General features: G+C 66.0%; 58 protein-coding genes (2 of these 58 cut by a window edge). 20 read left to right on the forward strand and 38 right to left on the reverse strand.

All coding sequences use genetic code 11. The features are described 5' to 3' along the window. Positions 1-373: the 3' portion of a hypothetical protein gene (locus tag FFS62_RS09555; protein ID WP_137972591.1), read on the forward strand. Its footprint begins 182 nt before the window's first position; only the last 373 of its 555 coding nucleotides appear in the window; its start codon lies beyond the left edge, outside the window; the stop codon is at positions 371-373. A 39-nt stretch (positions 374-412) separates the two neighbouring features. Here the strand turns inward: FFS62_RS09555 and FFS62_RS09560 are convergent, their stop codons facing one another. From FFS62_RS09560 to FFS62_RS09590, 7 genes are all read right to left on the reverse strand, one after another. Further along, positions 413-1,231 carry an NAD(P)-dependent oxidoreductase gene (locus FFS62_RS09560; protein WP_137972592.1) on the reverse strand — a complete coding sequence of 273 codons (819 nt, stop codon included), beginning with the start codon at positions 1,229-1,231 and terminating at the stop codon, positions 413-415. 175 nt (positions 1,232-1,406) lie between these two features. After that, positions 1,407-3,395, reverse strand: a complete 1,989-nt coding sequence (gene atuF, locus FFS62_RS09565) for a geranyl-CoA carboxylase subunit apha (protein WP_137972593.1) — start codon at positions 3,393-3,395, stop codon at positions 1,407-1,409. A gap of 19 nt (positions 3,396-3,414) precedes the next feature. Further along, entirely contained in the window at positions 3,415-4,212 is a 798-nt protein-coding gene (atuE, locus tag FFS62_RS09570; RefSeq protein WP_137972594.1) for an isohexenylglutaconyl-CoA hydratase, read from the reverse strand. 10 nt (positions 4,213-4,222) lie between these two features. Further along, positions 4,223-5,383, reverse strand: a complete 1,161-nt coding sequence (atuD, locus tag FFS62_RS09575) for a citronellyl-CoA dehydrogenase (RefSeq protein WP_137972595.1) — start codon at positions 5,381-5,383, stop codon at positions 4,223-4,225. A 19-nt stretch (positions 5,384-5,402) separates the two neighbouring features. Then, the gene (gene atuC / locus FFS62_RS09580) at positions 5,403-7,019 is read right to left on the reverse strand and encodes a geranyl-CoA carboxylase subunit beta (RefSeq protein WP_137972596.1); all 1,617 of its coding nucleotides are present in this window, start codon (positions 7,017-7,019) and stop codon (positions 5,403-5,405) included. A gap of 4 nt (positions 7,020-7,023) precedes the next feature. Next, positions 7,024-7,896, reverse strand: coding sequence for an SDR family oxidoreductase (locus tag FFS62_RS09585; protein WP_137972597.1), 873 nt, complete (start codon positions 7,894-7,896; stop codon positions 7,024-7,026). Positions 7,897-7,910: 14 nt separating this feature from the next. Next, on the reverse strand, positions 7,911-9,698 hold the full coding sequence (locus FFS62_RS09590) for an acyclic terpene utilization AtuA family protein (RefSeq protein ID WP_137972598.1): 1,788 nt from the start codon (positions 9,696-9,698) through the stop codon (positions 7,911-7,913). Positions 9,699-9,876: 178 nt separating this feature from the next. Here FFS62_RS09590 and FFS62_RS09595 point away from each other — a divergent pair, with 178 nt between their 5' ends. The 3 genes from FFS62_RS09595 to FFS62_RS09605 all read left to right on the forward strand — a co-directional run bounded on the left by FFS62_RS09595 (position 9,877) and on the right by FFS62_RS09605 (position 12,303). Beyond that, positions 9,877-10,500, forward strand: a complete 624-nt coding sequence (locus FFS62_RS09595) for a TetR/AcrR family transcriptional regulator (RefSeq protein WP_218569291.1) — start codon at positions 9,877-9,879, stop codon at positions 10,498-10,500. Positions 10,501-10,595: 95 nt separating this feature from the next. Beyond that, positions 10,596-11,399, forward strand: coding sequence for a substrate-binding periplasmic protein (locus tag FFS62_RS09600; protein WP_371920114.1), 804 nt, complete (start codon positions 10,596-10,598; stop codon positions 11,397-11,399). 85 nt (positions 11,400-11,484) lie between these two features. Then, the gene (locus FFS62_RS09605; protein WP_256662185.1) at positions 11,485-12,303 is read left to right on the forward strand and encodes a phosphate/phosphite/phosphonate ABC transporter substrate-binding protein; all 819 of its coding nucleotides are present in this window, start codon (positions 11,485-11,487) and stop codon (positions 12,301-12,303) included. Here the strand turns inward: FFS62_RS09605 and FFS62_RS09610 are convergent. Together FFS62_RS09610 and FFS62_RS09615 are read right to left on the reverse strand one after the other, a co-directional pair. Next, positions 12,254-13,012, reverse strand: coding sequence for a CPBP family intramembrane glutamic endopeptidase (locus FFS62_RS09610; RefSeq protein ID WP_137972599.1), 759 nt, complete (start codon positions 13,010-13,012; stop codon positions 12,254-12,256). The genes FFS62_RS09605 and FFS62_RS09610 overlap by 50 nt on opposite strands. A gap of 22 nt (positions 13,013-13,034) precedes the next feature. Beyond that, positions 13,035-13,202, reverse strand: coding sequence for a DUF2897 family protein (locus FFS62_RS09615; RefSeq protein ID WP_137972600.1), 168 nt, complete (start codon positions 13,200-13,202; stop codon positions 13,035-13,037). A gap of 246 nt (positions 13,203-13,448) precedes the next feature. On the opposite strand from FFS62_RS09615, the gene FFS62_RS09620 reads away from it, so the two are divergent. Together FFS62_RS09620 and FFS62_RS09625 are read left to right on the forward strand one after the other, a co-directional pair. Continuing rightward, positions 13,449-13,643: a hypothetical protein gene (locus tag FFS62_RS09620; RefSeq protein ID WP_137972601.1), complete on the forward strand. Its 195-nt coding sequence runs from the start codon at positions 13,449-13,451 to the stop codon at positions 13,641-13,643. A 127-nt stretch (positions 13,644-13,770) separates the two neighbouring features. Next, positions 13,771-14,634, forward strand: coding sequence for an alpha/beta fold hydrolase (locus tag FFS62_RS09625; RefSeq protein WP_137972602.1), 864 nt, complete (start codon positions 13,771-13,773; stop codon positions 14,632-14,634). On the opposite strand, the gene FFS62_RS09630 is transcribed toward FFS62_RS09625, so the two are convergent. The 5 genes from FFS62_RS09630 to FFS62_RS09650 form a co-directional block, all read right to left on the reverse strand. Continuing rightward, positions 14,606-14,980, reverse strand: coding sequence for an MAPEG family protein (locus tag FFS62_RS09630; protein ID WP_137972603.1), 375 nt, complete (start codon positions 14,978-14,980; stop codon positions 14,606-14,608). The genes FFS62_RS09625 and FFS62_RS09630 overlap by 29 nt on opposite strands. Positions 14,981-15,091: 111 nt before the next feature. Beyond that, entirely contained in the window at positions 15,092-15,883 is a 792-nt protein-coding gene (locus tag FFS62_RS09635) for an ABC transporter ATP-binding protein (protein ID WP_137972604.1), read from the reverse strand. Positions 15,884-15,893: 10 nt separating this feature from the next. After that, positions 15,894-16,739 (reverse strand): nitrate ABC transporter permease, encoded by an 846-nt coding sequence (gene ntrB / locus FFS62_RS09640; RefSeq protein WP_137972605.1) that lies wholly within the window; start codon positions 16,737-16,739, stop codon positions 15,894-15,896. A 14-nt stretch (positions 16,740-16,753) separates the two neighbouring features. Continuing rightward, complete coding sequence (locus tag FFS62_RS09645; RefSeq protein ID WP_137972606.1) at positions 16,754-18,037, reverse strand: CmpA/NrtA family ABC transporter substrate-binding protein; 1,284 nt, start codon at positions 18,035-18,037, stop codon at positions 16,754-16,756. A gap of 361 nt (positions 18,038-18,398) precedes the next feature. Continuing rightward, the gene (locus tag FFS62_RS09650; protein ID WP_061904031.1) at positions 18,399-18,710 is read right to left on the reverse strand and encodes a hypothetical protein; all 312 of its coding nucleotides are present in this window, start codon (positions 18,708-18,710) and stop codon (positions 18,399-18,401) included. Between the two features lie 134 nt (positions 18,711-18,844). On the opposite strand from FFS62_RS09650, the gene FFS62_RS09655 reads away from it, so the two are divergent. After that, positions 18,845-19,231, forward strand: a complete 387-nt coding sequence (locus FFS62_RS09655) for a hypothetical protein (protein WP_137972607.1) — start codon at positions 18,845-18,847, stop codon at positions 19,229-19,231. 68 nt (positions 19,232-19,299) lie between these two features. Here the strand turns inward: FFS62_RS09655 and alaC are convergent, their stop codons facing one another. The 7 genes from alaC to acnB form a co-directional block, all read right to left on the reverse strand. Further along, entirely contained in the window at positions 19,300-20,538 is a 1,239-nt protein-coding gene (gene alaC, locus FFS62_RS09660) for an alanine transaminase (RefSeq protein WP_137972608.1), read from the reverse strand. Positions 20,539-20,732: 194 nt separating this feature from the next. Further along, a complete protein-coding gene (locus FFS62_RS09665) occupies positions 20,733-22,079 on the reverse strand; it encodes a pyridoxal-dependent decarboxylase (RefSeq protein ID WP_137972609.1) in 1,347 nt (448 codons plus the stop codon). Positions 22,080-22,242: 163 nt separating this feature from the next. Then, positions 22,243-22,821 carry an ANTAR domain-containing response regulator gene (locus FFS62_RS09670; RefSeq protein WP_137972610.1) on the reverse strand — a complete coding sequence of 193 codons (579 nt, stop codon included), beginning with the start codon at positions 22,819-22,821 and terminating at the stop codon, positions 22,243-22,245. Positions 22,822-22,841: 20 nt separating this feature from the next. Next, positions 22,842-24,056, reverse strand: a complete 1,215-nt coding sequence (locus FFS62_RS09675; protein WP_137972611.1) for a CmpA/NrtA family ABC transporter substrate-binding protein — start codon at positions 24,054-24,056, stop codon at positions 22,842-22,844. 164 nt (positions 24,057-24,220) lie between these two features. Next, positions 24,221-24,430: a YgdI/YgdR family lipoprotein gene (locus FFS62_RS09680; protein WP_137972612.1), complete on the reverse strand. Its 210-nt coding sequence runs from the start codon at positions 24,428-24,430 to the stop codon at positions 24,221-24,223. 102 nt (positions 24,431-24,532) lie between these two features. Continuing rightward, on the reverse strand, positions 24,533-24,742 hold the full coding sequence (locus tag FFS62_RS09685; protein ID WP_137972613.1) for a YgdI/YgdR family lipoprotein: 210 nt from the start codon (positions 24,740-24,742) through the stop codon (positions 24,533-24,535). Positions 24,743-24,862: 120 nt separating this feature from the next. Continuing rightward, positions 24,863-27,472: a bifunctional aconitate hydratase 2/2-methylisocitrate dehydratase gene (gene acnB / locus FFS62_RS09690; protein WP_137972614.1), complete on the reverse strand. Its 2,610-nt coding sequence runs from the start codon at positions 27,470-27,472 to the stop codon at positions 24,863-24,865. A 450-nt stretch (positions 27,473-27,922) separates the two neighbouring features. Between acnB and FFS62_RS09695 the strand changes: the two genes are divergently transcribed. Beyond that, entirely contained in the window at positions 27,923-28,399 is a 477-nt protein-coding gene (locus FFS62_RS09695) for a DUF1289 domain-containing protein (protein ID WP_137972615.1), read from the forward strand. Between the two features lie 56 nt (positions 28,400-28,455). Here the strand turns inward: FFS62_RS09695 and FFS62_RS09700 are convergent, their stop codons facing one another. Beyond that, positions 28,456-29,319: a universal stress protein gene (locus FFS62_RS09700; protein ID WP_137972616.1), complete on the reverse strand. Its 864-nt coding sequence runs from the start codon at positions 29,317-29,319 to the stop codon at positions 28,456-28,458. Between the two features lie 174 nt (positions 29,320-29,493). Here FFS62_RS09700 and FFS62_RS09705 point away from each other — a divergent pair, with 174 nt between their 5' ends. Next, the gene (locus tag FFS62_RS09705) at positions 29,494-30,099 is read left to right on the forward strand and encodes a tRNA-(ms[2]io[6]A)-hydroxylase (protein WP_137972617.1); all 606 of its coding nucleotides are present in this window, start codon (positions 29,494-29,496) and stop codon (positions 30,097-30,099) included. Positions 30,100-30,161: 62 nt separating this feature from the next. On the opposite strand, the gene FFS62_RS09710 is transcribed toward FFS62_RS09705, so the two are convergent. From FFS62_RS09710 to pyrC, 3 genes are all read right to left on the reverse strand, one after another. Next, positions 30,162-30,380 (reverse strand): bacterioferritin-associated ferredoxin, encoded by a 219-nt coding sequence (locus FFS62_RS09710; protein WP_137972618.1) that lies wholly within the window; start codon positions 30,378-30,380, stop codon positions 30,162-30,164. A 160-nt stretch (positions 30,381-30,540) separates the two neighbouring features. Then, positions 30,541-31,215, reverse strand: coding sequence for a ribonuclease T (gene rnt / locus FFS62_RS09715; protein WP_137972619.1), 675 nt, complete (start codon positions 31,213-31,215; stop codon positions 30,541-30,543). Further along, positions 31,212-32,258, reverse strand: coding sequence for a dihydroorotase (gene pyrC, locus FFS62_RS09720; protein ID WP_137972620.1), 1,047 nt, complete (start codon positions 32,256-32,258; stop codon positions 31,212-31,214). Before pyrC ends, rnt begins: the two co-directional genes overlap by 4 nt. A gap of 124 nt (positions 32,259-32,382) precedes the next feature. Here pyrC and FFS62_RS09725 point away from each other — a divergent pair, with 124 nt between their 5' ends. From FFS62_RS09725 to FFS62_RS09740, 4 genes are all read left to right on the forward strand, one after another. Beyond that, positions 32,383-33,348, forward strand: coding sequence for an OmpA family protein (locus FFS62_RS09725; RefSeq protein ID WP_137972621.1), 966 nt, complete (start codon positions 32,383-32,385; stop codon positions 33,346-33,348). A gap of 118 nt (positions 33,349-33,466) precedes the next feature. Continuing rightward, positions 33,467-34,684 carry an argininosuccinate synthase gene (locus FFS62_RS09730; protein ID WP_137972622.1) on the forward strand — a complete coding sequence of 406 codons (1,218 nt, stop codon included), beginning with the start codon at positions 33,467-33,469 and terminating at the stop codon, positions 34,682-34,684. 91 nt (positions 34,685-34,775) lie between these two features. Next, a complete protein-coding gene (gene gloA, locus FFS62_RS09735) occupies positions 34,776-35,168 on the forward strand; it encodes a lactoylglutathione lyase (RefSeq protein WP_137972623.1) in 393 nt (130 codons plus the stop codon). 69 nt (positions 35,169-35,237) lie between these two features. Continuing rightward, a complete protein-coding gene (locus FFS62_RS09740) occupies positions 35,238-36,311 on the forward strand; it encodes a sensor domain-containing diguanylate cyclase (protein ID WP_137972624.1) in 1,074 nt (357 codons plus the stop codon). Positions 36,312-36,351: 40 nt separating this feature from the next. On the opposite strand, the gene FFS62_RS09745 is transcribed toward FFS62_RS09740, so the two are convergent. The 8 genes from FFS62_RS09745 to metG all read right to left on the reverse strand — a co-directional run bounded on the left by FFS62_RS09745 (position 36,352) and on the right by metG (position 43,190). Then, the gene (locus FFS62_RS09745; protein ID WP_137972625.1) at positions 36,352-36,528 is read right to left on the reverse strand and encodes a PA3496 family putative envelope integrity protein; all 177 of its coding nucleotides are present in this window, start codon (positions 36,526-36,528) and stop codon (positions 36,352-36,354) included. A gap of 106 nt (positions 36,529-36,634) precedes the next feature. Further along, a complete protein-coding gene (gene nth, locus FFS62_RS09750; protein ID WP_043310158.1) occupies positions 36,635-37,273 on the reverse strand; it encodes an endonuclease III in 639 nt (212 codons plus the stop codon). Next, a complete protein-coding gene (locus FFS62_RS09755; protein ID WP_137972626.1) occupies positions 37,270-37,824 on the reverse strand; it encodes an Rnf-Nqr domain containing protein in 555 nt (184 codons plus the stop codon). The genes nth and FFS62_RS09755 overlap by 4 nt, the downstream gene beginning before the upstream one ends. Further along, positions 37,821-38,420, reverse strand: a complete 600-nt coding sequence (locus FFS62_RS09760) for an RnfABCDGE type electron transport complex subunit G (RefSeq protein ID WP_137972627.1) — start codon at positions 38,418-38,420, stop codon at positions 37,821-37,823. Before FFS62_RS09760 ends, FFS62_RS09755 begins: the two co-directional genes overlap by 4 nt. Continuing rightward, positions 38,417-39,421 carry an RnfABCDGE type electron transport complex subunit D gene (locus FFS62_RS09765; RefSeq protein ID WP_137972628.1) on the reverse strand — a complete coding sequence of 335 codons (1,005 nt, stop codon included), beginning with the start codon at positions 39,419-39,421 and terminating at the stop codon, positions 38,417-38,419. Before FFS62_RS09765 ends, FFS62_RS09760 begins: the two co-directional genes overlap by 4 nt. After that, positions 39,402-40,550: an electron transport complex subunit RsxB gene (gene rsxB / locus FFS62_RS09770; protein WP_137972629.1), complete on the reverse strand. Its 1,149-nt coding sequence runs from the start codon at positions 40,548-40,550 to the stop codon at positions 39,402-39,404. Before rsxB ends, FFS62_RS09765 begins: the two co-directional genes overlap by 20 nt. Continuing rightward, on the reverse strand, positions 40,547-41,095 hold the full coding sequence (locus tag FFS62_RS09775; protein ID WP_137972630.1) for an Rnf-Nqr domain containing protein: 549 nt from the start codon (positions 41,093-41,095) through the stop codon (positions 40,547-40,549). Before FFS62_RS09775 ends, rsxB begins: the two co-directional genes overlap by 4 nt. A gap of 58 nt (positions 41,096-41,153) precedes the next feature. Continuing rightward, positions 41,154-43,190: a methionine--tRNA ligase gene (gene metG / locus FFS62_RS09780; protein ID WP_137972631.1), complete on the reverse strand. Its 2,037-nt coding sequence runs from the start codon at positions 43,188-43,190 to the stop codon at positions 41,154-41,156. 133 nt (positions 43,191-43,323) lie between these two features. Between metG and apbC the strand changes: the two genes are divergently transcribed. After that, positions 43,324-44,418, forward strand: coding sequence for an iron-sulfur cluster carrier protein ApbC (gene apbC / locus FFS62_RS09785; protein ID WP_137972632.1), 1,095 nt, complete (start codon positions 43,324-43,326; stop codon positions 44,416-44,418). 4 nt (positions 44,419-44,422) lie between these two features. Here the strand turns inward: apbC and FFS62_RS09790 are convergent, their stop codons facing one another. Next, a complete protein-coding gene (locus FFS62_RS09790; protein ID WP_137972633.1) occupies positions 44,423-44,911 on the reverse strand; it encodes a rod shape-determining protein in 489 nt (162 codons plus the stop codon). Between the two features lie 145 nt (positions 44,912-45,056). On the opposite strand from FFS62_RS09790, the gene dcd reads away from it, so the two are divergent. Further along, positions 45,057-45,623: a dCTP deaminase gene (dcd, locus tag FFS62_RS09795; RefSeq protein WP_137972634.1), complete on the forward strand. Its 567-nt coding sequence runs from the start codon at positions 45,057-45,059 to the stop codon at positions 45,621-45,623. A gap of 57 nt (positions 45,624-45,680) precedes the next feature. On the opposite strand, the gene FFS62_RS09800 is transcribed toward dcd, so the two are convergent. Further along, positions 45,681-46,781 carry an AI-2E family transporter gene (locus FFS62_RS09800; RefSeq protein WP_137972635.1) on the reverse strand — a complete coding sequence of 367 codons (1,101 nt, stop codon included), beginning with the start codon at positions 46,779-46,781 and terminating at the stop codon, positions 45,681-45,683. An 87-nt stretch (positions 46,782-46,868) separates the two neighbouring features. On the opposite strand from FFS62_RS09800, the gene FFS62_RS09805 reads away from it, so the two are divergent. Together FFS62_RS09805 and FFS62_RS23420 are read left to right on the forward strand one after the other, a co-directional pair. Then, a complete protein-coding gene (locus tag FFS62_RS09805; protein WP_256662187.1) occupies positions 46,869-47,414 on the forward strand; it encodes a hypothetical protein in 546 nt (181 codons plus the stop codon). A 73-nt stretch (positions 47,415-47,487) separates the two neighbouring features. Beyond that, positions 47,488-47,670, forward strand: a complete 183-nt coding sequence (locus tag FFS62_RS23420; protein ID WP_256662188.1) for a hypothetical protein — start codon at positions 47,488-47,490, stop codon at positions 47,668-47,670. Between the two features lie 17 nt (positions 47,671-47,687). On the opposite strand, the gene nadE is transcribed toward FFS62_RS23420, so the two are convergent. From nadE to FFS62_RS09825, 3 genes are read right to left on the reverse strand one after another with little or no spacing between them, the layout of a single operon-like run. Continuing rightward, on the reverse strand, positions 47,688-48,515 hold the full coding sequence (gene nadE / locus FFS62_RS09815; RefSeq protein WP_137972636.1) for an ammonia-dependent NAD(+) synthetase: 828 nt from the start codon (positions 48,513-48,515) through the stop codon (positions 47,688-47,690). A 10-nt stretch (positions 48,516-48,525) separates the two neighbouring features. Then, entirely contained in the window at positions 48,526-49,719 is a 1,194-nt protein-coding gene (pncB, locus tag FFS62_RS09820) for a nicotinate phosphoribosyltransferase (RefSeq protein ID WP_137972637.1), read from the reverse strand. Between the two features lies 1 nt (position 49,720). Then, on the reverse strand, positions 49,721-50,407 hold the full coding sequence (locus FFS62_RS09825; RefSeq protein WP_371920115.1) for a nicotinamidase: 687 nt from the start codon (positions 50,405-50,407) through the stop codon (positions 49,721-49,723). Positions 50,408-50,507: 100 nt separating this feature from the next. On the opposite strand from FFS62_RS09825, the gene FFS62_RS09830 reads away from it, so the two are divergent. The 3 genes from FFS62_RS09830 to FFS62_RS09840 all read left to right on the forward strand — a co-directional run. Next, a complete protein-coding gene (locus FFS62_RS09830; RefSeq protein WP_137972639.1) occupies positions 50,508-51,200 on the forward strand; it encodes an NUDIX hydrolase in 693 nt (230 codons plus the stop codon). Between the two features lie 84 nt (positions 51,201-51,284). Then, complete coding sequence (locus tag FFS62_RS09835; protein WP_137972640.1) at positions 51,285-51,956, forward strand: methylamine utilization protein; 672 nt, start codon at positions 51,285-51,287, stop codon at positions 51,954-51,956. Continuing rightward, positions 51,940-54,237: the 5' portion of a bifunctional diguanylate cyclase/phosphodiesterase gene (locus FFS62_RS09840; protein WP_137972641.1), read on the forward strand. 51 nt of this gene lie beyond the right edge of the window; the window shows 2,298 of its 2,349 coding nt (coding positions 1-2,298); its start codon is at positions 51,940-51,942; its stop codon lies off the right edge, out of view. Before FFS62_RS09835 ends, FFS62_RS09840 begins: the two co-directional genes overlap by 17 nt.

A 54,237-nucleotide genomic window follows, 5' to 3' on the forward strand; every position in this document is an offset into this window, starting at 1 on the left:
ACTGCCCGTAGCCGTGCCCAAGCCGCAGCCGGAACCTGCCGAGGCGGTGGTGCGCGCGGCTCCGCCAGACAAAGCCCCTGCCGCCGCTCGGGTTATTCCCAAGGCCGCCGAAAAGGCGGCTAACAAGCAGCCCAAGTTGGAGCCTCTGCCGGAAAAACTCGACCTGCGCCTGCCGAAGGAGCTGGTCGAGACGCTTGAACCGGCCCCCCAGGAGCAACAAGCGGAGCAGGGGTTGCTGCCGCCCCTGTTTGTCGAGAAACAGGACCAGCCGGGCCCCTACCAGATCAATGGCCGGCTGATCACCAACGACCGCGAGCACGACTACCTGGACTCGGTGGAGGGCGCGGAGCTGCAGATCGAGTTCCGCAAATAGCCCGCAGCGCCGCCTCAGGGGGCGGCGTGGGGTGCTTTGTCAGTCGACGAACAGATCGGTCATCAGTCTGCCGGACGGATCGTAGCGGTACTGCTCGAAGTCGCTCTGGCCCTGTTCGCGGAGGATTTCCTCGTCGATCAGCAGGCGGCCGCTGATCGTCCGTTCGCTGCTGGAGAGGATGGCGCAGGCGGCGTCGGCCATGATCGCCGGCAGGCGCGCGGCCTTCATCACCGCCGGTCCACCCGCCTCGAACTCGATGGCGGCAGTGGCGATCACCGTCTTCGGCCACAGCGAGTTGACGCTGATGCCGTACTTCCGGAATTCCTCGTGCATGCCCAGGGTCAGCATGCTCATGCCGTACTTGGTGGTGGTGTAGGGGCCGTAGCTGGCGAACCACTTGGGGTCGAGGTTGAGCGGCGGCGACAGGCTGAGGATGTGGCCCTTGCTCTGCTTCAGGTAGGGCAGCACGGCCTGGCTGCAGACCATCACCGCGCGGCTGTTGATCTGGTACATCAGGTCGAAGCGCTTGGGCTCCAGATGCTCGACACCCTTGAGGCGGATGGCGCCGGCGTTGTTGATCAGCGCGTCGATGCCGCCGAAGTGCGCGGCGGCCTGGGCCATGGCGGCCTTCACCGCTTCCTCGTCGCGCACGTCCAGTTGCAGGGCCAGGGCCTTGCCGCCGGCGGCCTCGACTTCCGCGGCCACGCTGTGGATGGTGCCCGGCAGCTTGGCGTGGGCCTCGGCGCTCTTGGCCGCGATCACGATATTGGCGCCCTGGGCGGCGGCCTTGAGGGCGATCTCGCGGCCAATGCCACGGCTGGCACCGGTGATAAACAGGGTCTTTCCTTGCAGCGACATGTTTGTACCTCTCCTTGATCGAGATGGGGCCTGGTATTCCCTCACCCCAGCCCTCTCCCAAGGGGAGAGGGGGCTGTCTGGTGAGGTTGGCTGTGTGCGGTGTTCAGGTCTTGCACGGATAACTCCCTCTCCCTCGGGGAGAGGGTTGAGGGCGGCCCGCGTAGGGTGAGGGCGCTCAGACTTCTTCGGCGGTGACTTCCACCAGTAGCTGGCGGCTCTTCACCTGGTCGCCCTGGCTGACCTGGACGCGGCGGATCACGCCGTCCATGCCGGCCTTGAGCGGGTGCTCCATCTTCATCGCCTCCAGCACCAGCAGCAGCTGGCCCTTGCCGACCCGCTGCCCCTCGCTGACCAGCACGTCGACAATCGCCCCATCCATCGGAGCCTTCACCGTGCCGGAGGCCGCGCCCTCGGCACCGCTGGCCGGCTCGTGGGTGACGTCGACGAGTTCCAGATTGCCGTTATGGCCATACAGCCAGACGCGCTCGCCATCCTGGTGATAGGCCAGGCGGCGGCGCACGCCGTCCAGCTCCAGGGTGGCCCAGCGACCGTCGCTAGCCAGCAGGCGCAGCTCGATGGTTTGCTCGCCGACCTGCGCGCGCAGCTGAGGTTGCTCGCCGGTCTGCAGCACCTGCAGTTCCACCGCGTGCTTGTGCTCGCCCTGCTTGAGCAAAAAGCGCCAGGGCGCGCCGCCGCTATTGCGCCAGCCGGAGAGGCCCGGCTGGTGCGCGCGGGCGGTCGCCGATGCCTGGTAGAGCAGGGCGGCGGCGCTGGCCAATTCGCTGGCGGCGGGTGTCTGCGGGCTCAGGCTCGGGTCACTGGCGAAGTGTTCGCCGATGAATGCGGTGGTGGCGTTGCCGGCGGCGAATTCCGGGTGCGCCAGCAGGTTGGCGAGGAATCGCTGGTTGCCGTTGACGCCGAGCAGCACACAGTCCTCGACGGCGCGCACCAGCTTGCGCCGGGCCTCTTCGCGGGTGGCCCCGTAGGCGATGACCTTGGCCAGCATCGGGTCGTAGAACGGGGTGATGGCCTGGCCTTCGACCAGGCCGTGGTCGATGCGGATGCCATCGCGCAGCGCCGGCTTCCAGCGCAGCACCTGGCCGGTCTGCGGCAGGAAGTTGTGCGCCGCATCCTCGGCGTACAGGCGCACTTCCATGGCGTGGCCGCTGAGGCGGATCTCATCCTGCTTGAGCGGCAGCGGCTGGCCTTCGGCGACGCGGATCTGCCAGGCCACCAGGTCCTGGCCGGTGATCAGCTCGGTGACCGGGTGCTCGACCTGCAGGCGGGTGTTCATTTCCAGGAAGTAGAAGGCGCCGCTGGCATCCAGCAGGAACTCCACGGTACCGGCGCCGACGTAGTTGACCCGCGCCGCGGCCTTCACCGCCGCCTCGCCCATGGCCTGGCGCAGCTCGGGCGTCATCACCGGGCAGGGCGCTTCCTCGACCACTTTTTGGTGGCGGCGCTGCACCGAGCAGTCGCGTTCACCCAGATACACGATTTTGCCGTGCTGGTCGCCGAATACCTGGATTTCCACGTGGCGCGGCTGGATCACCGCACGCTCGAGAATCAGCTCGCCGGAGCCGAAGGCGTTTTGCGCCTCGGAGCGCGCGGTACGGATCTGCGCGGTCAGCTCGGACGATTCATGCACCAGACGCATGCCGCGACCACCGCCACCGGCGCTGGCCTTGATCATCAGCGGGTAGCCGATGCGCTCGGCCTCACGGGCCAGGGTCTGGTCGTCCTGCTCGGCGCCTTCGTAGCCGGGGATACAAGGCACGCCGGCCTCGAGCATGGCGATCTTCGACAGACGCTTGCTGCCCATCAGGTGGATGGCTTCCACGGTCGGGCCGATAAAGACGATTCCCGCCTGTTCACAAGCGCGGGCAAAGTCGGCGTTCTCGGAGAGGAAGCCATAGCCGGGGTGGATCGCGTCGGCGCCGGTCTTCTGCGCCGCAGCGATGATGTTGTCGATCACCAGGTACGACTGGTTGACCTGGGCCGGGCCGATGCACACGGCTTCGTCGGCCAGCTGCACATGGCGGGCGCCGGCGTCGGCCTCGGAAAATACCGCCACGGTGCGGTAGCCGAGGTCCTGGGCGGTGCGCATCACCCGGCAGGCGATCTCGCCGCGGTTGGCGATCAGAATCTTGTTGAAGGCGGGCATCGTCGTGCTCCTGCTGTTGTTATTGAGCCCAGGAGGGCTTGCGCTTCTGCACAAAGGCCAGGGTGCCTTCTACGCCTTCGCTGCCCAGCACCGCTTCGGCGAACTGGCCGGCGGCGTGGTCGAGCAGGCTGTCGAGGTTTTCTGTTTCGGTGGCCAGCAGCAGGGCCTTGGTTGCCGCATTGGCGCCGGGCGCGCACTGGCGCACCTGCTGCAGGCATTCGGCGAGGCGGTCGACCACGGCCTGGTCGTCGGCTTCGCTGAAGTGCACCAGGCCCAGGCGCAGCGCCTCGGCACCGTCGAAACGGGCGGCGGTGAGGGCCAGGCGGCGGGCCTGGGTCAGGCCGATGCGCTTGACCACGAATGGCGCGATCTGCGCCGGCAGAATGCCCAGGCTGGTTTCTGGCAGGCCGAACTTGGCGCCCTGGTGGGCGATGGCGATATCGGAGACGCAGGCCAGGCCGAAGCCGCCGCCGAGCACCGCGCCTTCCAGCACGGCGACCAGTACCTGCGGCGCGGCCTGGGCCTCTTCCAGCAGGCTGCCGAACGCGCGGTTCAGCTCGCGGTAGGCGTCGCCCCCCTTGGCCCGCGCACCGGCCATGTCCTTGATGTCGCCGCCAGCGCAGAAGTGGCCGTCGGCACCGCGCAGCACCAGGGCGCGCACGACCTGGTCGCCACGCACCGCGCGCAGCACGGCGCGCAGTTCCTCGACCATCGCCAGGCTCATGGCGTTGCGGCTGTCCGGGCGGTTGAGGGTGACGTAGAGCACGCCCTCGACCTGCTCCAGCAGCAGGGTTTGGCAGTTCGGCAGTTCGGCCATGGTCGCGTCCTCAGCCCTTCTTTTTACCGGGCAGAATGCCCATCAGCTTGCAGATGATGCCGAGCATGATTTCGTCGGCGCCGCCGCCGATGGAGACCAGGCGCACATCGCGATAGGCACGGGAAACCGGGTTGTCCCACATAAAGCCCATGCCGCCCCAGTACTGCAGGCAGCTGTCGGTGACTTCGCGGCCCAGGCGGCCGGCCTTGAGCTTGGCCATGGAGGCGAGCTTGGTGACGTCCTTGCCTTTCACGTACAGCTCGGTGGCGTGGTAGACGAGGGCGCGCAGGGCCTCGATCTCGCTCTGCAGTTCGGCCATGCGGAAGTGGATGACCTGATTGTCGATCAGTGGCATGCCGAAGGTGTGGCGCTGCTTGCAGTACTCGATGGTGGAATCGACGCAGTACTCCAGTCCCTTGATCATGTTGGCCGCGCCGAACATGCGCTCTTCCTGGAACTGCAGCATCTGCATCATGAAGCCCGCGCCTTCCGCGCCGATGCGGTTGCGTTGCGGCACGCGCACGTTGTCGAAGAACACCTGGGCGGTCTCCGAGCTGCGCATGCCGAGCTTGTCCAGGTGCGGGCTCAAGGTGATGCCCGGAGTGGTCATCGGCACCACGATCAGCGACTTGTTGACATGGGGCTTGTCGTCGCTGGTGTTGGCCAGCAGACAGATAAAGTCGGCGGACGGCGAGTTCGTAATCCACATCTTGCTGCCGTTGATCACGTAGTCGTCGCCGTCCTTGCGCGCGCTGGTCTTCAGGCCGGCCACGTCGGAGCCGGCGCCGACTTCGGAGACGCCGATGCAGCCGACCATGTCGCCGGCGATGGCGGGGCGGAGGAATTCTTCGCGCAGCTCATCGGAGCCGAAGCGGGCCAGGGCCGGGGTGCACATGTCGGTCTGCACGCCGATGGCCATGGGGATGCCGCCGCAGTGGATGGTGCCGAACTCTTCGGCGGCGACCACCGAGTAGCTGTAGTCCAGGCCCATGCCGCCGAATTTCTCCGGCTTGGAAATGCCGAGGAGACCGAGGTCGCCGGCCTTCTTGAAGATCTCGTGCATGGGGAACTTGCCGGCCTTCTCCCACTCGTCGACGTGCGGGTTGATCTCGTGCTCGACGAAGTTGCGCACGGTGCGGCGAAGTTCTTCGTGTTCCTGGGTAAAGATCATTGTTGTTATCTCCCTAGAGTTACAGGCGGGCGACGCCGAAAGTGTTGGTCTTGAGCGGGCGGAGGCTGGCCTCCGCGCAGATGTCGAGCAGCAGGCCGAGCAGGGCGCGGGTGTCGCGCGGGTCGATCAGGCCGTCGTCCCACAGGCTGGCGGTGCCGTACAGCGCGGTGGACTGGCTGTCGAGCTTCTGCGCGGTGGCCATTTCCAGCATATCGAGCATCTTCGGATCGGCTGGGTTGCCTGCCTTGAGGTGTTTTTCCTCGGTGACGATGCGCAGCACCTTGCCGGCCTGTGCACCGCCCATCACGGCGGTCTTGCTGTTGGGCCAGGCGAAGATAAAGCGCGGGTCGAGGCCACGACCGCACATGGCGTAGTTGCCGGCGCCGTAGGAGCCGCCGACCACTATGGTCAGCTTCGGCACGGTGGCGTTGGCCACCGCCTGGATCATCTTCGAGCCGTGCTTGATCACGCCGAGCTGCTCGGACTCGGTGCCGACCATGAAGCCGGTGGTGTTGTGGAAGAACAGGATCGGCGTGTTGCTCTGCTCGCACAGCTGGATGAACTGGGCGGCTTTCGCCGCGCCACGCGGGGTGATCGGGCCGTTGTTGCCGATCAGGCCGCAGGGCTGGCCCTCGATCTGCAGATGGCCGCAGACGGTCTGGCTGTCGAACTCGTTCTTGAAGTCGAGGAACTCGGAGCCGTCGGCGATACGGGCGATGATCTCGCGCACGTCGTAGGGCTTCTTGGCGTCCGCCGGGACCACGCCGAGCAGCTCTTGGGCCGGGTACAGCGGCTCCTTGTAGGCGCGCTGCGGGCGCACCGGCAGTTGCGCGTTCCACGGCAGTATGCCGACGATCTCGCGGGCCAGGCGCACGCCATCGGCGTCGCTCTCGGCCAGGTACTCGGCAGTGCCGGCGACCTGGGCGTGCATCTCGGCGCCGCCCAGCTCCTCGTCGGTAGCGATCTCGCCGGTGGCGGCCTTGAGCAGGGGCGGGCCGGCGAGAAACATCTTGGCCTTGCCGCGCACCACCACCACGTAATCCGAAAGGCCCGGCTGGTAGGCGCCACCGGCGGTGCTGGAGCCGTGCACCACGGTGATCTGGGGGATGCCGGCCGCGGACAGGCGTGCCTGGTTGGCGAAGGCGCGTGCGCCCTCGACGAAGATGTCGGCGGCGTAGGTCAGGTTGGCGCCGCCGCTCTCGGCCAGGGTGACGATGGGCAGCTTGTTCTCGCTGGCCACCTGCTGCAGACGCAGGGACTTGCGCAGGCCGGTGGGGGAGATGGTGCCGCCCTTGATCGCGCTGTTGTTGGCGATCACCAGGCAGCGCACGCCGGCCACGTAGCCGATGCCGGCGATAATGCCGCCCCCTGCTTGAGTTCCATCCTTGTCGTCGTGCAGCTTGTAGCCGGCCAGGGAGCAGAGTTCGAGGAACGGGCTGCCGGGATCGAGCAGCAGGTTGAGGCGCTCGCGCGGCAGCAGCTGGCCACGCTTCTCGAACTTGGCCTTGGCTTCGGCAGCCTTGTCCAGCACCTTCTGCTCCACCTCGCGGAAGCTGGCGATGGCGGCCAACATGGCCTCGCGGTTCTGCGCGAAGCTGTCGCCGTGGACATCGAGTTCGGATTGGATCACCGGCATCGCATCACTCTCCCTGGTCTTTCAGTACATCGGGCACATAGGCGCGATGGAAGCCGTTGTAGGACTCGCTGTTTTTCGCCTTGCCCAGCGTCCAGGCACGGGTGCCCTGGCTCGCCGCGCCGTCGATGCGGATGGTGTTGCCGCTGATGAAGTTGGCGCCGGGGGAGAGCAGGAAGACGATGGCCGCGGCCACCTCCGACTCGGTGCCGATGCGCTGCAGCGGCACGTGGTCCTTGAGTGAGCGGATCATGTTCTTCATCGACTCGGGATAGGTATCCATGCCGCTGGAGGCGATCCAGCCCGGCGCCACGGCGTTGACCCGCACGCCGGCGTGGCCCCACTCGTAGGCGGCGGTCTTGGTGAAGTTCTCCATACCGGCCCGCGCCGCCCCCGAATGGCCCATGCCGGGCATGCCGCCCCACATGTCGGCGAGCATGTTGACGATGCTGCCACCGGTCTTGCTCATGCTCTGGCTGAACACTTCACGGGCGATCAGGAAGCCGCCGACCAGATTGGTGCGCACCACCGTCTCGAAACCTTTCTGGTTGATCGACACGAGCGGCGCGGGGAACTGGCCGCCGGCGTTGTTGACCAGGTGGTGGATCGGCCCGCGCTCGGCGATCACCGCCTTGACCATGGCCTTGACCGCTTCTTCCTCGCGGATATCGCACACGGCAAAGCTGGCGCTGCCGCCGTCCTCGGCGATCTCGCCGGCGGTCTTTTCCAGCTTCTCCAGCTTGCGCCCGACCAGCACCACATGGGCGCCCAGGTGCGCCAGTTCATGGGCCACGCAGCGACCGATGCCACTGCCGCCGCCGGTGACCAGGATGGTCTGGCCGGCGAACAGGCCGGGTTTGAAGACTGAGTCGTATGCCATTGTTATTGTCCTTGTTACAGGCTGTCAGCCAGTGCGCGCGGCACCGGAATCGGGAATTCCAGCAACTGCTGGGCAAAGGCCTTGCCCTGCGGGTCGATGCGCAGGCTGGCCACGCCGCCGCCGCCCAGGGCGTTCTCCAGCAGGAAGTTGAGGCTGTGGCTGCCAGGCAGGTACCAGCGCTCGACGCGGCCGATCTGCGGGTCGAGCACATGGCTCATCCAGTCCACCACCGCCTCCTTGCCCAGCGCCTCGGCGATCCACGGCAGGTACTCGGGCTGGCGCGCCATCACGCCGATATTGCTGTGGTTGCCCTTGTCGCCGGAGCGGGCCACGGCCAGCTTGATCAGCGGCACGCTGGCGTCGGCCTCGCCGCTGGGCGCGGGTACGTCCGCCTCGACGGCAATGCTGGCCGGGTCGAAGGCGTCGAGCTGGGGCAGGGTGACCGCGCTGCGCTCGCCGTTGATTTCCACGGCCAGGGCGCAGGCGCTCTTGTCCACCAGGAAGCTGAACAGGCGAATCACCGGGTACACGGTGGGGCGCCCGCCGACGATGCCGGTCAGGCCCGGCGCCATGCCGGTGGCCGCCTGGGCGATCTCGCGCGAGAACAGGATCAGCGCCTCCTTCTTCGCATGACGCACGCCGAGCTTGATCACCACTTCGCGGGTGTCCTGCCTTTGGCCGCGAGGTCCATAGGTGGCCTCGGCGCCGAGCAGCTCGATGTTGACTTCGCGATAGGGCCCCCAGCCGCGCTCGGCGAAGATTTCCTCGGTCTTTTTGATGATCGCCTGGCTGACCCGCTCGGCCTTGGCTACGGCGTCGATGCCGGCGATCAGGCAGCTGGCGGTGCAGCGGAAGCCGTCCGGGTGGGTGGCGCTGACCTTGTACTGGTCGGTCGGTGCCAGGCCGCGGGCGCCTTGCAGTTCGACGCGGTTGGCGCCGACCTGCTTGAGTTCGACCCGGGTGAAGTCGCAGATCACGTCCGGCAGCAGGTAGGCGCGTGGATCGCCGATCTCGTAGAGCATCTGCTCGCCGACCGAGAGCACGCTGATCAGGCCGCCGGTGCCTTCGGGCTTGGTCACCACGAAGCTGGCATCGTCACGGACTTCGATGACCGGGAAGCCGATATGTTCGTAGTCCGGCACGTCGCGCCAGTCGGTGAAGTTGCCGCCGGTGCACTGGGCGCCGCATTCGATGATATGGCCGGCCAGCGCCGCTTGCGCGAGCTTGTCGTAGTCGTTCCAGGCCCAGCCGAATTCATGCACCAGAGCGGCGCTGACCACGGCGCTGTCGACCACACGGCCGGTGATGACGATATCGGCGCCGGCCTGCAGCGCGGCGACTATCCCTGGCGCGCCCAGGTAGGCGTTGACCGACACGCACATGGGCGGCAGCGCGGCCCCGCTGAACATCTCCACGGTACCGGCCTTGGCCAGCTCGCCGAGCTTGGGCTGCAGGTTGTCGCCATGCAGCACGGTGATCTTCAGCTGCACGCCGGCCTTGTCGCAGGCGGCGGCCAGGGCGGCGGCGCAGGCGGCCGGGTTGACCCCGCCGGCATTGCTGATCACGCGGATTTTCTTCTGTGCGATCTCGCCGAGCAGCGGGGTGAGCACTTCGACGAAGTCGGTGGCGTAGCCTTCGTCCGGCTTCTTCATGCGTGCGCCGGCCATGATCGACATGGTGATCTCGGCCAGGTAGTCGAATACCAGGTAATCCAGCTCGGTACCGTGCACCAGTTGGGCGGCGGCGGTGGAGGTGTCACCCCAGAACGCGGAGGCGCAGCCGATGCGGATGGTCTTGCTCATGACGAAGCTCTCGCGGCAGCGAAGAAGATGAAACGAACACTACCAAGCAAGCGCTTGGTTGAAAAGTCTTTTGGCAACTTTTATCCGAGCGCTTGCTTGGTCACCTGCCAGGCCCTAAATTCGCCAGCTTGCGTACAATGCGCGACGCAGTGAGTTTCCACGTGGGGATGCAATGAGCCTGGACGAACAGAAAGCCCGAAAAGTGATGCAGGAGCTGGTGGCCCGCGCCGAGCTGACCGACCCGGAAAGCGCCCGCGGCAAGCTGCTGCAGACCGCCGCCCACCTGTTTCGCAGCAAGGGCTACGAGCGCACCACGGTGCGCGATCTGGCGGGGGCCGTGGGCATCCAGTCCGGCAGCATCTTCCACCACTTCAAGAGCAAGGACGAAATCCTCCGCGCGGTGATGGAGGAAACCATCGTCTACAACACCGCGCTGATGCGTGCCGCCCTGGCCGAAGCGTCGGATACGCGGGAGCGGGTGCTGGGCCTGATCCGCTGCGAGTTGCAGTCGATCATGGGCGGTACCGGCGAGGCCATGGGCGTGCTGGTCTACGAATGGCGCTCGCTGTCCGAGGAGAGCCAGGCGTATATCCTCAGCCTGCGCGATACCTACGAGCAGATCTGGCTCGACGTGCTCAGCGATGCCCGCGATGCCGGCTACTTCAATGCCGATCCGTTCGTGCTGCGCCGTTTCCTCACCGGTGCGCTGAGCTGGACCACCACCTGGTTCCGCCCGGACGGCAAGATCACCTTGGACCAGTTGGCCGAAGAAGCGCTGGCCCTGGTCTTCAAGAAAACCTGACTAATAGGCTAAGCTGCTAGCAGCACTGGCTCACGGCCAGTCGCGGCTACAGGGACGAGCCGGACACCTGGCTTTCACCCTCCGAGGTAACCGCGTTGCCCGTGCTTCTCCGCTTGCTGCTGATCACTGTGGTTTTCTGCGCATTCCCGGCAGGCGCCGAGCAGCGCGTGCGTGTCGGTGCCTACCACTTCCCGCCCTATATCGTGAAACCGGAGAGCGCCGCGCCCGAGGGCCTGGTGCCCGAGCTGTTGGCCGCGCTGAACGGCGCGCAGAGCGACTACCGCTTCGACCTGGTGCCGACCTCGGTGACCCGTCGCTACCGTGACTTCACCCACGCGCGCTACGACCTGATCCTGTTCGAGTCGCCGGACTGGGGCTGGCAGGACATTCCCCTGGACAAGCTCGATCTGCAGATCGCCGATGCCGAGGTCTACGTGGCGCGCAATCAGCACGGCCGCGACCAGCGCTTCTTCGAAAGCCTGGGCGACAAGCGCATGGCCCTGTACAACGGCTATCACTACGGTTTCGCCGGCTACAACGCCGACCAGGACTACCTGACCCGCCAGTTCAATGCGGTGCTCACCTATTCCCACGACAGCAACCTGCTGATGCTGCTGCATGACCGGGTGGATATCAGCGTGGTGACTCGTTCCTACCTGCGCATCTACCAGCGCGAGCATCCGCAGGAAAGGCAGCAGCTGCTGGTGTCCGAACGTACCGATCAGGTCTACCACCACCATGCCTTGTTGCGCCCCCAGGGGCCTATCGATGCGGCGCGCCTGGAGAGCCTGCTCGGCCAGCTGCAGCGCAGCGGCAAGCTCGGCGAGCTGCTGCAGCGCTATCACGTGACGGCGGCGACAGAGGCCGGCAGCGAGCGCGCCGACCCGATGCCACGCTGAGCCCGCGGGCAGCGGATCTTTCTCCATTTACGCGGTGGAGGCCCTGGGCTAGTCTTCGCTCAGCTCGGTTGTCTATGAGGTCAATATGTATCGGCGTCGACAGGGATTGCCTGGCGCTTTGCTGGTGTTGGCAGCGCTGTTCAGCACAGGCGTCGGTGCGGCGGACGAGGTATTGATCGCCGCAGTACATTTTCCACCCTATGTGATCAAGCCCGAGTCGAATCCGCACAACGGTCTGCTTGGCGAGCTGGTCGACGCCCTCAATAAAGCGCAGAGCGAACATCGCTTTGCCCTGCGCGCCACCTCGCTCAATCGCCGCTTCGACGACTTCCGTCAGGCGCGCATCCATGTCGCCATCTTCGAGAACCCGGACTGGAACTGGCAGGGCATTTCCGGCATCCGTATCGACATGGGGCTGGAAGACGCCGAGGTACTGGTGGCGCGCGCCGAGCCGGGGCGCGACCAGCGCTACTTCGACAAACTGATGGGCAAGCGCATGGCGCTGTTCAACGGCTATCACTATGGTTTCGCCGGCTTCAACAACGATCCCAAGTGGCTGGAGCAGAACTTCAACGCGGTGCTCACCTACTCCCACGAGAGCAACCTCAAGCTGGTGCTGCGCGGGCGTGCCGACGTGGCGCCGATCACCCGCTCCTGGCTCGGGGCACGCATGCGCGAACAGCCGCAGCTGCAGCAGCAGTTGCTGATCTCCGACTGGGAAGATCAGCGCTACCGCCACTACGCGATCCTCAGCCCGCAGGCGCCGATCAGCGCCGAGGACTTCCGCACGACCATGCAGCTGCTGCGCGACAACGGCCAGCTGCAGCGCATCTTCGCGCCCTACGGGATAGACGTCAGGCCGAACGTAGCGGGTAACTCAACAACAGCACATGCGACAGATTGACCGCGGCATGCAGCGCCACGGCCGGCCATAACCGGCCGCTGCAGTGGAAGACCAGGCCATAACCCAGGCCGGCCAGCACTGCGACCAAGGCGAACAGCGGACTGAACGGCAGGTGCGCGGCGCCGAACAGCAGGGCGGTGGCGATCAGCCCAGCGACAGTGCCCAGGCGTGCCACCAGCGCCGGTTGCAGCCAGGCGCGAAACAGCAGCTCCTCCGCCAGCACCGCCACTCCTAGGTTCACCGCTAGCCACAGCCAGAGCTGTTGCGGCCATTTCGGCTGCCAGCCGACCAGCCCTAGCGCCAGTGCAGCCAGCGGTACGGCTAGCAGCGTGATCAGCCCGGCCAGCGCCGCCAGTCGGCGGTGGATAGTTGGTCGGGACGGCTGGCCCAGCCACCAGGCCAGCAAGGTCAAACCCAGCAGCAGCTTGTCCCAGGACAGGCGCAGGGCATAGGGCGGGGCATCGTCGCTGAGCTGGCGCGGTGACCACAGCAGTGTCGGCTGGAAGCCGGGCAGCAGGTGGGCGGCCAGGGCGATGCCGCCGAGCAATCCGCCACTCCACCACAGCCAGCGTGGCAGCCGTCGTTCGCCAAACAGCACCCAGGCGATAAAGGCGGCGCTCAGCGCCAGGCCCGACGGCTCGATGAAGCCCAGGGCCAGGCCCATGCCGAGCGCGAGCATGGGCAGGAGCAAACACAGGTGCAGCGGCATGCAACGTCCTTGTCGGCAGGAATCAGCGGTCCTGGGCGTCCTTGGCATCCATTTCCGCGTTGCGTTCGTGAATGCGCTTGAGCTGTTCCTCGGTCAGCGGCAGCTTGCGCGCGCTGTCGCGCAACAGCAGCAGACTACCCAGAATGGAGCCGAGGGCCAGGATGATGATCAGCCAGGCGTACCAGGGCATGAGCTTCTCCTTGTGGTTGAAGGCTCCACCATAGCCCCGGCTGTCACACGGCGGCAACCTGGCGCTGCTTGAATGCAGGGCACGTGCGGCTGCGTTGCGGCCCGGAAAGGTGCATGGCAGAGCCGTCGCTGCGTCTCGCCAGTTCAGCGCGATCGGCTATGGCGATAGACGAATTCGAACTTTGGCGCGCGAGAGCGACGGGCCTAAGCTCGCCTGGCCTGACTCATTCATGAAGAGGTAACCACCATGGAAATCATCGTGACCGAGGCCGCCAACCGCGGCTGGATCGTCAAGCTGGGTACGTGCGATGTGCCTTTTCGCTCCCGCGCGGATGCCGGCCTGTTCGTCGAACGTCTGCAGGAGCGCCTGCACGCGCCGCATGATCTGCCGCTCGCGCAGAGTCATACGCCTGTCACACAAGAGGCGCAGCATCATTCCTAATTCAGGTGCTGCTTTCCGACTACTTTCCCCGCCGCGATCTCGCGGCTTCTTTTTGCCTGCGATTTGGCTTATGGAGTTTCTAGAGTAGTTGCTCTAGATTCGCCGCAACACACGCAGGAGAAAAACCATGGTCGATGCCGTGCAGTTCGCCGATGGTAAGTTCCATTGCCCGGTCACCCTCTATTGCGCCGATCCCGCGGCCGCGCACACCCTGGTGGTGCTGCCGGCGCTGGGCGTTACCGCGCGCAAGTACGAGGGCCTGGCCCAGCGCCTGGTGGCGACCGGGTACAACGTGCTGGTGGCCGACTGGCCGGGGCAGGGCGAAAGCCAGCCGCGGCCCAATCGGCGTTTCGACTACGGCTACCGGCAGCTGGTGGAAGAGTTTCTGCCCAAGCTGATCGTCCTAGCCCGGCGCCATTTCCCCCAGGCCGCGCCGGTGCTGCTCGGGCATAGCCTGGGTGGCCACATCGCCACGCTCTACGCCGCGGCCCATCCGGACAGCCCGGTGCCGGTGGTGGGCGTGGCCTGCGGCAACATCCACTATCGCCACTGGAGCGGCCTGGGCAAGCTGCTCACGCCCAGCGTGGCGCTGCTGTTCGGCCTGATCGTCAATGTGCTCGGCTATCTGCCGGGGCGGCGCCTGGGCTTCGGCGGTCACGAGGCGCGCTCGCTGATGCAGGACTGGGGCTGGGTGGCCTTCAGTGGCCACTATCGCCACCTGGGCCTGCCGCTGGCGCCGGCGCCGCGCAGCCGGGTGGCATCGCTGTATATCCAGATGGAGGGCGACCAGTTCGCCCCGCCGGCCTCCACCCTGGGCCTGGCCGAGCTGATCCAGGCACAGCCGCATATCGAGCAGCTGGCGTCGCCGCGCCCGCCGCAAGAGAACCCGCACAGCGCCTGGCTGAAGGCGCCGCAGAGTGTGGTCGACTGTGTCGACGGCTGGCTGCGGCGCTTGCAGGGCTTCAGTGCGGAATCAGCAGAAGCAGGGTAACGGCCAGTAGCACCAGCATGGTCAGCGCGTGGCTGGCCTGGCGTAACAGCAGGATGCGGGTGAACAGACCGGTGCAGTACAGCAGGCGCAGCATGATGAAGGCGAAGCCGAGGGCGGCGGTCAGCGGCCCGCCGATCTGCCCGGTCGCCTCGCCCAGGTAGAGCAGAACGATGAACAGCACCGACTGCTCCAGGCTGTTGCCGTGGGCGCGCACGGCCTTGATCAGGTCGGGCTTGCCGCCGTCGCCGAAGGCCACCTGATGGCGCATGCGCAGGCGCGAGATATTGAGCGACAGGCCGATCAGCAGCAGTGCCAGGATGGCGGCGATATAGACGCTGTAGAGCATGGTGGTTCCCCTTGTTGTCGTTGTACCGCCAGCCTAGGCCCTGCCGCACCGCTGGAGAAGGGGTAGAAACGACAAAGCCCGGCATCGGCCGGGCTCGTCGGGTTGCGCGGCTCAGGCCGCGGGACGTTGCTGGCGCTGGTAGAGGAATTCCAGCACCGCGGTGCGGTACTCGTGATAGCGAGCGTCGTTGGCCAGGGCCAGGCGGTCGCGCGGGCGCTGCAGCTCGACCTGGACGATATCGCCGATGGTCGCCGCCGGGCCGTTGGTCATCATCACGATGCGATCCGACAGCAGCACCGCCTCGTCCACGTCGTGGGTCACCATCACCACGGTGCTGTGGGTCTGGCCGACGATGCGCAGCAGCTCGTCCTGCAGGTGCGCGCGGGTCAGGGCGTCCAGCGCGCCGAAGGGCTCGTCCATCAGCAGCACCTTGGGCTCCATGGCCAGGGCGCGGGCGATGCCGACGCGCTGCTTCATGCCGCCGGAGATCTCGTTGGGGTGCTTGTGGCTGGCATGGTCGAGGCCGACCATGTGCAGCGCCGCGCTGGTGCGTTCCTTGAGCTGGGCCTTGCTCTCCTTGGCGCCGAACACCCGCTCCACGGCCAGGTGGACGTTGCCGAAGCAGGTCATCCAGGGCAGCAGGCTGTGGTTCTGGAACACCACGGCGCGCTCCGGGCCGGGGCCGTCTATCTCGCGGCCGTTGCAGATCAGCCCACCCTCGCTGGCCTCCAGCAGGCCGGCGATCAGGTTGAGCACGGTGGACTTGCCGCAGCCGGAGTGGCCGATCAGCGAGACGAATTCGCCCTTGGCGATGCTCAGGTTGACGTCGGCCAGGGCCTGGAAGCGGCCCTTCTTGGTATCGAAGTGTTTGCTGACGCCGGTCAGCTCGACGAACTTGTCCATGGCGGTCTCCTTAGCTCGCGTAGTCGAAGCGCTTGGCCAGCAGGAGCAGGGCCTGCTCCAGGGCCAGGCCGACCAGGCCGACGATGATGATGGCGATGAGGATGTGTTCGACGTTGAGGTTGTTCCACTCGTCCCACACCCAGAAGCCCAGGCCGGTGCCGCCGGTGAGCATCTCCGCGGCGACGATCACCAGCCAGGCCACGCCGATGGCCAGGCGGATGCCGGTCATCAGGTGCGGCAGCACCGCGGGGAAGAGGATGCGGGTGAGCACCTTGAACTCCGACAGCTTGAGCACGCGGGCCACGTTCAGGTAGTCCTGCGGCACGCTGGCCACGCCGGCGGCGGTGTTGAGGATGATCGGCCAGATCGAGCTGATGAAGATCACCCAGATCGACGCCGGGCCGGCAGCCTCGAACACCAGCAGGCCGATCGGCAGCCAGGCCAGCGGTGATACCGGGCGCAGCAGGCTGATGATCGGCGAGAGCATGCTGGCGAGGAAGGCGAAGCGGCCGATGGCGAAGCCCAGCGGAATGCCGATCAGCGCCGCCAGGCCGAAGCCCAGGCCGACCCGGCCGAGCGAGTGCAGGATGTTCCAGCCGATGCCCATGTCGTTGGGGCCGTTGTCGTAGAACGGGTCGGCGAACAGCTCCAGCGCCGAATACCAGGTCGACAGCGGGCCCGGCAGGCCTTCGCTGCGGGCGGCGATCAGCGCCCACACGCCGATGAACAGGGCGATGCCGAGCAGGGGCGGAATCACCGCCTTAAACAGGCTGGCGAGCGCCTCCGCGCCAGGCAGGGCCTGGCGCGGCGCCACGCTGGGCGAGGCTTGTAGCGGTGTTTTCAGTGGCGCGTTCATGGCGACCTCCACACTCAGGCTTTGATGGCGAACGAGGCGGCGTAGGCGGCCGGATTGCTGCCATCCCACACCTTGCCGTCGATCAGAGTGCTGCTGCGCAGCGGGCTGCTTGGCACGGCGATGCCCAGGGCTCCGGCGGCCTCGGCGTAGATCTTGGTCTGGTTCACGGCAGCGGCCAGGCCGGCGTAGTCCGGTTCTTCCTTGATCAGGCCCCAGCGCTTGAACTGGGTGAGGAACCACATGGCGTCGGAGTGGTAGGGGAAGTTGACGCTGCCGTTCTTGCAGAAGGCCATGGCGTGCGAGTCTTCCCAGCTGTTGCCGAGGCCGTCTTCGTAGTGGCCGAGGAAGCGCTGCTCGATCACTTCGGTCGGCGCGTTGACGTAGGCCTTGCCGGAAATCAGCTTGGCCGTGGACTTCTTGTTCTCCGCACTGGCCTCGATGAAGCGGCTGGCGTCGAGAATGGCCATGACCAGTGCGCGGGCGGTGTTGGGATTCTGCTCGACGAACTCGCGGGAGCAGCCGAGGACCTTCTCCGGATGGTCGGCCCAGATCTTCTGGGTGGTGGTGGCGGTGAAGCCGATCTTGTCGAAGATCGCCCGCGCGCCCCAGGGCTCGCCGACGCAGAAGCCGTCCATGTTGCCGACGCGCATGTTGGCCACCATTTGGGGCGGCGGCACGGTGATGGTCTTGACGTCGGTGAAGGGGTTGATGCCGTGGCTGGCCAGCCAGTAGTACAGCCACATGGCATGGGTGCCGGTGGGGAAGGTCTGGGCGAAGGTCAGCGGGCTGCCGCCCTTCTTGATATGTGCGGCCAGCTGCTCGCCGGTGGTGACGCCGGCTTCCTTGAGCTGCTTGGAAAGGGTGATGGCCTGGCCGTTCTGGTTCAGGCCCATGAGCACCGCCATGTCCTTCTGCGGGCCGGCCAGGCCGAGCTGGGAGCTGTACATCATGCCGTACAGCACGTGGGAGGCATCCAGCTCGCCAGTGTTGAGCTTGTCGCGCACGCCGGCCCAGGAGGCTTCCTTGCTCGGGGTGATGGTCAGGCCGTATTTGGCAGCGAAGCCCTGGGTGGCGGCGACCACCACCGAGGCGCAGTCGGTCAGCGGGATGAAGCCGATCTTCAGCGCGGCTTTTTCCGGTGCATCGGAGCCGGCGGCGTAGGCGGCGCTGCGCAGGAAGCCGGGGGCGGACAGGCCGAGGGCGGCGATACCGCCGACGGTGCCGGCAACGGCGATGGACTGCTTGAGGAAGTTGCGACGGCTGCTATCGACGGGCTTCTTCGAATCACGATCACTCATGGGGTAATTCCTTGCATGGGCAAATAAAAACGGCGTACGCCAGAGCTCCCGATGGGGGAGGGAGCCCTGACGGACGCCGTTGTCCGTGATCCGCGGCTCACCGCCGTTGGTGTGCTGCGCTGGAATCTGCGGGGACATTTGCAAGGGCCTTGCCAGGTTTTCGCCAGGCGCAGGCAAAGTGTCGTCGCACTCAGCGATCTACTGCTACAGGATGATAGAAGAAGGCTTGCGAATCAGCGGCTTAGCCGAGATCGGTGGGCCGTTCGACAGGCTGGGTTGGGGCGGTCCGCAGGCGTCCATTCTGCACCGTGCGAGAGCAGTCGCACGGGCGTGAGCGCTTTTGGTTCGAGCGGAGGGCGTTTCAGACGCGCTGGCGCTGAGCTTCCTCGACATATTCCTTGAGCCAGCGCAGCACTTCCACCGCCTCCCAGCGGCCGGGATCGAACAACGCATAGGCCTGGCCCTGGTAGCCCACCACATCGACCTGACGGTGATAGCCGGCGCGCTGCAGCAGGGCCTCGATCTCGGCGAAGCAGGTGTTGAAGTGCACGCGCTTGAACGGGGTCTTGCTGCCGGTGACCAGGCCTTCCAGGCGCAGCTCGTCCACCGTGGCGCGGATGCTCTCCAGCGGCATCTGGTTCACTTTGTTCTTCAGCTGCAGTACGTCCAGCATGGTCGATCTCCTTGGGTTCCGTGGCCGCGAAAGAGTAAACGAAAAGTACTGTACAAATAAACACTACTGGATAATAGTACAGCTCAAGTGTCGTATGGATCACCGAAACCGGAGCCGTGACAGGAGCTGCCTATATGCACCACAAGCTGATGACAATTCTGCTGTTGGCCTTGCTGGCGGGCTGCGCCCAGCCGCAGTTGGAGCAACCCAGGGCCAATGGTGCGTATCTGGTAATCGAGGGCGGCGAGGCCTGGGCCGTGCTGGTGCGCGACGGCAAACGGGTGGAAGAGGCGGGCAGGGTGCTTGATGTGGTCCGTCTGCCGGGGCAGAACTCGCTGATCGCCGCCAGCTACGTGATCGACACGCCCAACTGCGGGCGCCTGCAATGGCTGACCGAGCGCGACGGCGAGGGCGAAGTGACCCGTCTGGCACAGAGCAGCGACCAGTCCCTGGAGCGGCCGGGATGCATGATCGCCAGCGGCCTTGGCCGCGCCTGGACCGCGCTGGATTACTCCGGTTGATGGAAAGCGGCTGATATGAAAAGGCCCCGACGGAAATCTCCGGCGGGGCCTTTTGCATGGCGCTCGGCTCAGTCGATCTGGGCCTTGCGCGGTTTGGCCGCTGGCGGCTGCAGCAGACCATCGGCACGGAACATCGCCTTGATCCCGCGGATGGCCTGACGGGTGCGGTCCTGGTTCTCGATCAGGGCGAAGCGCACATGGTCGTCACCGTAGTCACCAAAGCCCAGGCCCGGCGAGACGCAGACCTTGGCCTCCAGCAGCAGCTTCTTGGCGAACTCCAGCGAACCCAGGTGGGCGTATGGCTCGGGAATCTTGGCCCAGATGTACATGGAGGCCTTGGGCTTATCCACCATCCAGCCGGCCTCGTGCAGGCCCTTGACCAGCATGTTGCGGCGCTGGCGGTACTGCTCGGCGATGTCGCGCACGCACTGCTGGTCGCCTTCCAGGGCGGCGATGGCGGCCACCTGCAATGGAGTGAAGGTGCCGTAGTCGTGGTAGCTCTTGATCCGCGCCAGGGCGCTGACCAGCTCTTTATTACCGACCATGAAGCCGATGCGCCAACCGGCCATGTTGTAGCTCTTGGACAGGGTGAAGAACTCCACCGCGATGTCCTTGGCGCCCGGAACCTGCATGATCGACGGGGCTTTCCAGCCGTCGTAGACGATATCGGCGTAGGCCAGGTCGTGGATCACAAGCACGTCGTACTGCTTGGCCAGCGCCACCACCCGTTCGAAGAAGTCCAGCTCCACGCACTGGGCGGTGGGGTTGGAGGGGAAGCCGAGGATCATCATCTTCGGCTTGGGAATGGCCTCGCGAATGGCCCGCTCCAGTTCGGCGAAGAAGTCCACGCCGGGCACCAATGGCACCGAGCGCACCTGGGCGCCGGCGATCACCGCGCCATAGATATGGATCGGGTAGCTGGGGTTGGGCACCAGCACGGTGTCGCCATGGTCCAGGGTGGCCAGCATCAGGTGCGCCAGGCCTTCCTTGGAGCCGATGGTGACGATGGCTTCGCTTTCCGGATCGATCTCCACCTCATAGCGATCCTTGTACCAGCGCGAGATGGCGCGGCGCAGGCGTGGAATGCCGCGGGAAGTGGAGTAGCCGTGGGTGTCTTCGCGCTGGGCGACCTGCACCAGCTTCTCGACAATGTGCGGCGGGGTGGCGCCGTCCGGATTGCCCATGCTGAAGTCGATGATGTCCTCGCCACGGCGGCGTGCGGCCATCTTCAGTTCGGCGGTGATGTTGAAAACGTAGGGGGGGAGACGATCGATGCGCGCAAAGCGGCGCTTGGCATTGTCAGCCATGCTTTCCTCGAAGTACGTAAGCGCCCGGAACCGTCCGAGCGACGCAGGCCACATGCGTGTGGCCTGGGGTGAAGATAAGGGGCCTGGCCCACCGCTGTCCAGAGCAGTTCGCCGGCAAATGAGCGGTGCAGTCGATGGCTTCCGGCGCCACGCCCCGGCCGATGGCGCAGCGCTTGCGCGCTGCGGCGAGCGGCTCAGAGCTGTCGTTTCAGGCGCAACAGCAGTTCCGCCAGGGCGTGGACGTGCCGATCCTCGGTGCGCCAGGAACTGAGGCTCAGGCGAAAGGCCGGACGCCCCTGCCAGACGGTGGGGCCGAACCAGACCTCGCCAGAGTTTTGCGCCGCCTCGCGGATGGCGGCCGTCTGCTCATCCGAGTCGCCGCGTACCAGCACCTGGTTGAGCACCACGCGGTTGAGCACTTGGTAGCCACCAGCGCGCAGGGTTTCGGCCAGCTCGCCGGCCTGGCGGATATGGCGGTCGATCATCTCGCGCAGACCATCGCGGCCCAGGCTGGTTAGGGCCGCCCAGATCGCCACGCCACGGGCGCGGCGAGAGAATTCCAGGGTCAGGTTCTTCTGCGCGTCCTTGCTTGCCGTGGCGTAGGCGGCGTCGCTGTTCATCGCCGCGGCCAGCGCATCGGCGTCGCGGCAGATGGCCATGGCGCTGTCATAAGGGGTGTTCAGCCACTTGTGGCCATCGGTGGTCCAGCTATCGGCCTGTTCCACGCCCTCGGCCAGATGGGCTGAAGAGGAGGCACGTGCCCACAGGCCAAAGGCGCCGTCGACATGCACCCAGGCGCCGGCCTCTCGGGTCTTGGGGATCAGCTCGGCGAAGCGGTCGAACTCGCCGGTGTTGACCTCGCCGGCCTGGAGGATCAGCAGGGTGCGCTCGTCCAGCGCCGGCAGGCGCGCCGGGTCGATGCGCCCGTGCTCGTCCACCGGCGCGTAGTGCAGGCGGTTCATGCCGAAGCCGAGCACGCGCAGGGCCTTCTTCACCGTGATGTGCGCGGTCTCGGAGAGCACCACGCGGATCTCCGGGGCGCCCATCAGGCCGTCGGCGTCGAAGTCCCAGCCCTGGCGCGCCAGCAGCTTGCGGCGCGCGGCGGAGAGGCAGGCGAGGGTGCAGGCGGTGGCGCTGGTGCCGAAGCCCACGGCGCTCTCGCTCGGCAGGCCCAGCGCCTGGCACACCCAGCGGCCGGCAACCTTTTCCAGGCGATCGGCGATGGGCGAGTTGTCGAAAGACGAGGCGCACTGGTCCCAGGCCAGCACCATGCGCTCGGCGGCCGCGGCGGTCGGCAGGGTGGCGCCGATGACGAAGCCGAAGTAACGCGGGCCGTTGCTGGTCACCGTGGCCGGTGAGCCCAGTTCGTCGAGCTGCTGTAGCACGCGTTGGGCGTCCTGGCCGGACTCGGGCAGGGGCTGGTCGAAGGCGCTCAGGGCGGCGATGGCCTGGTCATCGGGATACACCCGGCGCTGGGCGCTGCCGTCGAAATAGGCGAGGGCGCGGCGGTCGGCCTCGGCCAGCAGCTGGCGTTCGTTCATGGTGCGTACTCGGCGGGGGAAGATGCGTTCTACCCTAGCCGAGTGGCACAGCGGGCCGGCAGATACAGGCGCCGGCCGAGTTGAGCGTTACAGTGCAGCGGTAATGCTTGAGTGAACCGATACAGTTGCCTTTGCGGGCAGTACAGTTGCGGCGCCGGCTAGTTCAATTGCCCAGCATGTCGTGCATCGCGATGATCTGCTCGGCCACCTGGATCAGCTTCTGCTGGCGGCTCATGGCCTGGCGGCGCATCAGGGTGTAGGCGTCTTCCTCGTTGCAGCTCTTCATCTTCATCAGCAGGCCCTTGGCCAATTCGATGCGCTTGCGCTCGGCCAGCTGCTCGTCGCGGGCCTGCAGCTGTGCGCGCAGGGCCTGGTCGCTCTCGAAGCGGGCCATGGCCACGTCGAGGATCGGCTGCAGGCGGTCGGCCTGGATGCCTTCGACTATGTAGGCGCTGACGCCGGACTGGATGGCCTGGCGCATCACCTGCGGGTCGTGCTCGTCGGTGAACATGACGATCGGCCGCGGCTGGTCGCGGGTCACCAGCACCACCTGTTCCATCACGTCGCGGCCCGGAGATTCGGTGTCGATCAGCACGACATCGGGGCGTACCGCCTCGACCCGCTCGGGCAGGTCGATGGTCAGCCCGGATTCGTCGATCACCTCGAAACCGGCCTCGATCAGGGCGCTCTTCAGGCGGCCGACCTTCTTCGGGGTATCGTTGATCAGGAGTATGCGTAGCATCGTGCTTATGTCTCGGTCCGTTACAGGGCGATGGCGGCGGCGCTGTCGGCGCGCGCATGGATGGCGAACGAGCGGGCGTAGCCGGCCGGGTCGCTGCCATCCCAGATGCTGCCGTCGAGCAGGGTGGAGCGGCGCATGGGGTGCTCCGGCACAGCGATGCCCAGGGCCTCGGCGGCGCTGCGGTAAATATCCAGCTGGTGAATCCGCTGGGCCAGGCAGAAGTAGTCCGGATCTTCCTTGAGCAAGCCCCAGCGGCGGAACTGGGTGAGGAACCAGATGCCGTCGGACAGCCAAGGCATGTTCACCGCGCCGTCGGCGAAGAAGCGCAGCGGATGGGCGTCCAGCCAGGCGTGGCCTAGGCCGTCTTCGTATTGGCCGAGGAAGCGCGGCTGGATGGCCGACAACGGCGCGTCGACGTACTCGCTGCTGCTGATCAGCTGGGCGGTACTGCGCTTGTTCTCCTCGCTCTCGTCGATGAAGCGGCTGGCCTCCAGCACGGCCATGGTCAGGGCGCGCGCGGTGTTGGGGTACTGCTCGACGAATTCGCGGGTGACGCCGAGCACCTTCTCCGGGTGGTCGGCCCAGATGTTCTGGCTGGTGGCCAGGGTGAAGCCCTGGTCTTCCTCCACCGCCAACGCGCCCCAGGGGCCGCCGGCGCAGAAGCCGTCGATACGCGCGGCGCGAAGGTGGGCGACCATCTGCGAGGGCGGCACCACCACGGTGTTGACGTCGTCCAGCGGGTGGATGCCCTGGGCGGCCAGCCAGTAGTACAGCCACATGGCGTGGGTGCCGGTGGGGAAGGTCTGGGCGAATGTCAGCTTTGCACCACCTTGGCGCACGCGTGCGGCCAGTGCCTCGCCGCTGGTCACGCCGGCCTGCTTGAGCGGCTGCGAGAGGTTGAGCGCCTGGCCGTTCTGGCACAGGCCCATGAGGATGGCCATCTCGGTGGCGCTGCCGCCGAGGCCCAGATGGATGCCGTAGACCTGGCCATACAGGGCCTGGGCGGCGTCCAGCTCGCCGCTCAGCAGGCGATCGCGCAGGCCGGCCCAGGAGGCCTGGCGCTGCAGGTTGAGGGTCAGGCCGTAGGGCTGGGCGAAGCCTTGCGTCGCGGCGACTATCAGCGATGCCGAGTCGGTCAGGGCCATGAAGCCCAGGTTCAGGGCGCTCTTCTCCGGGGCGTCGCTGCCGACGACCCAGGCCAGGGCATCGCTACGGGTGTTGCTGGTATCGGTCATATCTTTGTTCCGCCGTTGAACAAAAAGGCGCCGCACCTGGCCATCACGGGGGTGGCCGGGAGCGACGCCATTGTCTGTGAGTCACTCCGCCGTTGGAGGGACTCTGCTGCATATGGCTTAGCAAGCCATATGCCAGCACGACGGGCGCAGCGGAAAGGACGCTTTCAGCGTTCCATCATCTGCTTGATCTGGTTCTGCGGAATGTGTTGCTCGCGACCTTCGCTGTCTTCGAATTCGTACATGCCGGTGTCGTCGTCCAGCTCGGGTTTGCCATCGCTGGTGAGGATCTGGCCGTCGGTGGTGACCAGCAGGTATTCGCTGGCGCAGCCGGTGAGCGCGGCAAGACAGAAGAGCGCGAGAAGCCAATGTTTCATGAGGTACTCCTGAGTGAGGGCAGTACCGTCACGCTATTCCCGTTGCGCTGCCTCTGGCAAGTGCGCGAAAGGTCGCGGCCCGCCGAAGCGGGCCGCGCCTGGTCAGCGTTCGATGATCTGCTTCACCGAGCTCTGCGGGATCTGCTGCTCGTTGCCTTCGGCGTCCTCGTAGGTGATCAGGCCGGTTTCATCGTCGATCTCCGGCTTGTCCTCGGAACTGAGCATCTGGCCGTCGGTGGTGGCGATGATGTAGTCGGTGGCGCAGCCGGTGAGGCCGAACACGCAGAGCAGGGCAAGAATCCAGGGTTTCATGGTGAACTCCTTCTGAAAGGGTGCCCGCGAGGGGCTTCAGAAGTTCCGACCACGGCACTCCCGGTTTCGCTCCATAAAAAAAGCCCCGCACTGGGCGGGGCTTTCTCATTGCGCTGACGCTTAGATCTGTACGGCCGGGATCTTGGCGTTGGCAGCCGCTTCGCGGAACTCGGCGATCTGATCGAAGCTCAGGTAGCGGTAAACGTCGGCAGCCATGCTGTCGATGTTCTTCGCGTACTCCATGTACTCCTCGACGGTCGGCAGCTTGCCGGTGATCGAAGCGACCGCTGCCAGTTCGGCAGAGGCCAGGTACACGTTGGTGGCGTCGCCCAGGCGGTTCGGGAAGTTACGGGTCGAGGTGGAAACCACGGTCGAACCGGTCTGTACGCGAGCCTGGTTACCCATGCACAGCGAGCAGCCCGGCATTTCCATGCGCGCACCGGCCTTGCCGTAGATGCCGTAGTAGCCTTCCTCGGTCAGCTGGTGGGCGTCCATCTTGGTCGGCGGAGCCAGCCACAGACGGGTCGGAATGCCGCCCTTGACCTTGTCCAGCAGCTTACCGGCAGCGCGGAAGTGACCGATGTTGGTCATGCACGAGCCGATGAACACTTCGTCGATCTTCTCACCGGCGACGGTGGACAGCAGACGGGCATCGTCCGGGTCGTTCGGCGCGCAGAGCACCGGCTCTTTGACGTCGGCCAGGTCGATCTCGATGATCTCGGCGTACTCGGCGTCCTTGTCGGCTTCCAGCAGTTGCGGGTTGGCCAGCCAGGCTTCCATGGCCTGGGCGCGACGCTCCAGGGTACGGGCATCGCCGTAGCCTTCGCCGATCATCCAGCGCAGCATGGTGATGTTGGAGCGCAGGTACTCGGCGATGGCCTTTTCCGGCAGCTTGATGGTGCAACCGGCGGCGGAGCGCTCGGCCGAGGCGTCGGACAGCTCGAAGGCCTGTTCAACGGTCAGCTCGTCCAGACCTTCGATCTCGAGGATGCGGCCGGAGAAGGCGTTGATCTTGCCCTTCTTCTCGACGGTCAGCAGGCCCTGCTTGATGGCGTAGTAGGGGATGGCATGGACCAGGTCACGCAGGGTGATGCCCGGTTGCAGCTTGCCCTTGAAGCGCACCAGTACGGATTCCGGCATGTCCAGCGGCATGACGCCGGTGGCGGCAGCGAAGGCCACCAGGCCGGAACCGGCCGGGAAGGAGATGCCCATCGGGAAGCGGGTGTGCGAGTCACCACCGGTACCCACGGTATCCGGCAGCAGCATGCGGTTCAGCCAGCTGTGGATAATGCCGTCGCCCGGACGCAGGGACACGCCGCCGCGGGTCATGATGAAGTCCGGCAGGGTGTGGTGGGTGTTGACGTCGATCGGCTTCGGATAGGCCGCGGTGTGGCAGAAGGACTGCATCACCAGGTCGGCGGAGAAGCCCAGGCAAGCCAGGTCTTTCAGCTCGTCGCGGGTCATCGGGCCGGTGGTGTCCTGGGAGCCGACGGTGGTCATCTTCGGCTCGCAGTAGGTGCCCGGGCGTACGCCTTGGCCTTCCTGCAGGCCGCAGGCGCGACCGACCATCTTCTGGGCCAGGGTGAAGCCCTTGCCGCTGTCAGCCGGAGCGACCGGCTTCTTGAACAGGGTGGACGGAGCCAGGCCCAGCTCGGCGCGGGCCTTCTCGGTCAGGCCGCGGCCGACGATCAGCGGGATACGGCCGCCGGCGCGGACTTCGTCCAGCAGCACGTCGGTCTTCAGCTGGAAGCTGGTGACCAGCTCGTCGCTGCCGTTACGGCGCACTTCGCCCTTGTACGGGTACACGTCGATGACGTCGCCCATGGCCAGGTTGGTGCAGTCGAATTCGATCGGCAGGGCGCCGGCGTCTTCCATGGTGTTGTAGAAGATCGGGGCGATCTTGGTGCCGAAGCAGAAACCACCTGCGCGCTTGTTCGGCACGTTGGGGATGTCGTCGCCGAAGAACCACAGCACCGAGTTGGTGGCGGACTTACGGGAGGAACCGGTACCGACCACGTCACCGACGTAGGCAACCGGGAAGCCTTTGGCTTTCAGGGCTTCCATCTGCTTGATCGGGCCGACAGTGCCGGGAGCGTCCGGGTTGATGCCGTCGCGGGCCATCTTCAGCATGGCCAGGGCGTGCAGCGGGATGTCCGGGCGGGACCAGGCGTCCGGAGCCGGCGACAGGTCGTCGGTGTTGGTTTCGCCGGTGACCTTGAACACGGTCAGGGTGACTTTTTCCGGAACGGCAGGGCGGTTGACGAACCACTCGCCGTCGGCCCAGGACTGCATGACAGCCTTGGCGTTGGCGTTGCCTTTCTTGGCGCGCTCGGCGACGTCGTGGAAGGCGTCGAACATCAGCAGGGTGTGCTTGAGTTGCTCGGCGGCGACTTCGGCCAGCTCGGCGTTGTCCAGCAGCTCGACCATGGTGGCGATGTTGTAGCCGCCCTGCATGGTGCCCAGCAGCTCAACGGCGCGTTGCTTGCTGATCAGCGGGGAGCTGGCTTCGCCCTTGGCCACGGCGGAAAGGAAACCGGCCTTGACGTAGGCGGCTTCGTCCACTCCTGGCGGAACACGGTTGGTGATCAGATCGACGAGGAAGGCTTCTTCGCCAGCCGGGGGATTCTTCAGCAGCTCGACCAGGCCTGCGGTTTGCTCGGCGTTCAGCGGCTGGGGAACGATCCCTTGGGCGGCACGCTCTTCTACGTGTTTGCGATAGGCTTCAAGCACAGTTATTACCCTCATCAGTGGTCGCGGCGGCCCGCAACGCTCATCCTAAAACCGTCGCACGCCGCGCCGCTGCACTTTGTGAGTGCACTGGCCGGTGTGTCGACAGCCTCATACTAGAAGCTGCTTTCAAAGTTTTACGCCGCAGGAGCGGGAGTGATGAGGGCTGGCGCAGGGTTCACTGAACCCGGCGCCAACGACGTTCCTGGCGGATCAACTGTGCTCGTGACGCTTTGAAAACAGCTTCTGACGGACATCGGCGCCTAAAAAGGCGGTCCGATTCTACTGGAACGGGACGCCAAAGTTAAGCGCAAACCCCGATCCAATCGGCCTCTTAGGCTACTGCCCGTCGTTTGTCTGGTAAGTCGACAAAGGTCTGGGCGGTCATGATGACCCTGCCAGGGTGAGCCGCTATCATGAGCGGCCTGTTTCGCCGCGCCGCACCTGCCTCATATGTCCAATCAACGCATCAAGACGCCCTGCGTCGGCCTCTGTTCCACCGTCTATGGCGACCTGGTGTGCCGCGGCTGCAAGCGCTTCCACCACGAAGTGGTGAACTGGAACGCCTACAACGACGACGAGAAGCGGGCCGTATGGCGGCGCCTAGAGGTGCTGCTGGTGCAGGTAATGCAGGGCAAGGTGGAGGTATTCGACGCCGGACGCCTGCGCGCGCAGCTGGAGCAGCACCAAGTGCGCTTCGTGCCCGAGCAGTCCGAGTATTGCTGGGCCTACCAGCTGATCGCCCGCGCTTCGCGCCTCATCAGCCGTCTGGACGCCTATGGCCTGGCCCTGCTGCCGGAGTTCCGCGACTGGGAGCTGCCGGCGCTGCGCGAGGCCATCGATCGCGAGTTCTTCCTGCTCTCCGAGGCGCACTACGAGCGCTACATTGCACCGCGCTTCTTGCGCGAGGGCGTGGAAAGCCGCGTCTGAGGCATTTCGAACCATGAAAAAGCCGCCCTCGGGCGGCTTTTTCGTTTGCGCGGTGATTAGCGCTGGGCGACCAGCTCTTCCAGGTGGGCGATGATGTCGTCCGGCTTGAGCACCAACACGTCGCTCTCCAGGGCGTCCAGCACCACTTCCGCGGTGTTGCCGATCAACGCGCCGGAGAGGCCGGTACGGGCCACGGTGCCGATCACTGTGACCACCGCGCCGAGCTTGTGCGCGGTGTAGGGGATCAGCACGTCGGCCGGGCCTTCTTCCACGTGCAGGCGCTCGTTGCTGACGTCGTACTCGGCCTGGAAGGCCTTGCACTGCTCGCGATAGCGCGCCTCGATGGTTTCCTTGAGCTGGAAGGTCGGGTCGGCCGCCGAGAGCATCGGCGAGGGGTGGGCGCTGATCACATGCAGGCTGCCATTGGCCAGGTGGGCGATGTCGTAGCCGTTGCTGACGATGCCGGAGTGCAGAGTGCGATGCTCGGAGTCGCCGTTACCCACGTCGACCGCGGCGAGAATGACGCCGCCGGTCCAGGGTGTGCCGGTCTTGACCATCAGCACCGGGCTCGGGCAGTAGCGCAGCAGCTTCCAGTCCTCGGGGGTGAGCAGGGCCTTCTTCAGCGGGTTGTCCGGCACGTGCTGCTTGATCACCAGGCCACAGCCCTCGGCCTGCTGCACGGCGACGATGGTCTGGTAGAGGCCGTCATTCCACGCCTGCTGGATGGTGGCGCTGTAGCCTTCCTGCTGCAGGCTGGCCTGGTGCTCGGTGAGGTAGGCGCTGTGCTCGCCCTTCTTGTCGCAGACCAGCAGGTGCAGGTGCGACTGGGTGACTCCGGCGATCAGCTTGGCGCGCTTGAGCGCCAGGCCATCGGATTGCTGCGGGTCCATCACCACCAGAATGCTGCGTATGGCTTGCATGAGCGTCTCCCTGTGCTTGAAGTGCTTTGATGCAGCCCACTATAGAGGCGGCCGCTGGCGGCGGTCTTGACCTGCATCACGGCCTGGCTGGCCCCGCGCGCCTTCATCCGTATAATGGCCCGCCCTTGCTGCCGGTGCCAACTGGCCGTTGCCGTTACCTCTGGATCGTTCGCCGTGAATCTGCCTGAAATCCATCAGTTCCTCGCCTGTCCCACCCCCGCTGCCTGGGTGCAGGCGGCCCTGGCCGATCAGGAAACGCTGCTGATCGATCACAAGAACAACGAGTACAAGGCGGCCTCCACGGCCATGGCACTGATGGCCAAGTACGGCCAGGAGCTGGACCTCATCAATTTCATGTCGCGCCTGGCCCGCGAGGAGCTGGTACATCACGAGCAGGTGCTGCGCATCATGAAGAAGCGGCGCATCGAACTGCGCCCGGTGTCGGCGTCGCGCTATGCCTCTGGCCTGCGCAAGCTGGTGCGCAACCATGAGCCGCAGAAGCTGGTCGACACCCTCGTCGTGGGCGCCTTTATCGAGGCGCGCAGCTGCGAGCGCTTCGAGGCACTGGTGCCGCACCTGGACGAGGAACTGGGCAAGTTCTACGGCGGCCTGCTGAAGTCCGAGGCGCGGCACTTTCAGGGCTACCTCAAGCTGGCCTACCAGTACGGCGATGAGGTCGACGTGGCGCGAGTGATCGAGCGGGTGCGCGAGGCCGAGCGCGAGCTGATCGAGTCGCCGGACCAGGAGTTCCGCTTCCACAGCGGCGTGCCGCAGGCATGATCGTCATCTTGCGGGCATAAAAAAGCCGGACTCGAGGTCCGGCTTTTTCGTATTCGAAAGGATCAGGCGGCGACGAAGCTGGCCTGGCAGGCGAGGGCGGCCTGGCTGCTCTGTACTTCGTTCAGCGTGTCGCGCACCACTTCCTTGGCCAGGCAGGCGCACTTGCCGCACTGGGTGCCCACGCCGAGGCTCTCGCGCACGTCGCGATAGCTGCAGCAGCCTTCGTAGATGGCTTCGCGGATTTGACCGTCGGTAACACCCTGGCAGAGGCAAACGTACATGGACAGGCTCGAAGTGGGTTGGTGTTGCTGTTAGCGACGGATACTAATGTTAATGAGAATGCTTGTCAAAACTTGATGTCAGCTTTTCCCGCCTGCCGGGTTTTCGCGTTGCCCAATAAAAAACCCGGCCGGGGCCGGGTCTTCATCTGCTGCGCGGGGCCTACTGATCGAAGTCGTCCCAGCCGCCCATTTCCTTCCAGCGATTGACGATGCCGCAGAACAGCTCGGCGGTCTTCTCGGTGTCGTAGCGCGCGGAGTGCGCCTCCTTGCCGTCGAAGTCGATGCCGGCGGCCTGGCAGGCCTTGGCCAGCACGGTCTGGCCATAGGCGAGGCCGGCCAAGGTGGCGGTGTCGAAGCTGGAGAAGGGGTGGAACGGGTTGCGCTTTAGGTCGCAGCGAGCCACGGCGGCGTTGAGGAAGCCGAGATCGAAGCTGCTGTTGTGGCCGACCAGGATGGCGCGCTTGCAGCCATTGGCCTTGATCGACTTGCGCAGGCCCTTGAAGATTTCGCTCAGCGCATGCTCCTCGCTCACCGCCTGACGCAGCGGGTGGTCGAGCTTGATGCCGGTGAACTCCAGCGCCGCCGCCTCGATATTGGCGCCCTCGAAGGGCTCGATGCGGAAGAAGTGGGTGTGATCAGGGTAGAGGAAGCCGTCCTCGTCCATGGCGATGGTGGTCGCCGCGATCTCCAGCAGGGCGTCGGTGGCGCTGTTGAAGCCGCCGGTCTCCACGTCCACCACCACCGGCAGATAGCCACGGAAGCGCGCGGCCATCGGGTGGCGCGGGCCGGGGGGCAGGCTGCCGTCGAGTTCGTCGTCGAAATTGTCTTCGCTCACGCTTGATCCTCCAGCAGGCGCCATTGCAGTTTCTCGCCGGCGCGCAGCGGGATCACCAGGTTCTCGCCCAGCGGCAGTTCGCTCGGGCCGGTCCACTCCTCGCGCACCAGGGTGATGCGGTCGGTGTTGCGCGGCAGGCCGTAGAAGTCCGGGCCGAACTGGCTGGCGAAGCCCTCCAGCTTGTCCAGCGCATTGCGCTGCTCGAAGGCCTCGGCATACAGCTCGATGGCCGCGTGCGCGGTGTAGCAGCCGGCGCAGCCGCAGGCGGCTTCCTTGGCGTGCTTGGCGTGCGGCGCCGAGTCGGTGCCGAGGAAGAACTTCGGATTGCCGCTGGTGGCCGCATCCAGCAGGGCTTCCTGATGGGTGTTGCGCTTGAGGATCGGCAGGCAATAGAAGTGCGGGCGAATGCCGCCGACCAGCATGTGGTTGCGGTTGTACAGCAGGTGATGAGCGGTGATGGTGGCGCCGACATTGGCCGGTGCGGCCTTGACGAACGCAGCGGCATCGCCGGTGGTGATGTGCTCGAACACTACTTTAAGCGTCGGGAAGCGCTCGACCACACGGGTCAGGTGCTCGTCGATAAAACGCTTCTCGCGATCGAACACGTCGACTTCGGCGCGGGTCACTTCGCCGTGCACCAGCAGCGGCAGGCCGACTTCGGCCATGGCTTCCAGGACGTGGAAGATGTTGTCGATGCTGGTCACGCCGGAGTCGGAGTTGGTGGTGGCGCCGGCCGGGTACAGCTTGGCGGCATGCACGAAGCCGCTGGCCTTGGCGGCGCGCACGTCTTCCGCGCTGGTCTTGTCGGTGAGATAGAGCACCATCAGCGGCTCGAAGCGGCTGCCGGCCGGACGAGCCGCCAGAATGCGCTGGCGATAGGCACTGGCCTCGTCGGCGTTGCGCACCGGCGGCACCAGGTTGGGCATGATGATGGCGCGGGCGAAGGTCCGCGCGACATCGCGGACGGTGTGCTGCAGGACGGCACCATCGCGCAGATGGATGTGCCAGTCGTCTGGGCGCAGCAGGGTAATGCGGTCGGACATGGGGATTCCCGGCAGGTAAAACGTGGGCGAATGCTACCAGTTTTGCCGGCCAGACGGCCTATCAAGTTTCCGCTGTCGTGGCCGATACGGGCTTTGAAAGCCGTATCTCCCCACGGAGCCGATCTTGCGCCAGCCCAGCTTCCTCCTGCTCAGCCTGTTTGCCAGCCTGCCTTGGTGCATGCCGGCTGCGGCCATCACTTTCCAGACGCGCATGGAGAAAGTGGAGTGGACGGTCGAGGGCGACCAGTTCGAATGCCGCCTGAGCCAGCCCATCGCCGACTTCGGCAGCGGCGAGTTCGTCCGCCGTGCCGGCGAGCAGGCCACATTCCGCCTCAGGGCCCGCGAGCGCTGGCTGGGTGCCGGCTCGGCGACCCTGCTGGCCGCCGCGGCACCCTGGCAGCCGGGGCGCGGTGACATCAATCTCGGTGCGTTGAGCATCGGCAGCGGCGAAGTACCGTTCAACAGCAACCAGGAGCAGGCCGGGCGCCTGCTCACCGGCTTGATGGAGGGACGCAGCCCGCTGGTGCGCCATCGCACCCTGCAGGGTGGCGACAGCCTGGAAGTGCGCCTGTTGCCGATCAAGTTCAACCAGGCCTACAACGACTATCTGAAGTGCACCGTCGGCCTGCTGCCGGTCAACTTCGACCAGATCCGCCAGACCCAGCTGGGCTTCCCCGGCGGTGGCACCACGCTGGAGCCGCTGGCCCAGGCCAAGATCGATATCATCCTCGACTTCATCAAGGCCGATCCGACCGTCAACCGCATCCAGCTCGACGGCCATTCCGACAACTCCGGCAACCGCCTGACCAACCGCGACACCTCACGCCGTCGCGCCGTGGCGGTGGAGGAGTACCTCAAGTCGCGCGGCATACCGGCCGAGCAGATCATCGTGCGCTTCCACGGCGAACGCTATCCGCTGGTGAAGAACAGCGGCGAGGCCAATCGGGCGAAGAACCGCCGGGTGACCATGACCCTGTCCCGCGAGCCGGTAGCGGAAACCCCAGCCGAGCCCGCGCCGAGCGCCCCGCCGGCTACCAGCGAGCCGGCGCCCGCCGCAGAGGCTCCGGCGGCGCCCGCGGCGAAATCCTGACGTCGCGCCAACAAATAAAACTGTCGCTTTGTCGCTAGTGTCTGTCGCGCCCCTGTAAATCGGCCGGAACGGCCGGTAGAATCGCGGGTTTTCCGTACAACCCGTGGAGTTGATTGGCATGGCGGACGTTAAGAAGGTAGTTCTGGCCTATTCCGGTGGCCTGGACACCTCGGTGATCCTCAAGTGGCTGCAAGACACCTATAACTGCGAAGTGGTGACCTTCACCGCCGACCTCGGCCAGGGCGAAGAGGTCGAGCCGGCCCGCGCCAAGGCCCAGGCCATGGGCGTCAAGGAAATCTACATCGACGACCTGCGCGAAGAATTCGTCCGCGACTTCGTCTACCCGATGTTCCGCGCCAACACCATCTACGAAGGCGAGTACCTGCTGGGTACCTCCATCGCCCGTCCGCTGATCGCCAAGCGCCTGATCGAGATCGCCAACGAGACCGGCGCCGACGCCATCTCCCACGGCGCTACCGGCAAGGGCAATGACCAGGTGCGCTTCGAGCTGGGCGCCTACGCGCTGAAGCCGGGTGTGAAAGTGATCGCCCCCTGGCGCGAGTGGGACCTGCTGTCCCGCGAGAAGCTGATGGACTACGCCGAGAAGCACGCCATCCCGATCGAGCGTCACGGCAAGAAGAAGTCGCCATACTCCATGGATGCCAACCTGCTGCACATCTCCTATGAAGGCGGCGTGCTGGAAGACACCTGGACCGAGCACGAAGAAGACATGTGGAAGTGGACCAAGTCGCCGGAAGCGGCGCCGGACACCCCCACCTACATCGAGCTGACCTACCGCAAGGGCGACATCGTCGCCATCGACGGCAAGGACATGACCCCGGCCGCCGTGCTGGCCGAGCTGAACCGCATCGGCGGCGAGAACGGCATCGGTCGCCTCGACATCGTCGAGAACCGCTATGTCGGCATGAAGTCCCGCGGCTGTTACGAGACCCCCGGCGGCACCATCATGCTGCGCGCCCACCGCGCCATCGAGTCGATCACCCTGGACCGCGAAGTGGCCCACCTGAAAGACGAGCTGATGCCCAAGTACGCCAGCCTGATCTACACCGGCTATTGGTGGAGCCCGGAGCGTCTGATGCTGCAGCAGATGATCGACGCCTCGCAGACCAACGTGAATGGTGTGGTACGCCTGAAGCTGTACAAGGGCAACGTCATCGTGGTTGGCCGCAAGTCCGACGACTCGCTGTTCGACGCCAACATCGCGACCTTCGAGGAAGACGGCGGCGCCTACAACCAGGCCGATGCGGCGGGCTTCATCAAGCTCAACGCCCTGCGTATGCGCATCGCCGCTGGCAAGGGCCGCAAGCTGTTCTGATAAGCTGAAACCCTGCGCCAAACGAACCCCGGCCATGAGCCGGGGTTCTGTTTTTATAAGCCCGCACCAGGGCAACGATGAGGAAAACCTGATGAGACTGCTGCACACCATGCTGCGCGTCGGCGACATGGATCGCTCCATCGCCTTCTACACCGAAGTGCTGGGCATGACCCTGCTGCGCCGCAAGGACTACCCGGACGGCCAGTTCACCCTGGCCTTCGTAGGCTACGGTAACGAAGCCGAGAACAGTGTGATCGAGCTGACCTACAACTGGGGCGTCGACAGCTACGAGCTGGGCACAGGCTACGGCCACATCGCCCTGGAAGTGGAAGACGTCTACAAGGCCTGCGAGGACATCCGCGCCCGTGGCGGCAAGATCACTCGCGAGCCGGGGCCGATGAAGCACGGCACCAGCATCCTGGCCTTCGTCGAGGATCCGGACGGCTACAAAATCGAGCTGCTGTCGCCCAAGCGCAACGATTGACAGCTGCTATGCTTTGTAAGTAAAAGCTTACAAAAGCAATGGCCATTTGCCTGGCCATCGAGGTGTTCCATGACGGCTGATCCCCAGGCGCTGCGCCTGATACGGGTTGTGCAGGAGCTGTCGATGGCGAGGGATGTGGATCGGGTGGCGGAGATCGTCCGTCACGCGGCTCGCGAGCTGACCGGTGCCGACGGCGCCACCTTCGTTCTGCGCGATGGACAGCAGTGTTTCTATCGCGACGAGGATGCCATTTCGCCCCTGTGGAAGGGGCAGCGCTTCCCCATGAGCCTGTGCATCAGCGGTTGGGCCATGCTCAACCGCCAGGCCACGGTGATTCCAGATATCTACCTGGACCCGCGCATCCCGCATGAGGCCTACCGGCCGACCTTCGTCAAAAGCCTGGTCATGGTGCCGATCCGCACCCTGGACCCGATCGGCGCCATCGGCAACTACTGGGCCAGCCCGCATACCGCCACTGCCGAGCAGGTCGAGTTGCTGCAGGCGCTGGCCGATTCCACTTCGATCGCCCTGGAGAACGTGCAGGTCTACTCCGAGCTGGAGCGCAGGGTGGAGGAGCGCACCGGGCAACTGGTGGAGGTCAATCATCGCCTGCAGGCCGAGGTGCGCGAGCGCGAGCGGATGGCGGCGGAGGTGCGCCAGCTGTCGCTGACCGACGAGCTGACCGGGCTGCGCAACCGTCGCGGCTTCCTGCTGCTCGCCGAGCGCGAGCTGGAGTCGGCGCGTCGCCGCGGAGGGCGCTGCCTGTTGCTGTATGCCGATCTGGATTATCTGAAACAGGCCAACGACCGCTTCGGCCATGCCGCCGGCGACGCCATGCTGATCGATGCCGCGCAGCTGCTGCGTTCGCTGTTCCGCAGCACCGATGTGGTCGCCCGTCTGGGCGGGGACGAGTTCGTGGTACTGGCCAGCGACTACACCAGCAGCGAGGAGGTGCTGCTGCGCCTGCACCACGCGCTGGAGGCGTTCCGCCGCAGTACCGGGCGGCCTCTGTCGCTGAGCGTGGGGCTCGCCGAGTCGTCCCTGCGCGGTAATAGTGACCTGGACGCCTTGCTGCAACAGGCGGACACGGCCATGTATGCCAACAAGTGCGCGCGCCGCCGGCCGCTGGCGGTCAATCAGTAACGAAAAAGCCCCGCAGTGCGGGGCTTTTTTCGATCCGACTTCAAAAGTCGTAATCGTAGTCGTTCAACTGTCGCTGCAGGCGTCGCTCATCGAGCAGGTTGTCGATGATGCGGCGCTTGGTCAGATTGGTCTTGGCGACCTCCACCGTACGCTCGCCGCTGTCTTCCACCTCTTCGGCGACGAAGTCATCTTCGAGTTCTTCTTTGCCAGTGCTCATGTATCACTCCAGCTTTCGGAATGCTGATGGCGCACCTTATAGCGATAAAGCCAGAGCCGGTAAAAAAGATTTTTTCAATCGGTACTATGCCCGATTCAATGGCTTTTCAATCGTCGGAAGTCTTCGCCTTGTACTCGCACAGGTCCTCGATGCGGCAGGCGCCGCAACGCGGCTTGCGTGCCTGGCAGACGTAGCGGCCGTGCAGGATCAGCCAGTGGTGCGCATCCAGCAGAAACTCCTTGGGCACGAACTTGACCAGCTTCTTCTCCACTTCCAGCACGTTCTTGCCCGGGGCGATGCCGGTGCGGTTACTGACGCGGAAGATATGCGTGTCCACCGCCATGGCCGGCTGGCGGAAGGCGGTGTTGAGCACCACGTTGGCGGTCTTGCGGCCGACTCCGGGCAGCGCCTCCAGATCCTCGCGGTTGTCCGGCACCTGACTGCCATGTTTCTCGACCAGGATGCGGCAGGTCTCGATGACGTTCTTCGCCTTGCTGTTGAACAGGCCGATGGTCTTGATGTACTCGGAGAGGCCCTCGACACCCAGCGCATAGATGGCTTCCGGGGTGTTGGCGACCGGGTAGAGCTTGGCCGTGGCCTTGTTCACCCCGACATCGGTGGCCTGGGCGGAGAGGATCACCGCGATCAGCAGCTCGAACGGCGTGGTATAGGCCAGTTCGGTCTTGGGTTCGGGGTTGTCTTCGTGCAGGCGGCGGAAGATCTCAAAGCGCTTGGCAGCGTTCATCGGGCGTCGTCTTGGTCGAAATGGCGAAAGAGGGCAACTAGCAAGCCGAGCAGGATAAAGCCGCCGACGGCCTGCGTCAGCAGCGGCAGGCCGGCCTGCCAGTGCCAGCCGGAGAAGCCGCGGCCCAGCAGCCAGTCGGCGTGGGCCAGCAGGCTGCCATGGCCGAGAGCTTCGCGCAGGGTGCTGAGCAGCACGGCGAACAGGGCAAACCACAGTCCCAGCCGGAGGTCGCGCTTTGCTTCCATCTGCTCATCCAGGGCCAGTGCCAGGCAGGGCAGCAGCAACAGCGGCAGGTAGAGCGCCAGGGCGGCGGCCAGTTCGCTGCTGAGGGTTTGCAGAAGCAGGTCGAGGCTACCGGCCAGCACGGCGCCTGCCAGCAGCGTGGCGAGCAGCCGGCCATGAGCAGGCAGATGCTTGCGCAGCGGCGCCTGCAGCAGGCCGCACAGCGCTATCAGCAGCAGGCCGCCCAGGCCTATGCCGATGCCCTTGATCAGCAGGTCGGTGCCGCCCACCAGCGGAGCGAAGGCGAGCAGCTGCAGGTTGCGCTTCATGGTTGCGCCTCCAGTAGCCGTTGCCGCTCGGCATCGAAGAAGCGCAGGGCGCGTTGCAGGGCGTCGGTCACCGCGCGTGAGGTGATGGTGGCGCCGGCGATCTGGTCGACCTGGCCCTGGTCGGCACGCAGCGTCCAGGTCGCTATGTCGTCGTGTACTGTTTTGCCGGCAAAGCCGTGTAGCCAGGCAGCGCGGTTGGGAGTCAGCAGATCGGCCAGGCCGGGCGTCTCCTGCTGTTGCAGGACCTTGCTGGCGAGCAGCTGGCCATCCGGGGTGATCGCCACCAGCAGGCGGATCGGTCCCTCGTAGCCTTTGCCGGTCACCGGCAGCAGCACGGCGCTGGGCTGGCCATTCAGGCTGGCCAGATAGCCCTGCTCGGCGCGTGCGTTGCCCAGCAGGCCGCCGGCCGGCAGCGCGATGGGCTGTTGCAGTGGGCGGTTGTCGTAGCTACCTGCCGGCAGCAGGTCGAGCAGGGCGCGCTCGGCGGCGGCCTGGCGCTGTTGCTCGATGCGTGGTGCGGCGAAATGCTGGAGCGTGGCGAGCAGGGCGGCGCCACACAGGGCAATCGCTAGCAGGATTGCGGCGCTGCGCTTCATCGTGCAGCCCCCAGGCGATCCAGGCGGGTGACGCACAGGTTCATCAGCAGCACGGCGAAGGCCAGGCCGTCCGGATAGCCACCCCAGGTGCGAATGGCGTAGGTCAGCAGGCCGACGCCGATGCCGAAGTACAGGCGCCCGCGCGCACTGTCCGGGCCGCTGACAGGCTCGGTGACGATGAAGAAGGCGCCGAGCATGGCGGCGCCACTGAACAGGTGCAGCAGCGGCGAGCCGTTGGAGTCCGAGCCCGAACCGTTCCAGCACAGCAGGCTGGCGACGAACAGGGCGCCGAGCATGCCGGCCGGCGCTTGCCAGCGGATCACCTTCTGCTGCAGCAGGAACAGGCCGCCGGCGAGGAAGGCCAGATTGACCCATTCCACGCCGCGCCCGCCGACGCCGCCGAAGGCCGGGTGGCTGGCGAACAGCTCGTCGACAGTCAGGCGGTCGTTGTGGCGCAGGCTGTCCAGCACCGTGGCCTGGCTCCAGCCATCCGGCAGGCCGGGACCAAAGCCGAAGATCTGCTGCAGCGCGCCGAGCAGGCCGTGCTCTGTGCCAGGCGCCGGCCAGTGCACCATCTGCGCCGGGAAGGCGATGAGAGCGAAGGCGTAACCGAGCATGGCCGGGTTGAACGGGTTGTTGCCGAAGCCGCCGAACAGCGCCTTGCCGAACAGGCTGGCGAAGGCGGCGCTGGCCACGGTCAGCCACCAAGGGGCGTAGTTGGGCAGGGCCAGGGCCAGCAGCAGGGCGCTGACCAGGCCGCTGCCTTCGGCCAGCAGTGGCTGTTCGAACAGGCTGCGCGCTTTATCGGCGAGCGCCTGGCCGCGCAAATGGCGGCTCAGCAGGTCGCAGGCGCAGCAGGTGAGGGCGGCCAGCAGCAGCTGGATCAGTAGGCCCCAACCGTTGAACCAGAGCAGGGCCAGGGCGCCGGGCAGGCAAGCGAGCAGCACCCGCTGCATGCTCGGGCGCGGGTCGAAGGCGATTTCAGGGCTGCTGGTAGTCATGCAGCTGTTGCTCGGCATTCGCCAGGCGCTGGCGGGCTTGCTGCAAGGTGTCGGCTGATGCCGCCGCAGGGTTGGCCGTCAGGCATCGCTCCAGGCGCTGCAACTCCGCGCGGGCGTAGGCGTGCTCGGTCTTCAGTTCGCGCAATTTGAGGTCTACCGGCTGCTTGTCGGTGCGCACCAGATCGGGCAGCGGCTTGCCACTTGCCTCCTCGGCGGCGTGCAGAGCTTGGGCGGCGGCCTCCAGATTGGCGCGCAGCGTTTGCAGCGTGGTGTCGTCCGCGCCCTGGCGCGTGGCCTTGTCCAGCTCGGCGCGGCGCAGGGCGAACTGGATCTTGGCCTGCTTGAGTGCGGTGATGCCGGCAGCGGGAGCTGCCGGTGCTGGCGGCGTGGTTTGCTCCAGGGCCTGCTGGGCACGTTCGGCGGCCTGGCGCAGTTCGTCCACCTGGCGCTGCAGCTCGGGGCTGCCGTGCTGGGCCAGTTGCTTCTCGGCCTTGGCCAGCACCACTTTGGCCATGGCCGCCTCGATCTTCAGGCGCTTGTACTGATCGTCGTTGCTGGCGACCGGCTGCGCTGGAGTGGTGGGCTGGGTCGCCGGTGTGCGTGCGGCGCGCTCGGCCTGGCGCTTGGCGTCGTTGCGCGCCAGGCGGGCCAGATGCTCCTCATGGCGGCTACGGAACTGGTCGGCGCGCTGGCGCTGGGTTTCAGCCTCGGCGCCGGCCAGCGGCAGGATGTCGATGCAGTCGACCGGGCAGGGCGCCACGCACAGCTCGCAGCCGGTGCACTCGGCGGTGATCACCGTGTGCATCAGCTTGGCCGCGCCGACGATGGCGTCCACGGGGCAGGCCTGGATGCACTTGGTGCAGCCGATGCACTCGGCCTCGCGGATCAGGGCGATCTGCGCCGGTACGGCGGGCAGCTCCAGCGGCAGCTCCGGCACCTTGAGCAGTTGGGCCAGGGCATGGATGGTGGCGGTGCCGCCCGGTGGGCACTTGTTGATCGCCTCGCCATTGGCGATGCCCTCGGCGTAGGGCTTGCAGCCCGGGTGGCCGCACTTGCCGCACTGGGTCTGCGGCAGCAGGGCGTCGATGGCCTGGATGCGCCGGGCGTCGCTACGCAAGGCGTTGCTCATACCGCCCCCATGCCGTTGAAGCCGAGGAAGGCCAGGCTCATCAGGCCGGCGGCGATCAGCAGGATCGGCGTGCCGCGCAAGGCGACTGGCACATCGCACTGTTCGATGCGCTCGAGCAGGTCGCTCATCAGTTGTAAGACCAGCCAGAAGCCCAGGCCGCCGCCGATGCCTAAGGCCAGCGCGGCGGCGAAACCGTCCAGCGAACGAGCAAGGAACATGGCGCCCAGGCCGTTGCCGAGCAGCAGCGGCCACAGGCCGGATTGGTCGAGGGCAGGGCGCAGGCGCTGCAACAGGGCCAGGCTGAGCCAGCTCAGCGCTGCCAGCAGCGGTATGCCGATCAGCAGGTAGAGATAAACCAGGTCGACAGCCAACAGAGCCTGTTGCAGCAGCCAGGCAGTGGGCGCGGTGAGCAGGATCAACACTGCGCCGGCCGGCCCCAACGCCTGCACGCGGGCATGGCGCAGGGCATCGGCGGCGAGCGGCAGCCCGAGGATCAGGTTACTGACCAGCGCGGCGCCGATCAGGGCGAAGAGGAAGTCGCTCATGCACTCAGGCTCCAGGCGCGCGGCGGGTGCTGCGCGCCTGTTACAAGGCTAGCCCAGCTTACTTGACGCGCTGGCCGGGCTTGGCGCCGCTGTCCGGGCTGAGCAGGTAGATTTCCTCGCCGCCCGGGCCGGCGGCCAGGACCATGCCTTCGCTGATGCCGAACTTCATCTTGCGCGGGGCCAGGTTGGCCACGTACAGGGTCAGGCGGCCTTCCAGCTTGCTCGGGTCCGGGTAGGCGGACTTGATGCCAGAGAACACGTTGCGCTTCTCGTCGCCGATATCCAGCGACAGGCGCAGCAGCTTGTCGGCACCCTCGACGAACTCGCACTTCTCGATCAGGGCGATACGCAGATCTACCGCTGCAAAAGCGTCGAAGTTGATCTCGGCGGCCAGCGGGTCCTTGTGCAGTTCGCCATTGCCAGCAGGTTTGCTGGCTTCGGCGGCGAGGTCTTCCTTGGAGGCTTCGGTCATGGCTTCGATCTTCGCGGGTTCGATACGGGTCAGCAGCGGGTTGAACGGTTTCAGCTGGTGGTTGGCCAGCGGGGTGGCCAGATCATTCCAGGTCAGCGGGGCGACGTTGAGGAAGGCCTCGGCGTCGGCGGCCAGCTTCGGCAGCACCGGCTTGAGCAGGATCACCAGTTGGCGGAACAGGTTGACGCCCAGGGCGCAGATGTCCTGCACCTCGGCCTGCTTGCCCTCGACCTTGTTCAGCGCCCACGGCGCCTTGTCGGCGATCCAGGCGTTGGCGCGGTCGGCCAGGGCCATGATCTCGCGCATGGCGCGGGAGAAGTCGCGCGCCTCGTAGGCGTCGGCGATGCTTGGCGCGGCGGCCTGGAAGGCGGCCCACAGCTCCGGCTCGGGGTTGGCGTCGACCAGCACGCCGTTGTTACCCTTGTGGATGAAGCCGGCGCAGCGGCTGGCGATGTTGACCACCTTGCCGACCAGGTCGGAGTTGACCTTCTGCACGAAGTCCTCAAGGTTCAGGTCGAGGTCGTCCACGCCGCGGCTGAGCTTGGAGGCGTAGTAATAGCGCAGGTATTCCGGGTTCAGGTGGTCCAGGTAGGTGCGCGCCTTGACGAAGGTGCCGCGCGACTTGGACATCTTCTGACCGTTGACGGTGAGGTAGCCATGCACGTTGACCGCGGTGGGCTTGCGGTAGCCGGCGCCTTCGAGCATGGCCGGCCAGAACAGGGCGTGGAAGTTGACGATGTCCTTGCCGATGAAGTGGTACAGCTCGGCCGTCGAGTCCTTGTTCCAGAAGGCGTCGAAGTCCAGCTCCGGGCGCTTGGCACAGAGGTTCTTGAAGCTGGCCATGTAGCCGATCGGTGCGTCCAGCCAGACGTAGAAGTACTTGCCCGGCTCGTCCGGAATCTCGAAGCCGAAGTACGGCGCATCGCGGGAGATGTCCCACTCCTGCAGGCCGCCATCCAGCCATTCGGCGATCTTGTTGGCCACGGCGTCCTGCAGGGTGCCGGAGCGGGTCCAGGTCTTCAGCATGGCCTCGAAGTCGGGCAGCTTGAAGAAGAAGTGCTTGGAGTCCTTGAGCACCGGCACGGCGCCGGAGATGGCCGAGCGCGGGTTCTTCAACTCGGTCGGCTCGTAGGTGGCGCCGCATTTCTCGCAGTTGTCGCCGTACTGGTCCTCGGCCGCGCATTTCGGGCAGGTGCCCTTGATGAAGCGGTCGGCGAGGAACATGCCCTTCTCGGGGTCGAAGTACTGGGTCACCGAGCGAGTGGCGATATGGCCGGCGTCGCGCAGCTTGAGGTAGATGGCGGCGGACAGCTCGCGGTTTTCTTCGCCGTGGGTCGAGTGGTAGTTGTCGAAGTCCACGCCGAAGTCGGCGAAGTCGGCCATGTGCTCGGCCTGGACGTTGGCGATCAGCTGTTCCGGCGTGATGCCTTCCTTTTCGGCGCGCAGCATGATGGCCGAGCCGTGGGCGTCGTCGGCGCAGACGTAGATGGCCTGGTTGCCGCGCAGCTTCTGGAAGCGCACCCACATGTCGGTCTGGATGTACTCGAGCATGTGGCCGAGGTGGATCGAGCCGTTGGCGTAGGGCAGGGCGCTGGTAACGAGAATCTTGCGGGCTTCGGACATGGTGATCGGGCCGTGACGGTATTACGAAGGAAGTCGGCCACTATATAGGCGCAGCGGTTTTTTTTCATCCGTACGGGGCGCGGCCCTGGGGTAATATGCCCGCCTGTTTTGCTCTGCCTTTCGGAGTTGCCCCATGAGCGCCGTCACCCGCGAAGCGGTCGAAGCCCGCCTGCGTCAGTTCACCGACCCCCATCTGAATCAGGACCCGGTCAGCGCCGGCTGCCTGCGCGAAGTCGATATCCAGGGCGGCAAGGTCGCCGTACGCCTGGAGCTGGGCTACGCCTCCGGGCTGTTCAAGAACGGCTGGGCGCAGATGCTGCAGATGGCCCTGGAGGGCCTGGATGGCGTGGAGTCGGCGCGGGTGCAGGTCGATGTGGCCATTGCCGCGCACAAGGCCCAGGAGCAGGTGCCGGCGCTGGCTGGGGTGAAGAACATCATCGCCGTCGCCTCCGGCAAGGGCGGCGTGGGCAAGTCCACCACCGCCGCCAACCTGGCGCTGGCCCTGGCCCGCGAAGGCGCCCGTGTCGGCATCCTCGACGCCGATATCTACGGCCCCAGCCAGGGCATCATGTTCGGCATCCCGGAAGGTACCCGGCCGCGGGTGCGCGACCAGAAGTTCTTCGTGCCGCTGGAAGCCCATGGCGTGCAGGTGATGTCCATGGCCTTCCTCACCGATGACAGCACTCCGGTGGTGTGGCGCGGCCCGATGGTCTCCGGCGCGCTGCTGCAGCTGGTGACCCAGACCGCCTGGGATGACCTCGACTACCTAGTCGTCGATATGCCGCCGGGCACCGGTGATATCCAGCTGACCCTGGCGCAGAAGGTGCCTGTGGCCGGCGCAGTGGTGGTCACCACCCCGCAGGACCTGGCCCTGCTGGATGCCAAGAAGGGCGTGGAGATGTTCCGCAAGGTCAACATCCCGGTACTGGGCGTGGTGGAGAACATGGCCGTGCACATCTGCAGCAACTGCGGCCATACCGAGCATCTGTTCGGCGAGGGCGGCGGTGCCAAGCTGGCCGCCCAGTACGGGGTCGACTTGCTGGCCTCGCTGCCGCTATCCATGGCCATCCGCATGCAGGCCGACGGCGGCAAGCCGACCGTGGTGGCCGACACCGAGAGCCAGATCGCCATGATCTACCAGGAAATGGCCCGCAGCGTCGGTGCGCGCATCGCCCTGTCGGGGCTGGGTGCGCAGGCGATGCCGACCATCGAGATCAGCGACGACTGACGCATCAGGGCATCAGCAGCGAGCCGCCTTCACTGGGGAACTGCCGGGAACGCAGTTCCTCAACGGTCAGCTCGCGACCGATCCAGAGATGAATCTTTTTGGCACCCGCGCCGCGACATAGCTCGTACAGGCCACGCAGCTCCATCTGCGTCAGCCCGCCCTCCAGATGCTCTAGCGGATGCAGCACCACTTCCGGCTTGAGGAAGGTTTTCCCTGCAATCTGGCGCACGAGCAACTGCAGGGTCTTTTCCGCAACGGCGAAGTCCGCCAGCAGTGAGCGCGGGTGATCGAAGCCATTGAGCACCTCTACCTGCGCCTGGCCCTGCAGCTTCATCGCTGCGTGACCTGCGGCGATGGCCTCGCGTTTGCCCTTGAGGGTTCGCAGCGCCAGCGCAGGCGGTTCATCGAAGGTCATGCCGGACGGCAGGTGCAGGCCGCTGATGCTCTGCGATCTGAGCTTCAGATAGAGCAGGGGCGTCAGATTCTTGAACATGAGGCATCCATTCCTGGCTGAAAAGGCGCACAGCCTAACGATGGCGGGCCCCACCGTCGACCTGCCCGGCGCCCCTTGGCTCGACGCCCCGACGCCCGGTAAGATGCGCGATCATTTTTCAGCCAACAGCTTCAGGACGCCCGCCATGAGCATCAAATCGGACAAGTGGATTCGCCGCATGGCCCAGGAACATGGGATGATCGAGCCGTTTGTCGAGCGCCAGATCCGTGGTGCCGACGACAACAAGGTGATCTCCTACGGCGTCTCCAGCTATGGCTACGACGTGCGCTGCGCCGCCGAATTCAAGGTGTTCACCAACATCCACTCGGCCGTGGTCGACCCGAAGAACTTCGACGAGAAGAGCTTCGTCGACATCAACAGCGACGTCTGCATCATCCCGCCGAACTCCTTCGCCCTGGCCCGCACCGTCGAATACTTCCGCATCCCGCGCGACGTGCTGACCATCTGCCTGGGCAAGAGCACCTACGCGCGTTGCGGCATCATCGTCAACGTCACCCCGCTGGAGCCGGAGTGGGAAGGCCACGTGACCCTGGAGTTCTCCAACACCACCAATCTGCCGGCGAAGATCTACGCCCACGAAGGCGTGGCGCAGATGCTGTTCCTGCAGTCCGACGAGGCCTGCGAAGTGTCTTACGCCGACCGTGGCGGCAAGTACCAGGGCCAGACTGGCGTGACCCTGCCGAAGGCCTGATCGCGCCGCCATGAAGAAAGCCGGGCTTGCCCGGCTTTTTTGTGCCCGCAGGCCGGCTCAGGTGCCTTCCGACGGCGACTCCTGAATCTGCACGGGCGGCGTATCGACCCATTGCCAGAACAGCTTGTAGCCCACAGCCAGCACCACCGGGCCGATGAACAGGCCGATGATGCCGCCGCTGAGCATGCCGCCCAGGGCGCCGATCAGCACCACCGGCATCGGTACATCGACGCCGCGCCCCAGCAGCAGGGGCTTGAGCACGTTGTCGACCAGGCCGGCGAGCATGGTGTAGATGGTGAAGATGATGGCCGCCAGGGTCGGGCCTTCGCTGTAGAAGACGAAGGCGATCACCGGCAGGGTGATCAGCGGCAGTGGCAACTGCATGATGCCCAGCAGCAGGACGCCCATGGCCAGCAGCCCGGCGCCGGGTACGCCCATGACCATGAAGCCGATGCCGAGCAGCAGCATCTGCACGAAGGCGATGCCGATCACGCCCTGGGCCACGGCGCGGATGGTCGCGGTGCAGAGCAATACGAAGTGTCCGCTGCGCTCGGGAGCGATGATGCGCGCCGCGATGCGCTGGGCGCTGCGGTGACCGTTGTCGCCGTAGGCCATGATGATGGCGCCGATGACCAGCGCGGCGATGAACACCAGGAAGCCGGCGCCGGCTCCGGCGATCTTGCCGAGCAGCACCAGGGTCACATCCTTGATATAGGGCGCCAGGCGCTGCAGCAGGCTGGTCAGATCGGACGAGGCCTGTTCCCAGAAGCCGTGCAGCGACTCGCCGATCAGCGGCCAGCCGGCGACGGAGTCGGGCGGCGAGGGGATGCGCAGCGAGCCGCTTTTCACCGTGTCGATCGCCACCTCCACCGAGTCACCCAGCGAGGCACCGAGCAGGTAGATCGGCAGTAACAGCACGGCCATTGCGACCAGTACGATCAGCGTGGCGGCGCGGCTGTCGCTGTTGCCCAGGTGCGGCCTGAGCAGGAGGTGCAGTGGGTAGAGGGTGATGGCGAGGATCACCGACCACAGCATCAGGCTGAGGAAGGGGTGGAACACTTCATAGCAGGACACCACCAGCGCGGTGATGAGGCCTGCGCGGATCAGCGTGTCGAGCAGGGTGCGAGGCAGGTGTCTGTCCGAGTCGATGGGCGTCATGGGGCGGTCCTTGGCGGCGACGGTTGGCATGCGTCAGCATAGCCGGCCAACGGGCAGCGGCTCGTCTGCCAACCGGAGGGATTCACCATGAGTTTATGGAAATGGGCCGGCGGCTTGGTGCTGGGCTGCGTCGCTACCCTGGCCCAGGCCGAACTGAGCCTGCGCACCGATGGCGAGGTGTTCGGCCTGGCGCCCAGCGCGCCGCCGGCCGCCTTCATCCAACATCTCGGTGAACCGACTGCCGAGCTGCCGCTGCAGCAGGGGCGGCGTGGTCTGTTGTATGGCAATGCGCTGCTGCTGGTGTTCGAAGGCGAGCGCCTGCGCGAGGTGCGCTGCTGGAAGGTGCAACAGTTCACCGACGAGCTGTTTGTCGGCTGGCTGCAGGACGTGGAGCGCAAAGGCCAGCCCGAGGGCTTCGTGGTCGACGATCGGCTGCGCCTGGGCATGCCGCGGCAGCAGGTGGGCGCTTATCTGGCGGGGCTGGAAGGGGCGGGCGACGAGCGTTCCGATCTGCTGCGGAAGAACGGCCGGCAGATCTGGCTGGGCTATGGCCCGGCACCCGACTATCACCTGGGCGACGACCCCGAGCAGGCGGTGCTGGTCTCCATTAGCGTGCTGTTCGAGAAACCCTGACGCTCGAAAATGCAGTGAATTTCTGCCGTCCTGGCGAACTCTACCGCTCAGAGTTCGCCGAGGAGGGCATCTCATGTACGCAACACTGACTCATTTCTTTCCGCCAGGCCCGCGTGGCTGGCAGCTGAACGGCGCCATTCCTGGCCAGCCTGATCCGGATATCCCCGACCAGCCCGGTAAGCCGGACCTACCGCAGCCCCCGGGCGAGCCGACCATTCCCGACCAGCCCCCCCCCGCGCCAATAGCCCGCCACTGAGGCGGGCCAGCCCGGCGTCACGGCACCAGCGGCAACTCGCGTTTGTGACGGGTGTTGTCGTAGGTGCGCACGATGGTGGCGTAGGCCTCGTCACTGACTTTCTCGCCATGCAGGAACGCGTCGATCTCGGCGTAGCTCACTCCGTGGGCTTCTTCGTCGGGCTTGCCCGGACGTAGCTCTTCCAGGTCGGCGGTCGGCGTCTTCTGTACCAGGTGCTGTGGCGCGCCCAGGTATTTGGCGATGGCGCGTACCTGGCCTTTCACCAGGCCGGAGAGCGGGGCCAGATCACAGGCACCGTCGCCGAACTTGGTGAAGAAGCCCATCACCGCCTCGGCGGCGTGGTCGGTGCCGATTACCAGGCCGTTGTTGGCGTTGGCGATGGCGAACTGGGCGACCATGCGGATGCGCGCCTTGATGTTGCCGTTGACGAAGTCGCGACGCGGCTCGGCGAGCTTTTGCAAGTCGGCGACCTGTTCGCCCAGGCCGAGCACACTGGGGGCGATATTGACCGTGTCGTTGATGTCGGCACCGACGAATTTCAGCGAATCCTGGGCATCGTGCTCGTCATGCTGGGTCTTGTGCGGCAGGCGCACGGCAATGAAGCGGTAGCCGGCATCGCCGGTCTCGGCGCGCAGCTCCTCGACCGACAGCTGGGCCAGGCGCCCGGCGGTGGTGGAGTCGACGCCACCGCTGATGCCCAGCACCAGTACCTTCAGGCCCGAATTCCTCAACGTGTTCTTGATGAAGTTCTTGCGCCGCTCGATCTCCGCCACCAGGGCGGCCTCGTCGGCGAAGGGCGGTACCACGTCCAGGGCGGCGGCGATTTCGGCTTGGCGGTTGCTCATGGCTGGGTCCTCATACGCGGAAAACATGTTTCAGGTAGCTGACGAAGTTCTCGTCGCGGCACTGGGTCTTGCCCGGTGCGTCGGAAATCTTGGCGACGGGCTGGCCGTTGCAGGCGGTCATCTTGATCACGATGTTCATCGGCTCGACGCCCGGGATGTCGCAGGTCAGCTTGGTGCCGACGCCGAAGCTTACGTGGATACGACCGTGAAGTGCACGGTAGAGCTGCAGCGACTTTGCAAAGTCGAGGCCATCGGAGAACACCAGGGTCTTGCTCATGGGGTCGATGCCCAGCTTCTCGTAGTGGGCGATGGCCTTCTCCGCCCACTGCAGCGGGTCGCCCGAGTCGTGGCGCAGGCCGTCGAACAGCTTGGCGAAGTACAGATCGAAGTCGCGCAGGAAGGCGTCCATGGTGATGCAGTCGGTCAGGGCGATGCCGAGCAGGCCGCGGTACTCGCGTACCCAGCAGTCCAGGGCGGCGCTCTGGCTGTCGATCAGGCGCGGGCCGAGCTGCTGGTGGGCCATCAGCCACTCGTGGGCCATGGTGCCGAGCGGCTTGAGGTCGAGCTCGCGGGCCAGGTGCACATTGCTGGTGCCGACGAAGCGCCCGGGGAAGTCGCGTTTCATGATCTTCACCATCTGCTCCTGCACCCGGTAGGAGAAGCGTCGGCGGGTGCCGAAATCGGCGACCTGGAAGCCGTCCAGCTCATCGGCCGAGGCCTCGCGCTTGAGCCAGTCGAACTTCTCGTACAGGCGCTCGCTGGCCTGTTCCAGCAGCACCTCGCGATAGCGATAGCGGTTGCGCACCTCGCTGATGATCGCCAGCAGCGGGATCTCGTAGAGGATCACGTGCAGCCAGGGGCCGCGCAGGCGGATGCACAGCTGGCCGTCCTCGACGCTGGTTTGCACATGGCGCGGGTTGAAGCGGAACAGGCCGAGGAAGCGGATGAAGTCGGCCTTCATGAACGGGATGCGCTCGAGGAAGCCCAGTTGATCGGCGGTGACTTCCAGCTCGGCCAGGCGCTCGATCTGGTAGCGGATCTCGGCCAGGTAAGGCGTCAGATCCTCGGCGTTGCGGCAGCGGAACTCCCACTCCACCTCGGCGTTGGGGTAGTTGTGCAGCACCGCCTGCATCATGGTCAGCTTGTAGAAGTCGGTGTCCAGCAGGTTCTGCACGATGCGCTCGGCGAATACGCTCTCGGTCATCTCAGTTGTCTCCATCCATGTTCAGCGCTGCATCCAGCTCATCCAGGCTGGCGTGCAGGGCGATGCCGGCGGCGCGCATCTCGGCGCAGGAGCTGTTGGCGGTGTCTTCGGCAATGGCCCGGCAGGCCGGCAGGTACACGTCGACCATGAAGCCGGCGCGGCGCAGTTGCAGGGCGGTGGTCTTCACGCAGTAGTCCAGGGCCAGGCCGCCGACCAGCACGCGCTTCACGCCATTGTGCCGGAGAAACTCGATGACGCCCGTGCTGCGTTTCTCGGCCAGGTCGTGGTAGCAGGCGCCGTAAGGGTGCAAGTCCGGCTCCACGCCTTTCCACACGAAGTAGTCGTAGTCCAGCGGGGCGGGCAGCTCGTCGAGCAGCTCGAAACCCGGCGTGCCCGGCACGCAGTGGCTGACCCAGGACAGGTCGGCGTTGGCCAGCGGCAGGGGCCTCAGCATCTCCGCGTGGCTCGGCGCCACCCAGGCGGCTTGCGGGCTGTGCGCGTCCTTGCTGCCCAGGCGCATGGCGGCGCGCTCGGCCAACTGGTTGAGGGCAGGGGCTATGGCATCGCCGCCGGGAACCGGCAGCTCGTTCGGGCACAGGGGAGTGAAGCCCTTTTGCGCATCGACGTCGAAGCTGGCGATTTTCATCTTGGCATTCCTTGTTGCCGTGGAGGTGGTTACATATTCCATCTGATGAAATAAGTTGGCAAGCGCTTTCTGCCGGGACGGATGAAATTCTGTGAGTTATTCGTCAAGATGAAATAAGTCGCTGGGATTCGAAGGAGAGGACATGGCTTCCGCCGAAGTGCTGGCCGGGGTGGACATAGTGGCGCTGCGCCTGGGCGAGGCGGGCGCGCTGCAGCTGCTGCTGATTCGCCGTGGCCAGGCGCCGTTCGAGGGGCAATGGGCGTTGCCCGGCGTGCTGGTCAATGGCCGTTGCGCCGATGCCAGCCTGGACGCCGCCGCCGAGCGCGCACTGCAGGACAAGGCGCGCATCGCCCCACAGCATCTGGAGCAGGTGGCCACCGTGGGCAACGCCGTGCGCGATCCGCGTGGCTGGTCGCTGTCGACCTTCTATCTGGCGCTGCTGGCGCCGGACACCGAGCTGCAAGGCGATGACCTGTGCTTCGTCTCGCTGGACGAGGTGCTGGGCGAAGAGTTGCCGCTGCCGTTCGACCACGCCCAGCTGGTGGCCCAGGCGGCCGAGCGCCTGGCCGGCAAGGCGGTGTACACCTCGTTGCCGCTGTACCTGCTGGCGCCGCGCTTCACCGTGACCGAGGCGCTGGCGGCGTTCCAGGCCAGCCTCGGGCCGCCGGTGCAGCACACCACGTTGCGCGGACGCCTGGAGAAGATGAAGCAGCATGGCTGGATCTTCGATACCGGGGAAAAGAACCAGCCGAAGATGGGCCGCCCGCAGAACCTGCTGGAGCATCGGCCGCAGGCCGCCGGAGGGTTCATTTTCGATCGCAGCGTGCTGTCCTGAGGTGAACTTGGCCGGGCTGTCGGCTACGCTGCGAGAAACTCCCGAAGTACTGTCGCCCGCACCGGCGGGCAGTGGAAGTCATCCATGAAGCTCCATCTTTACGCCCTGGCTCTGCTCCTCGGCTGTTTCGCCTTGCCGGTCGGCGCCGCCGGGCTCGCCGCCGAGCTGGTGGACGGCCAGGGCCAGCCGCTGGCCAACGCCGTGCTCAGCCTCAAGGGCGTGGGTGCTTCGGCGCGTAACGAGCCGGCGATCATGGATCAGCGCGACAAGCAGTTCATGCCCACCGTGCTAGCCGTGCGCAGCGGCACTTCGGTGAAATTCCCCAACAGCGACGACATCCGCCACCACGTCTATTCCTTCTCGCCGACCAAACGCTTCGAGCTGCGCCTGTACAAGGGCACGCCGAGCGAGCCGGTGCTGTTCGACAAGCCCGGCGTGGTGGTGCTCGGCTGCAATATCCACGACTGGATGGTCGGCTACGTCTATGTCACCGACGACCCCTGGTATGCCGTCAGCGATGCCCAGGGCCGGCTGATCCTCGATGGCCTGCCGGCGGGCAACTACCAGGTCACCCTGTGGCACCCGCAGCTGGAGAACATGCTGCCACTGAGCGCCGGCACCCTCGAGGTGCCGGCGGCCGGGTTGAGCCAGCGCTTCCCGCTGCAGCTGGCGGGCGCTGCAGTGGCGCCGGCCGCGCCCAAGCCCAGCGCCTTTGGCGAGGCCTTCAGGAAGGCGGCGAGTGAAGTTCAGCCATAGTTTTCAGGCGCGCATCGCCGGGGTGCTGATCCTCCTCCTGTCGGTGGTGGTCGGCGCGCTGTACTTCTCGGTCAAGGCCGCCACCGGCGTGGCGGTACAGGGCCAGGTGCGCGAGGAGCTCGGCGTCGGCGGCCGGGTGCTGGAGCAACTGATCGAGCTGCGCGGCCGCCAGCTGCGCGATGCAGTGCAGGTGCTGGCGGCCGATTTCGGCTTCAAGGACGCGGTGGCCAGTGGCGACAGCGACACCATTCGCTCGGCGCTGGCCAACCATGGCGCGCGTATCAAGGCCGATGCCGCGTTGCTGCTGGCCCTGGACGGCACTCTGCAGGTCAGCAGCGACCAGCGCATCGGCGCCGCGGCGGCCGAGCGCCTGGCCGGGCGGGTGGCCGAGCAGGCCGGGCAGGGCGCCCAGGTGTTCCTGTTGCCGGTGGAGGGCGAGGTCTACCTGCTGGTGGCGTCCGCCGTCAGCGCGCCGCTGCCGATCGCCCGGGTGGTGATGGGCTTCCACATCAACGAGAACTTCGCCCAGGAACTGCGCGAGCTGACCCACCTGGAGCTGACCCTGGTATCGATTGAGCGCGGCGCGGCCACCGGCTGGATCAGCACCCTGCCGCCCAGCGTGCATGAGCGCCTGCGCGAGGAAATCCTACAGCAGAAACAGGACAGCGGCAGCCGCCTGCTGCAGGCCGGCGACCAGCGCTACCTGGGCGAATGGCGCAACCTGGCCAGCGCCGGCGATTACCAGGTGCTGGCGCTGCTGCACAAATCCCTGGACCAGGCCGAGCAGGCCTTCGCCCCGCTGGACCATGACATTCTGCTGATCGCCCTGGCCGCCTTCTTCGGTTCGCTGCTCGGCGCGCTGCTGCTGGCGCGCAGCCTGGCGCAGCCGGTGCAGGAGCTGGCGCGGGTGGCGCGACGCATCGGCCTCGGCGACTACTTCACCCCGATCACCCTGCAGCGCCGCGACGAGCTGGGCAGCCTGGCCCAGGCCTTCACCAGCATGCAGGAGGGCATCGCCGAGCGGGAGCGGCAGCTGGCCCACAACGCCCTGCACGATGCCCTGACCGGCCTGCCCAACCGCACCCTGGCGCTGGAGCGGCTGGGTAGTGCGATCAGCGCGGAGCGGCCTACCGCGCTGCTGCACATCGGCGTGGGCAACTTCCGCTCCATCCTCGACAGTTGTGGCGCCGATGGCGCCGACCTGGCCCTGCAGCAGCTCAGCCGGCGCCTGCAGGCCACCCTGCGCCCCGGCGACAGCCTGGCGCGGCTGGTCAACGACGAGATGCTGCTGATGCTGGAGAACAGCGACAGCGATAACGCCATTGCCGCGGCGGACCGTCTGCACCAGCTGCTGCTCAAGCCGATGCGCGTCGGTACCCTGGACGTGGCCCTGGACTGCAGCATCGGCATCGCCGCCTATCCCACACACGGCAACAGCCCGGATGACCTGCTGCGCCGCGCCGCCATCGCCATGCAGGACGCCGCCCAGCAGTCCGGGCGCCTGGAGCTGTATCAGGAGGGCCGCGACGACGCCCACCAGCGGCAGATCAACCTGGTGCGCGACCTGCGCCACGCCGCCGAGCGCGGCGAGCTGATGCTCTATTACCAGCCCAAGCTGGATATCCCCGCGCGCCGTGTGCACGAGGCCGAATGCCTGCTGCGCTGGAACCATCCGCATTACGGCATGGTGTCTCCCGGCGAGTTCATTCCGCTGGCCGAGCGCACCGGCAGCATCCAGCTGCTCACCACCTGGGTGATCGGCGAGGCGCTGCGCCAGCTGCATGAATGGAACGGCCATGGCCTGGTCATGCAGGTGTCGCTGAACATCTCCGCCGAGGACCTGGTCGACCTGCAGCTGGCCGAAAGGGTTCGGCAGCAGTTGGCGGAGCAGGGCGTGGCGGCCGAGCAACTGGTGTTCGAGATCACCGAGAGCGCCATGATGCGCGACCAGCAGCGCGCTCTGGATGTGCTGCTGCGCCTGCGCGCCTGTGGCATCCAGCTGTCGGTGGACGACTTCGGCACCGGCTACTCGTCCCTGGCCCAGCTCAAGCGCATGCCGGTGCAGGAGCTGAAGATCGACCAGTCGTTCATCCGCGAGTTGGACGAGCACAGCGAGGATGCGGTGATCGTCCGCTCCACCATCGAGATGAGCCACAGCCTGGGCCTCAAGGTGGTGGCCGAGGGCGTGGAACTGGCCCCGATGCTGGAGCTGCTGGCGCGCTGGGGCTGCGATACCGCCCAGGGCTATCTGATCGGCAAGCCGATGCCGGCCGCCGCCTTC

The organism is Pseudomonas sp. F(2018), from assembly GCF_005508865.1.
Classification (GTDB): domain Bacteria; phylum Pseudomonadota; class Gammaproteobacteria; order Pseudomonadales; family Pseudomonadaceae; genus Aquipseudomonas.

Excerpts from the sequence above, each read along its gene's own strand:
- FFS62_RS09560 (WP_137972592.1), bottom strand. The coding sequence starts at position 1,231 with ATGTCGCTGCAAGGAAAGACCCTGTTTATCACCGGTGCCAGCCGTGGC.
- atuF (WP_137972593.1), bottom strand. The coding sequence starts at position 3,395 with ATGCCCGCCTTCAACAAGATTCTGATCGCCAACCGCGGCGAGATCGCC.
- atuE (WP_137972594.1), bottom strand. The coding sequence starts at position 4,212 with ATGGCCGAACTGCCGAACTGCCAAACCCTGCTGCTGGAGCAGGTCGAG.
- atuD (WP_137972595.1), bottom strand. The coding sequence starts at position 5,383 with ATGATCTTTACCCAGGAACACGAAGAACTTCGCCGCACCGTGCGCAAC.
- atuC (WP_137972596.1), bottom strand. The coding sequence starts at position 7,019 with ATGCCGGTGATCCAATCCGAACTCGATGTCCACGGCGACAGCTTCGCG.
- FFS62_RS09585 (WP_137972597.1), bottom strand. The coding sequence starts at position 7,896 with ATGGCATACGACTCAGTCTTCAAACCCGGCCTGTTCGCCGGCCAGACC.
- FFS62_RS09590 (WP_137972598.1), bottom strand. The coding sequence starts at position 9,698 with ATGAGCAAGACCATCCGCATCGGCTGCGCCTCCGCGTTCTGGGGTGAC.
- FFS62_RS09605 (WP_256662185.1), top strand. The coding sequence starts at position 11,485 with ATGTATCGGCGTCGACAGGGATTGCCTGGCGCTTTGCTGGTGTTGGCA.
- FFS62_RS09610 (WP_137972599.1), bottom strand. The coding sequence starts at position 13,012 with ATGCCGCTGCACCTGTGTTTGCTCCTGCCCATGCTCGCGCTCGGCATG.
- FFS62_RS09615 (WP_137972600.1), bottom strand. The coding sequence starts at position 13,202 with ATGCCCTGGTACGCCTGGCTGATCATCATCCTGGCCCTCGGCTCCATT.
- FFS62_RS09620 (WP_137972601.1), top strand. The coding sequence starts at position 13,449 with ATGGAAATCATCGTGACCGAGGCCGCCAACCGCGGCTGGATCGTCAAG.
- FFS62_RS09625 (WP_137972602.1), top strand. The coding sequence starts at position 13,771 with ATGGTCGATGCCGTGCAGTTCGCCGATGGTAAGTTCCATTGCCCGGTC.
- FFS62_RS09630 (WP_137972603.1), bottom strand. The coding sequence starts at position 14,980 with ATGCTCTACAGCGTCTATATCGCCGCCATCCTGGCACTGCTGCTGATC.
- FFS62_RS09635 (WP_137972604.1), bottom strand. The coding sequence starts at position 15,883 with ATGGACAAGTTCGTCGAGCTGACCGGCGTCAGCAAACACTTCGATACC.
- ntrB (WP_137972605.1), bottom strand. The coding sequence starts at position 16,739 with ATGAACGCGCCACTGAAAACACCGCTACAAGCCTCGCCCAGCGTGGCG.
- FFS62_RS09645 (WP_137972606.1), bottom strand. The coding sequence starts at position 18,037 with ATGAGTGATCGTGATTCGAAGAAGCCCGTCGATAGCAGCCGTCGCAAC.
- FFS62_RS09650 (WP_061904031.1), bottom strand. The coding sequence starts at position 18,710 with ATGCTGGACGTACTGCAGCTGAAGAACAAAGTGAACCAGATGCCGCTG.
- FFS62_RS09655 (WP_137972607.1), top strand. The coding sequence starts at position 18,845 with ATGCACCACAAGCTGATGACAATTCTGCTGTTGGCCTTGCTGGCGGGC.
- alaC (WP_137972608.1), bottom strand. The coding sequence starts at position 20,538 with ATGGCTGACAATGCCAAGCGCCGCTTTGCGCGCATCGATCGTCTCCCC.
- FFS62_RS09665 (WP_137972609.1), bottom strand. The coding sequence starts at position 22,079 with ATGAACGAACGCCAGCTGCTGGCCGAGGCCGACCGCCGCGCCCTCGCC.
- FFS62_RS09670 (WP_137972610.1), bottom strand. The coding sequence starts at position 22,821 with ATGCTACGCATACTCCTGATCAACGATACCCCGAAGAAGGTCGGCCGC.
- FFS62_RS09675 (WP_137972611.1), bottom strand. The coding sequence starts at position 24,056 with ATGACCGATACCAGCAACACCCGTAGCGATGCCCTGGCCTGGGTCGTC.
- FFS62_RS09680 (WP_137972612.1), bottom strand. The coding sequence starts at position 24,430 with ATGAAACATTGGCTTCTCGCGCTCTTCTGTCTTGCCGCGCTCACCGGC.
- FFS62_RS09685 (WP_137972613.1), bottom strand. The coding sequence starts at position 24,742 with ATGAAACCCTGGATTCTTGCCCTGCTCTGCGTGTTCGGCCTCACCGGC.
- FFS62_RS09695 (WP_137972615.1), top strand. The coding sequence starts at position 27,923 with ATGTCCAATCAACGCATCAAGACGCCCTGCGTCGGCCTCTGTTCCACC.
- FFS62_RS09700 (WP_137972616.1), bottom strand. The coding sequence starts at position 29,319 with ATGCAAGCCATACGCAGCATTCTGGTGGTGATGGACCCGCAGCAATCC.
- FFS62_RS09710 (WP_137972618.1), bottom strand. The coding sequence starts at position 30,380 with ATGTACGTTTGCCTCTGCCAGGGTGTTACCGACGGTCAAATCCGCGAA.
- pyrC (WP_137972620.1), bottom strand. The coding sequence starts at position 32,258 with ATGTCCGACCGCATTACCCTGCTGCGCCCAGACGACTGGCACATCCAT.
- FFS62_RS09730 (WP_137972622.1), top strand. The coding sequence starts at position 33,467 with ATGGCGGACGTTAAGAAGGTAGTTCTGGCCTATTCCGGTGGCCTGGAC.
- gloA (WP_137972623.1), top strand. The coding sequence starts at position 34,776 with ATGAGACTGCTGCACACCATGCTGCGCGTCGGCGACATGGATCGCTCC.
- FFS62_RS09740 (WP_137972624.1), top strand. The coding sequence starts at position 35,238 with ATGACGGCTGATCCCCAGGCGCTGCGCCTGATACGGGTTGTGCAGGAG.
- FFS62_RS09745 (WP_137972625.1), bottom strand. The coding sequence starts at position 36,528 with ATGAGCACTGGCAAAGAAGAACTCGAAGATGACTTCGTCGCCGAAGAG.
- nth (WP_043310158.1), bottom strand. The coding sequence starts at position 37,273 with ATGAACGCTGCCAAGCGCTTTGAGATCTTCCGCCGCCTGCACGAAGAC.
- FFS62_RS09755 (WP_137972626.1), bottom strand. The coding sequence starts at position 37,824 with ATGAAGCGCAACCTGCAGCTGCTCGCCTTCGCTCCGCTGGTGGGCGGC.
- FFS62_RS09760 (WP_137972627.1), bottom strand. The coding sequence starts at position 38,420 with ATGAAGCGCAGCGCCGCAATCCTGCTAGCGATTGCCCTGTGTGGCGCC.
- FFS62_RS09765 (WP_137972628.1), bottom strand. The coding sequence starts at position 39,421 with ATGACTACCAGCAGCCCTGAAATCGCCTTCGACCCGCGCCCGAGCATG.
- rsxB (WP_137972629.1), bottom strand. The coding sequence starts at position 40,550 with ATGAGCAACGCCTTGCGTAGCGACGCCCGGCGCATCCAGGCCATCGAC.
- FFS62_RS09775 (WP_137972630.1), bottom strand. The coding sequence starts at position 41,095 with ATGAGCGACTTCCTCTTCGCCCTGATCGGCGCCGCGCTGGTCAGTAAC.
- metG (WP_137972631.1), bottom strand. The coding sequence starts at position 43,190 with ATGTCCGAAGCCCGCAAGATTCTCGTTACCAGCGCCCTGCCCTACGCC.
- apbC (WP_137972632.1), top strand. The coding sequence starts at position 43,324 with ATGAGCGCCGTCACCCGCGAAGCGGTCGAAGCCCGCCTGCGTCAGTTC.
- FFS62_RS09790 (WP_137972633.1), bottom strand. The coding sequence starts at position 44,911 with ATGTTCAAGAATCTGACGCCCCTGCTCTATCTGAAGCTCAGATCGCAG.
- dcd (WP_137972634.1), top strand. The coding sequence starts at position 45,057 with ATGAGCATCAAATCGGACAAGTGGATTCGCCGCATGGCCCAGGAACAT.
- FFS62_RS09800 (WP_137972635.1), bottom strand. The coding sequence starts at position 46,781 with ATGACGCCCATCGACTCGGACAGACACCTGCCTCGCACCCTGCTCGAC.
- FFS62_RS09805 (WP_256662187.1), top strand. The coding sequence starts at position 46,869 with ATGAGTTTATGGAAATGGGCCGGCGGCTTGGTGCTGGGCTGCGTCGCT.
- FFS62_RS23420 (WP_256662188.1), top strand. The coding sequence starts at position 47,488 with ATGTACGCAACACTGACTCATTTCTTTCCGCCAGGCCCGCGTGGCTGG.
- nadE (WP_137972636.1), bottom strand. The coding sequence starts at position 48,515 with ATGAGCAACCGCCAAGCCGAAATCGCCGCCGCCCTGGACGTGGTACCG.
- pncB (WP_137972637.1), bottom strand. The coding sequence starts at position 49,719 with ATGACCGAGAGCGTATTCGCCGAGCGCATCGTGCAGAACCTGCTGGAC.
- FFS62_RS09825 (WP_371920115.1), bottom strand. The coding sequence starts at position 50,407 with ATGGAATATGTAACCACCTCCACGGCAACAAGGAATGCCAAGATGAAA.
- FFS62_RS09830 (WP_137972639.1), top strand. The coding sequence starts at position 50,508 with ATGGCTTCCGCCGAAGTGCTGGCCGGGGTGGACATAGTGGCGCTGCGC.
- FFS62_RS09835 (WP_137972640.1), top strand. The coding sequence starts at position 51,285 with ATGAAGCTCCATCTTTACGCCCTGGCTCTGCTCCTCGGCTGTTTCGCC.